Source organism: Nonlabens dokdonensis DSW-6 (genome assembly GCF_000332115.1).
GTDB classification, from domain to species: domain Bacteria; phylum Bacteroidota; class Bacteroidia; order Flavobacteriales; family Flavobacteriaceae; genus Nonlabens; species Nonlabens dokdonensis.
Genome location: NC_020156.1, coordinates 3604630 through 3662300 on the forward strand (window position 1 = coordinate 3604630; position 57671 = coordinate 3662300).

The window sequence follows — 57671 nt, forward strand, 5'->3', positions numbered from 1 at the left end:
AGAAAATGCGCAGGTAACTTTAACAAGACTTGAAAATGAGTGAAACTGATCCTTTTTCATATATTCATAGTTGCGAACTTAAGGCCGCAACTATGAATAGATCACAAGCTATTTTTTCAAAGGGTAGAATTAATTCTGCATGTGGGAAAATGATGATTTGTTTATCTTTTTGTTTTCTATTTTCATCTTGCAATAATGAAAAGTTCTATAAAAATAGAATCGTCGGAACTTGGACGTATCAAGGGATCTATAAAGAAAAACTAAATGGTCTTGAAAAGTTGAATGAAGAAAATAAGACTAATTTAGAATGGCACGAATACTTTAGTGATGTCCAATCATTAATATTTACTGAATTCCAGACCTTTCCTAAATTTGAGAACATCAAAGAATTTCAAGAAATTGGAACAACGATGCAATTAAATATGGAAGGTGATACTATTGCGTGGCACGAATATGAAATTATAGGAAACGAATTAAATACATTTATTTTGGACGATGATTATGCAAAATTAGGGTTTGAGGAATTTGAAATTGTGAAAATTAAAAATCAAGAATTAATTATCAAAAGTTTAAAACCTACAGAAAATGATGACTCCGTAATGATCTTCAAAAACTAATCAGTGGTAATGAATAATATAGAATCAAAGAGATACATTCACAGATGTGGACTTAAGTCCGCATCTGTGAATAGATCACAAGCTATTTTTCCAAAGGGCAGAATTAATTCTGCTCTCCGGAAAGTATCTTTGATTTTATTTCTCACATTGACGTCATGTTCATACAGTATTGATAGGAAAGAATTGATTGGTAATTGGAATATAGAAATAGAAAGGAAATTAGAAAATGGCAATTGGGAAAGTGACGAAATCACATTTTTCAAAATGTCCACCATCCCAAATGTTTTTAAATACAGTAAATTCCTTTCATTTCATGATGATGGAGTTATTGAATTGAATAGCTTATCTACTGATCGTTTTCCTGAGTATTATCTTCTTGATGAAAGTTCGCAAACTATTTATATGTCATTAGATCCTATTGAAGGTATACCAACACAAATAGATAGAAGTCTATTTGTTTTTCATATGAAAGTAAATAATAACACAAATTTCAGTTTAACAACCAATACTGATTCAGATGTGAGGTTAGTTTTAAATAAGCAATAGCACCATGAAAAGAAAAGACATTACAAACATAAAACCCAACTACGATTTTCATACAAAACGATCAGAAACATCTGTTTATGAAACATCTGAAGGGATTTCTATAAAAAAAGAATACACTAAAGAGGACGTTGCACATCTGGAACATCTCGACTTTGTGGCTGGAATTGCTCCTAATTTACGTGGTCCCTACTCCACTATGTACGTGCGCAGACCATGGACGGTAAGACAATACGCTGGTTTTTCAAGTGCGACAGAATCAAACGCTTTTTATAAACGTAATCTAGCCGCTGGACAGAAAGGACTTTCTGTTGCTTTTGATCTAGCAACACATAGAGGTTACGACAGTGATCATGAACGTGTTGTAGGTGATGTAGGAAAGGCTGGTGTTGCCATAGATAGTGTTGAGGATATGAAGATTCTTTTTGACTCCATACCTTTAGATAAGATGTCGGTTTCTATGACTATGAATGGTGCGGTGTTGCCTATCATGGCATTTTACATCGTCGCAGCGATGGAACAAGGCGTTGATCCTAAATTATTGAGCGGTACGATTCAGAATGATATTCTTAAAGAATTTATGGTACGTAATACGTATATCTATCCGCCTACGCCTAGCATGCAAATTATCTCAGATATATTTGAATATACGAGTCAGAACATGCCTAAGTTTAATTCGATTTCTATTTCTGGTTACCACATGTATGAAGCTGGTGCGACCAGTGATATAGAACTTGCTTACACACTTGCCGACGGTTTAGAATACGTTAGAAAAGGGCTTGCGGCTGGAATGGACATCGATACCTTTGCTCCTCGCCTATCTTTTTTCTGGGCTATTGGGATGAATCACTTTATGGAAATTGCAAAAATGCGGGCAGCACGTATGCTTTGGGCAAAAATGATTAAACAATTCAATCCAAAAAATGCCAAATCACTTGCTTTAAGAACCCATTGCCAGACTTCAGGATGGTCACTTACGGAGCAAGATCCTTTTAATAATGTTGCACGCACGACTATCGAAGCAGCTGCGGCAGCCTTCGGTGGTACTCAAAGTTTGCATACCAACGCGTTAGACGAGGCGATCGCTTTGCCAACAGATTTCTCGGCTCGTATTGCTAGAAACACGCAGCTTTTCCTTCAAGAAGAAACTGGAATTACAAAAACGGTAGATCCTTGGGCAGGCTCTTATTATGTAGAATCGCTTACCGATCAAATAGCCGATAAAGCTTGGGAACTGATTCAAGAAGTGGAAGAACTAGGCGGAATGACCAAAGCTATCGAGGCAGGAATTCCTAAAATGCGCATAGAAGAAGCTGCTGCAAAAAAACAAGCACGTATAGATTCTGGAATCGATACGATTGTGGGCGTCAATAAATACCCAAGTCCGGACGAAGATTTAATCGATACGCTAGAAGTAGATAACGCAGCAGTACGCATCGAGCAAATCGACCGATTAAAAGAGATTAAAAAGAATCGAGATGATCAAAAGGTAGAAGAGACCTTAAAAGAATTAACCAATTGTGCAAAAACTAAGGAAGGAAACCTATTAGAATTTGCTGTTAACGCTGCAAAGGAACGTGCTACTTTAGGTGAAATTTCAGATGCTTTGGAAGAGGTTTATGGCCGCTATCGAGCAACTATCAAAAGTGTTCAAGGAGTTTATAAAAAAGAGATTATGAATGATCCCGCTTTCGCGAAAGCGCAACAACTAGCCGACCAATTTGCAAAAACAGAAGGCCGCAGACCAAGAATAATGATCGCAAAAATGGGACAAGACGGACACGATAGAGGTGCGAAAGTAGTTGCAACAGGATATGCAGACGTAGGTTTTGACGTGGACATTGGGCCATTATTTCAAACTCCTGCCGAAGCCGCAAAACAAGCTGTAGAGAACGACGTCCACGTTTTAGGAGTTTCTTCCCTAGCCGCAGGACACAAAACACTTGTTCCACAAGTAATGGAAGAATTAAAAAAATATGGTCGTGAGGACATCATGATCGTTGTAGGTGGCGTCATTCCAAGAAAAGATTATCAGTACTTATTTGATGCTGGTGTAGCCGCAGTTTTTGGTCCAGGAACAAAAATTAGCGAGGCAGCGATTGATATTTTGGGATTGTTGATGGATGAGTAAAACTAATAAAGATTTAATTAATAAATTTTTAGTTATTCACTATTAAAACTGTAAAAAATTGCTGGTAAGAGATCGCTTACAACAGTCTTGTTCTTTTTATAAACCAGAAGACGCACAGGCCAAAATTAGACGTGTTGAGCATTTTTTATCAAATTGATATTCAGTATTCTAAAAACGATTCTGACAACTATAACGTTTTCGCTTCTACAACCTATTAATATTGCTAAATAGCTAGCAATGGATTATTTTTGATACATTAAATACTTAAAACATGAAAAAAACATACTCTTTTTTACTTTTGTTTTGTGCCATTCTTGTTGCACAAGCTCAGGTTACTTATACCGCAAATGGTGGTTCAAGCTTCGGTGGTCCAATAGGAAATAGTTCCATGGTTATTGATCATGATGCTACTAATATTACTATTAGTGTGGATCGTGGTGGAGATTTAGGATCTAATAATATGGTCATGTATATTGATACAGGTGCCGCTGGTAGAACAGCAATCGATGGAAACGTAAACGATGACGGAGATTTAGGAAGAAAAGCCGTTTCAAAATTCGGTGGTGGAGATTTAAATTTCCCACCAGGTTTCGAAGTTTCGCATGCCATTTATGGAGATGCTGGGTTTATGGGATTATTTCAAATTCCAGCTACTGGAGTTGTGGGAACCAACAACCTTAACTTTCTTACTGGCGTAGGTAACGGATCTGCAGATCCATTTGTGCTTACTGTTTCTTGGGCCCAATTAGGACTTACATCCACAGATACTTTTAGTTTTGTAGTTACTTATGGAAATCCTAATGATTTTTCAGGAAATATGTTCACCTCAAATGAAGGTTACGGCGATGGAATCCTTAACGGTGGAAATAACATTGCTTTTGATGCTATGACTTATACCACTTATTTCGAGTACCCAAGTGGAGACAAGCACGGTATTGCCAGAAATCAAGATTCTGCTCCTTTACCAGATGCATGGAGTTTTGATTACAGTTGGGTAAATGGAAATCCTCCTAACTCAACTGATGAAATCATCATTGAAACTAACATTACGATGAATACTGATGTGACCGTTGACAACTCACTTACCGTAAATGCTGGAACTGTAGGAGTCGTATCTACTGCTGTTTTTACCCTTAATGGTACACTTACCATTATGCCTACTATGAATCCTTTTGCACCAATTGAATTTGGTTTAGACAGTGATGCAAATGGTAGCGCTCAATTTATAAATGGTCCTATGGCTACTATAAATGGTGATGTAGGTGTAGCTCGTTTTATTCCTACAGGAAGTACAAGTAATAGAAGAGCATTTAGGTTTATCGCTTCTCCAGTAACCACTACGACTACAATTTTTGAAAACTGGCAAACTAATGGTTTAAATATTGCTGGAATAGGAACTCATATTACTGGATCAACTACCGGCACAAATGGTTTTGATGCTACTCAATCAGGGGCAAACTCTTTAATTTTTTATGATATAGATCCTATGGATGGGAATTATAAATGGCAAGAAAGTGCAGGGACTAATCTACCAACAGCTACTTTAACAGCAGGACAGCCTTTTAATATTTTTGTGCGTGGTGACCGCAATTATGACTTAACAACTGCTCCAGAACTTCCTAACGCCGATGTAAGAATACCTACAAAAGGTGCTCTTGAATTAGGTCAAACGGTAAATTCTGGTGCTCTTAATCCTAACGCAGGAGGATTCAGCTTTGTGGGGAACCCATATCAAGCAACTGTTAACATGAGCACAGTGACTAAAAATAATATTAATCCTAACTTTGTTTACATCTGGAACCCTAATGGCGCAACAAGAGGTGTTTATGAAACCGTTGATATGGCACCTACTTCTACTGATGCTAGAAGGTATATTCAGCCAGGTCAGTCTTTCTTTGTGCTTACTTCAGCGGCTGGACCAGCTAGTTTAGATTTTAACGCGACTGACAAAGCAACAACTCAAAATGCTGTTGGACCTTTCTCTACACCGCAAAACAGGCCTTATATTGATGTATCATTATATAAAGATTTAAATGGTTCTTCTGTAATTTTTGATAACACAAAAATATTTTTAGATGGAGATAATACCATCGATGCAAATGACGCTCTTAAAATTGAAAACTTTGAGGAAAACTTGTCGGTAAATCAAAATGGTACTTTATTAAGTATTGAAAATAAAGCCATGCCTACTCACAACGAAATAATCGCATTAGAATTTACAGATATATCGTCAAGCACTTATGATGTAGAGATTAATGTTGAAGGATTAGCTTCTAATTTAGAAGCATTTGTACATGATAGTTTTCTTAATGCAGACACCTTACTTTCTTCTGGAAACAATACTTTAGTATGGAACTTTGACTTAAATAACTCTGCAAGTATAGACCCATCGAGATTTGAAATCAGATTCAATAATGTAACATTGAGTACTGCTCAAACCGAAGGATTAGAGTTTAGTATGTTCCCTAATCCATCCAATCAAAGCGTGATTACAATCACAGGAGATTTTATACAGAACATAACAACGGCTGTATTTTACAATACTTTAGGGCAAGAAGTTCTTAAGGCCGATTTAGATTCAAATGAATCAATGGTTAACGTCTCAAATTTAGATGCTGGAATTTATTTAGTAAATATCACTTCTGGAAAAGACAGCGTTACTAAAAAATTAGTTATCAAGTAATTATATAAATTATTACAATTGCAAAAGCAGTGCCCTAAAAGCACTGCTTTTTTGTGTTTAAGATTATGAAGGGTTTGCTTTCGCGAAAGCGAGAACTTCTCAAAGATTAGAATTTATTTAGCTCAAAATAACTTGTCCATCAGAATCCTATCAAATCAAAATATACGTTAAGATTTTTTACCTCGATTCAAAACGCTTTTTTAAATAAGTAAGCATATGGTATATGAAGCGTCTTATACTATATGATACGTTATACAATTAGTGCTTCTCTCCTATTTCTTTTCAGTGCTTTCAACATTATATTATTTGATTTTAATAAAAAATCAGATATCTCTTCATGGAATATTGTTGATGATAGAGTTATGGGCGGAATTTCTCAAAGTCATTTTTCACTTACAACATCTGGTCACGGAAAATTTTATGAATTTGTTACTACAGAAAGTAATGGAGGTTTCAGTTCTGTAGATTATGATTTTGATAAAGTAAAAGTAAGCCCGAATGATAAAATAAAAATCAAACTTAAAGGAGATGGAAAAACTTATCAATTTAGAGTGAAGGCTTTTCCCAATGATAGACACAATTATATCAAGGAATTTGCAACTACAGGAGAATGGCAAAACGTAGAAATACCATTATCAGATATGTATGCCTCATGGAGAGGAAACAGGTTGAACATTCCTAATTTTGATAAAAATCAAATAACTGGTATTACTTTAATGATAGCAAACGGTAAGAAACAAAATTTTCAAATTTTACTCAACTCTATAGAGGTAGTGAATTAGTAAAGTTTCAAAAAGTGTTAATAGAATATTATCTATTGCGCCTTCTGCGTTCCCTACGCAATCTGCGTTCTTCTCTCTTTTTGAGAAAATATAGGCGCCTCTTTTCTTTTATGCTTAACTCTTCTCGGTTACGGTTTTGCAACTCTATAAGTTCTTGATTATCTGTTTTATTTAATGGAACACTTGAGTAATCTCGTGAGCTTAAACGCACGCCTATTGCAACATTGAAATAGTTGGCATTATCAAAGCGATTTTGTAATTCTCTAGCTGTTTTGATATTATAAGAGACCATTTCAAAGCTAGGGCTTATATAAAAAGAGGTAGAGCTATTCAATTTATACTCTGCGCTAGTAGTAATACGTAAAACATTTCCAGTATCTCTAAATTTCCCGTTTCCTTGAGAAGAGTTTTGTCTATTCTTGTTCTGACTGTAGCCATAACCTATATCTCCTGTAAGACCCCAATAATCATTTAGATCATAATCATAACCTGCAAATAAGTAGGCATTGAACTTAGTAGCTCGAGAATATTCACCTGCTATTGCGGTATTTGTCACGTTCATGAAATCTTGGGTAAGAGAACCTCCTAAATAAAAGTTTTTTGGTAAGTAAAACTGCATTCTTACTCCATAACCTATTCCTCCTTCAAGACCGTTTCCAGCAAAATTATCTCCAGTAGGAATTCCTCGTTGTAAGTATAAATCTGTTACAAATAACCTTTTGGGAATGGATGTATTATTTTGCAATGAATCTTGAGACCTAACATTATCTTGAGAATCTTGAGCAAAGGAAGAGTCGCTTACTACCACTATTATAACAGTTAGTATAAATTTAAAAATTGATCTCATAACGCTCTTGTGGACTATTAATAGTAAAGGTTCTAGTAGATTCGTTTCCTGAATTATCTACATAAACAACATCTATTGTAGAAGGATAAAACACATTTAATTCAAAATTTCCATCGTTTAAATTTTCATTGAAGCGTCGTGGTTGTCTTTCAAAAAAATCACACTCCTCATCTTGTGTGAGTGTATTATTACTATAAATCAAATCACAATTTAGTGACTCATAATCAAAAGTTACCTCATAGAAATCAGTTGTTCCTGAAGTATTAATAAAATCGATTTCTACTACAGCAGACTCTTTGAGAATGGTTTCTGGAATGTTTAAGAAAAGAGCTTCTCCTAATTCTTCCCTAGAAATTCTGACCTTGTTAGAAAAATAATTCTGCGAATTAAAATTGATGAAAAAACCGCCATCTACCAGCATGGTAAATTCTACTTCTCCATTTGCATCGGTAATTCCTTTACCTAAAAGGAAGTCCTCATCTGCTGGTTGAAATTTTGTAAATTCCTGTCCTAGGATAAATTCAAAAGTCCTAAAAGTGGTCGCATTTACTTCAAGATTGGGAATAGGATTTCCTGATACATCTACTACTTTTGTTTTAAATAAAGCACGTACATCATCTTCTAATCTTGGTTCACAAGAAATAAGCAAACAAGGTAAAATAAGGAATAACAGTTTTCTCATGGTTGAGTTATTTATACCTAGATGCAAAAAGATCTAAAAGGTTGCTTGGAAAAGCAAACGATTTTTTTATTTAATCAGTAATCACATCAGCACCAAGAAATTGATCGTTTTTGTTGTAGTACCATTTACGCGTTTTAGGCATATTAATATGATTAATCTTTTTGCTTTCAGAAAGTAAGATATATTCTCCTGTATCCATTTTGATTTTTCCAGCAGTATCGGTTCTGTAAAATTGATAGACTTCCATTCTATAAGATATTGGATCAAAATAGAAGAACCAAACATCACTTCCCACTGCTTCATCATAAGCCACTTGTAAAACTAAATACTCCTTTCCCTTAAAAACTTTACGCTCTACCGTATTAGAAATTATAGTACCTTCATCTTTTAATTTCATAGGCAATCCATAGAGGTAGGTGTAATAGTTTTTCATAAAGATCGCTCTTTCGGCATCCTTCTCAGTAGTAACTATAACTTCACTTGGTTTTCTTAAATCACTTTTGGTGGCGCTTCCTTTATCTTTAATAACAAAATAACTGGTGTTGATACTATCTCTAGTCGCACTAACAGAAAAATACTCCTTTGGTAGGTCTATTTTAATGTCACTTACACGTTTCGGCTTATTAGGTGTGGTCATTGTTACCTCAAAAACCGCATGAAACTTCTCCCATTTTCCATTAGGATCGTGATGTTGTATTGCCTTATCTAATAATTGCTGTCCTGTAAGCTCTTGAGCTGCTCCTGTAAAGCAAAACAAAAGAAGTGCTTTGATTAATATATACTTCATAAATAGTTTTCAACAATATTCATTTTATAGATCACAAGGTATTGATTTCATTAATAATCAAGAAAGATTTAATGAAATGAAAGAGCTTTTTTATTATATAAAGTTCATTTTATTGTTTGAATTAAATAAAATTATATCCTTAATATTGCCCTAGTCTTACCTTTTAAACATCAATAAATGATTGGAGTACTGATTGTCCTTGTTGTCTTTTTTATACTATTAGTATTTCGAGCTATAAAAAATAGAAAAGATAATAAACGTAGAGATTATTCTTTAGGAATGAGTGCCGCCGTAAATACAGCCTTATTAATTAAAGAAAAAAAATACGAACATGCTGAAGAACTAGTTAGGAAACAAACCTTAAATGATCGATCCCAAATCATTGATCATGTGGCGCTTTATATAGAAGAAGATGACCTAAAACATTGGGAATTAGTCACAGAATCTAATTTATCCAGGCTTTGCTTGGGAACGTTTTACTTACATATGGCATGGATATCACGCACTCATAAACTAGCTAAAAACGTTTCCAATAAAAAAGCAATGGATTTCTTTTCTTATCTAGAACTATGTGAAGAATCTTATTTAAAAATTCAAGAAAAAAGCCATTATAAAGCCGAGTTATGTTCCAGATCTATTCGCCTTTATATGAGTTTGAGTTCAAAAGATACCGCAACAGATTACTTTAACGAGGTAACCACTAATCACCCTAACCTATTATGGCCTTACCTTCATTATGCCGAAATGATACAACCCAAATGGTATGGATCTACTGAAGAAGTAATCGATTTTTATACTAAGCTGCCTAATGATTTCTTGATAAAAGCTACCACTACACTCAAATTAATTTTAGATGCGGTAATCATCGGTGAAAATTATTTTAAAAAAATGGATAATAATCTTAAAAATTTTGCTGAAAATCAAATAAATACTATTGACCAAGAAGTTACAAGACAACCGATTGACTCCATTCATAGATACATCCTGTATAATTATATGGAGGCCATAGCTTCTCATTACAATTTAAAGGATATGAGTTCAAAGTATCGCAAGCTTAAAAACAGCCATGACACCATTTACCCTTATGGACTTATTTCCTAAAAAAGCGCAATGGTGATGCTTTTGATCTTAATTAATTGTTGTTTTAAGCTTTCCTTTTAAATCTAATGATTTACAAGCTATTTAATTACAAAATGATAGCTTAGGACTATATCTCATATAGTCCAATTGAGATTTATAAAACAGTAAATCCCCACATTTAAAATGCAGGGACTTTTATAAAACTGTTATTTTCAAGTCTTAACTCTTATGCATGAATGCCTGCTTAGCTCGCAGTTCTGCTTCAGTTTCTACCACATCATCATCGGGCACGCAGCAGTCTACAGGACATACCGCAGCACATTGTGGCTCTTCATGAAAACCTACACACTCGGTACATTTATCTGGTGCGATGTAATAAAACTCGTCGCTTATCGGTTCTTGAGTCTCGTTTGCATCTACCTCTTTACCACTAGGTAAAACGACATTCCCATCCAGATCGGTTCCATCTGCATAGCGCCAGTCATCTGCCGCCTCATAAATTGCTGTATTCGGACATTCTGGTTCACATGCACCGCAATTAATACATTCGTCTGTTATAATGATTGCCATAGCTTTTCTTTACTTTTGCACAAAAATAGCATCTAGTGAAGACATTGTCAATAAATACTACGTTAAATGATCGTATTTCCGCTTTCGCGAAAGCGGGATCACAACTATCCTCTTACCTAAAAGGAACACTAGAGTCTAAAACTAGCGATGGTGCGAGCTGGAATGATCGCATCCAACAAAGACTGGAACTAGCAGGACACAAAAACTCTTGGTTTACAGAAGAAACGCTTCATTTTGCCGTAAATCAATGGGCAGAAGCATTAACTGTTGAAAATTTGACCGCGTGGACAGCGCCATATCATTTACAAAATGTAACCGCTAAAACCGTGGCCATCATTACAGCTGGTAATTTACCACTCGTAGGTTTTCACGATGTATTATCTGTTATCATAACTGGTCATCACGCGATGATCAAAAATTCAAGTAATGACGATGTACTAACGCCATTATTACTAGAAATAGCTACCACTTTTGATGAAAATCTGTCTGATTCTTACTCTTATGTTGATGGTAAATTAGAAAATTATGATGCAGTAATTGCCACAGGAAGTAATAATACCGCTAGATATTTTGAGCATTATTTTGGGAATAAACCTCATATTATACGCAAGAATCGCAATAGTGTAGCCGTTTTGACTGGTAAAGAAACCTTAGAACAAATGGAAGCATTGAGCGATGATGTTTTTTTATATTTTGGTTTAGGATGTCGTAGTGTAAGTCATTTAAAAGTGCCTAAAGATTATAATTTTGATCTCTTTTTTAACGGCATGTTTGCAAAGAAAGAATTGATTCATAATGAAAAATATGTCAATAACTACGACTATAACAAAGCTGTTTATTTGATGAGTAATTTTGATTTGCTTGATAATGAATTTCTATTGATTAAGGAAGAGAACAAAAGCTACTCCTCACCTATCGCAAGTTTAGGATATAGTTTTTATAATCATCTAGATGAAGTTGCTGCAGAATTTCAAGAAAATGCAGATCAATTGCAGTGTGTTGTTGCAGAAGGAGATGCGGCTACAACGATTGCAGAAAACTTAGTTGATATGGATGCGCCGCAGTTAGTTGATTTCGGAACGACGCAAACAACTCGTTTACAAGACTATGCAGATGGAATTGATACCATTCAATTTTTGTTGACATTATCTTAAAAACCTTTTAAATTTCCTAACATAAATTGAGTCTCTATTTCGCATTTTTGTAATTCAATTAAAGGAAAACCAAAATGTTGAAGCATAATTTTAGCGCAGGACCATGTATCTTGCCACAAGAAGTATTTAAAAAAGCAGCTGCTGCTATCTTAAATTTCAACGACTTAAGTATTTTAGAAATTTCACACCGTAGTAAAGATTTTGTTGCGGTAATGGAAAAAGCTCAAGCGCTTGCGCTAGAACATTTAGGTTTGACCGATAAAGGCTATAAGGCCTTATTCTTAGGAGGTGGAGCCAGTATGCAATTTTTAATGGTCGCATACAATCTATTAGAAAACAAAGCTGCTTATCTAAATACAGGCACCTGGTCTGACAAAGCGATTAAGGAGGCAAAAATGTTTGGTGAAGTTATAGAAGTAGCTTCTTCAAAGGCAGATAACTACAATCATATTCCTAAAAACTACACGGTACCCAATGATGTAGATTACTTTCACTTTCAAACTAATAACACGATTTTTGGAACTCAGTTACAATCTACTCCAGATGTTTCAGTTCCCCTCATCTGTGATATGAGTAGTGATATATTTTCTAGACAGCGTGATTTTGAAAAATATGATTTGATTTATGCTGGTGCACAAAAAAATATGGGTCCAGCCGGAGCAACTTTAATTGTAGTGAAAGAAGAGATTTTAGGGAAAGTATCGAGACAAATCCCTTCTATGTTGAGCTATAAAACACATATTGCAAAAGACTCCATGTTCAATACTCCACCAGTATTTCCTATTTATGTAAGCATGTTAACTCTTGAGTGGTTAAAAGAGTACGGTGGTATAGATGCTATTGAAAAGTTGAATAATCAAAAAGCAGAACTGATCTATAATGAAATAGATCGCAATGCTCTATTCAATGGTTTTGTGACTAATAAAGAAGATCGATCTAAAATGAATGCCACGTTTGTTCTTAACGACGCTGCCCATGCAGGAACATTTGATTCATTATGGAAAGAAGCTGGAATAAATGGTTTAAATGGTCATAGATCTGTAGGTGGATACCGTGCAAGCATGTATAATGCTTTATCTCTTGAGAGTGTTCAAGCTCTTGTGGATGTGATGCAACATTTAGAGAAGAAAGCTTGATGAAATTGAATTCTAACAAATAATGTCATTTCGAGCGCAGTCGAGAAAGATTAAGTATCGGAATTAAAATATTAAAATACTTTAATAGATTTCAGAGAGTCTTTTTTTGATCAAATAGAATAAGAGTCATTAACAATTAACGAATTTAAGCGTTTTTGTTTCCGCACCCATTAGGGTTGGGGAACGGAAGCTAAAAAGAAATAAAAAATGAAAATACTAGCAAACGACGGCGTTTCACAAAGCGGAATAGACAAGTTAACCGCTGCTGGACATGAAGTCATCACTACAAATGTTGCTCAAGATCAACTTCAAGATTATATCAATAAAAATGAAATTGCAGTTCTACTCGTAAGATCGGCTACTACAGCTCGCAAAGAATTGATTGATAATTGCCCAAGCCTTAAAATCATTGGTCGCGGTGGTGTTGGGATGGACAACATAGATGTAGCTTATGCAAGGGAAAAAGGACTTAAAGTAATCAATACTCCAGCGGCTAGTAGCTCTAGTGTGGCAGAGTTGGTTTTCGGTCATTTATATGGAGGTGTACGTTTCTTGTATGATGCCAATCGCAATATGCCATTAGAAGGTGATAGTAACTTCAAAGGTCTTAAAAAGCAATATGCAAAAGGTACTGAACTAAGAGGTAAAACTATCGGAATCATAGGTATAGGTCGCATAGGTCAAGAAGTTGCAAAAATAGCTGCTGGTGTAGGTATGAATGTTATTGCTCACGATAGTTTTGCAGAAAAAGCTCCTACTGTTTCTTGGGATCTTTTTGATGGGCAAACTATTAATGTAGAAATACCATTGGTAAGCAAAGAAGAACTTCTTAAAAAATCTGACTTTGTTACTATTCACGTTCCAGCTCAAAAAGATTATGTCATTGGAGAAGCAGAATTAGAAATGATGAAAAAAGGAGCTGCTGTTGTAAATGCTGCCCGTGGTGGTGTGCTTGATGAAGTGGCACTTGTCAATGCACTAGAGTTAGAACATATATCATTTGCTGCCTTGGATGTTTTTGAAAAAGAACCACAACCAGAAATTGTACTGCTCATGAATTCTAAGCTTTCTTTAAGTCCACACATAGGTGCTGCAACTAACGAAGCTCAAGACAGAATAGGAACTGAACTAGCTGATCAAATTATCGAGATACTAGGATAGTTTCTATTATTAAATTTATTTGAACATTATAAAACCACGATATTCAATAATCGTGGTTTTTTGATTTCGTTAACTTCAAAATAATTGTATATACAATATTTTTGTATACATGAAAACAGTTCTACACAAATCAAATTCAAGAGGTCATGCAAATCATGGCTGGTTAAATAGTTATCATTCTTTCAGTTTTGCAGGATACCACAATCCTGAAAGAATGAGTTTTGGCGTTTTACGTGTACTAAATGATGATACCGTTGCTGGCGGAATGGGTTTTGGAGCTCATCCTCATGCAAATATGGAGATCATTAGCATACCACTATCGGGAGATTTAGAACATCAGGACAGTACGGGAAGAAAAGCGATTATCAAAAATGGAGATATTCAAGTAATGAGTGCTGGAACTGGTATAACTCATAGTGAAAAAAATGCGAGTCAAAACGAAGAAGTAAAATTTCTTCAAATTTGGGTGATTCCTAATAAGCAAAACGTTTCACCTCGATATGATCAAATTACATTAGATCCAGCAAACAGAAAAAATCAATTAGAACAGATTTTATCTCCTACTCCTGACGATGCTGGTGTCTGGATTCATCAAGATGCTTGGTTCCATTTAGGAACTTTTAATAAGGATGTAACAACCAGTTATGAAATTAAAAAGCCAGGAAATGGAATTTATGCATTTGTCCTTAAAGGATCCTTTCAAATAGGAGATCAAGAAATACATACACGTGACGGATTAGGAATATGGGGAACAGATTCTTTCGATTTAGCTGCTTTAGAAGACCATGCTGAGATTTTGTTAATGGAAGTGCCACTTTAGTTTTTAGCGCGATTTAGTTATCATTGTATTATAACTAAATAAGGTTGATGATAATAGATCATTTTATTCCACCTATAAAAAGTAGAACTGATGATGAGCTCCTGCAAATTGTTGGCGCTCCTGAAAAATGGACACCAGATGCAGTAAGTCTTGCTCATGAAGAATTAAGCGATCGAAAAATTCCAGTAGTGAAAATAGAAATGGCTCGATACTTAGAAGACAAAAGAGACCAACTAACACTTAAACTTAAGTCCAATGAAAGTTATCACCTTTGTGATTTCCTTCTATCACCTAGCTTAACTTTTATAGAACTTTTGTTTTCGTGGGAATTAAATAAAGATGGTTACCATCGCAAGGCTAGGCAGCAAAAGCGGTTTAGAGTTTTTATAATCATTTTCGTATTCTTTTTATTTCTTTTATTCCAGATAGCTCAGATATTTAAGGATTAACTTAAGAATCCTGTAACATTTGTACTAGTATCAGCGTCAGATAATCAGTACTCAAAACTGATCAAATGCTCAAAAAAATTATACTTGGGATGGTTATCATCCTTGTCATTGCTGTAGCAGGTGGCGGCTATGCCATTTATTCCTTTTTCCCAGAAGATGATTATGTTGCTCGATTTGCACTAGAAAACCCAGATAAATCTGCTATGCTGATTGTTAGGAATGATACAGTTCTCATACAGCAAAACATCGATAAACAAATGCCACTTGCAAGCACTGTCAAGTTGATCATCGCTATAGAATTTGCTGAGCAAGCATCAAAAGGGCTCCTTAATCCAGATGAAAAAATAGCAAAAGAAGAATTGCTCAATTACTACGTACCTAACACAGATGGAGGCGCTCATATCAATTGGGCAGACAGTGATGAAACGCTAGAATATGGAGACAGCATTCCACTTAAACATATTGCCAAAGGAATGATACAGTATAGTTCTAATGCAAATACAGAGTGGCTCATGGAACGTTTAGGACTTGAAAATATCAATAAACAGCTTGTAAAGTTAGATTTTAAACACCACTCTCCTATTTATCCCATTGTTTCTTCTCTATTCATAAGTGATATCTATTTTAAAAACCTATCTAAACAGGAATTGATCAATAAGCTAAATGATTTAAGCGAAGAGCAATACATTCAATATGCTTTAGAAATTCATGAAGAAATGAAAAATGATTCAGAATTCAGAAAGCAACCGCTTGATTCAAATGAAGATATCCAGCGTGTGTGGTCTAATAGATTACCAGCCGCAAGTGCGAGCGATTATTTCTCGTTAATGAAAAAACTTAATTCTAAGACTTATTTTAACGAGCAAACTCAAACTATTCTTGACGAAATTATAGAAACCAGTATGCATTATAAATCTGTAAAGGAATTTTATCAGCATTTAGGTTCTAAAGGTGGCTCTACTCTTTTTATTATGGCCCAAGCGCTATATGCACAAGATCAAAAAGGTAATCGAACTGAAATGGTTTATTTTTTCAATAATTTAGAACCACAAGAACGCAAAAAAATGACAATGTCAATGAGCGATTTTGAACGAGCTGTTTTACGAGATCCTAAGATGGCTCAAAAGGTTCATGAAATTTATCTTGATCATAAATAGGTTAGTGATCGGTAATTATTGCGCTTTCGCGAAAGCGAATCAAAATCTAAAATCATTTTTATACACCAAAAGTAATTTATTGTAAATTGAACCACATTTATAATACTAATTATGTCTTCTATACTCGACTTACTAAATTCTGATATGGGAAAAACCTTAATTCAAGGTGCTTCTCAAAAAACAGGACAATCAACTGATAAAACTGCAAACGTTTTATCTCAAGCGATGCCACTCATTCTAGGTGCAATGCAACGTAATGCCTCTACTCCTGAAGGTGCAAAATCATTAAATAACGCATTAAATGATCCACGTCACAATGGTGGCGGTGTTATGGATATGCTAGGCGGTATTTTTGGTGATGGTGCAGGAAGTCCTGAAGACTTAGAAAAAGATGGTGCGGGAATTTTAGGTCATGTGCTAGGTGCTAAGCAACCACATGTAGAAAATGCACTTTCTAAATCTAGTGGTATGGATATGGAATCGGTAAGCAAAATAATAAAAATAGCAGCTCCTATATTAATGGGTGTTTTGAGTAAGCAGAAACAATCACAGCCTTCTCAAGAAAACGGAATTGGTGATTTGTTAGGTTCTGTTTTAGGGCAGTCTAGCACACAAGATCAATCTTTTATTTCTCAACTACTTGATGCAGATGGTGACGGTAGCGTTATTGATGATGTTGCTGGAATGGTTCTCGGAGGAGATAAGAAAAAAGGTGGTCTGGGCGGCATGCTAGGAGGCCTTTTCGGAAAATAATACTTTTCATTTACACAATGCTAAAGCGATTACTTGAAAAAGTAGTCGCTTTTTTTTATCTTTAAATGAGACCAAATAAATAGTTTACTCATTCAAATTATGGGTTTACTCATTGCTCATTTTTTAACGCGTGCAGCTGGTTTACATTTATACTATGAAAAAAATAATACTCAGCATTCTAGTTATAGCAGCTATAATAGGATGCAGCTCTTCAAGAAAAGACACAAACAATATTAAAAGACAAAAAACTGCAATTGCAAATGATACCATACGTATAGCAAATGATAGTCTAGAATATGAAATCACCATTATAGAACCAGGATTTCAGTTTTGGCTATCGTCACAACCTCCGAGAGGTTATTATGCACAGTCTGCTATGGAAATAACAAATAACATGAGAGTTATTGAATACAATTTGCGTGTACAGAACCCACTTAGGTATGATCCAACTTTATATCCTTGGCGTATAGCTTATGATAATAAAATCGATTACGGTTACGAAGTAAATTATATGCTTCATAATTACTTTCTTTTCTTTGAGCAAAAGTATAATCAACGATTGCTGTAACGTATTTTTGCAGCATGCAAAGAATAAAGAAGAACTGGGAAATCACAAAAAACTGGCAACTTGTTTTTATATTTTTAGGCATCGTAGGGCTGCTAGCGTGTGGCTACTTTGTTGCCATAAAAATACTACCATCCACTTTTGAAGATATTACCTATGAATATGTTTTTACCATTGCAGCAACTCTATTGTTTGCTTTTATCTTCTATAAAGTGACTTTATGGTTATTTAGTAAATTGAGAGATAGGTGGAACGTCACCTACCGCTGGGAACTCATAGCTATTTTCATAGTATTTGCGATCACAGGATCTTTATCTGCTCGTTTATCTGGCCCATTTATGGAGTTTCTTGGATTGAATCAAGAGAACTTATCTGCATGGATTTTTTGGCCTTTGCGATTGTTGATCATCTTCCCTATTTATCAATTAGTTTTAGTCTGCATGGGCTGGCTTTTTGGACAACATGAGTTCTTCTGGGCGTTTGAAAAGAAGATGTTGGCAAGATTTGGTATAAAGCTGTAAATTGATTTTGATCTCGCTTTCGCGAAAGCGGAACTAACCCAAAACAATTACTTTAAAAACAATCAGTATCGTACCTTTGTTTTTCTGAACAAGACTAGAGTAAGAAAGTATGGATAACAACGATATTTTAAGAAGACTGCGATTTACACTCAATTTGAGTGACGATTCTATGATGGACATGTATGCCAAAGGCGGCGAGCCTGTTTCTAGAGCAGAGATAAGCAGCTGGCTTAAAAGAGAAGAAGATGAAGACTTTGATGTTGTTATTGATGAAAATCTAGCAACTTTCTTAAACGGCCTTATCGTTAACTATCGCGGTAAGAAAGACGGTAAAACACCAGTGGCAGAGACTGAACTTGATAACGTGATCATTTTACGCAAACTTAAAATAGCTTTTAATTTTACATCAGACGAGTTGATATATATTTGGAAAAAAGCTGGTGTAGAAATCACTGAAACAGAATTAAGTGCTTTTTTTAGAAAAAGAACACATCCTAAATTCAAGTACCTCAACGATCAATACTTGCGTAAATTCTTAAAAGGTTTTCAAATACAACGTAAAACACAACGTGAGAAAGAAGCTTATAGGAATTCTTTTAAAAAGTAGATTCTAAATAAATTACGACAAAATAAAAGCCGATATAAAAAATATCGGCTTTGTTGTTTTTACAATAAATTATTTCAAAGTCTTTTTCTTATGCACTTTAAACTCCTTATATCTAGCAGCGATCGCTATCACTAAAATGACCGCAAGGCTTATTCCTGCAAATTGATAAGAGATAATTTGATCACCACTCGCATAACTATGTAATCCTGATAAGTAGAAGTTAACTCCAAAATACGTCATCAATACACTTGCAAACGCAAGAACTGACCATAAGTTGAACGTCCATCTCCCTTTTAAACCTGGTACTAATCTTAAGTGCAATACAAAGGCATAAACAAATATGGTAATCAAAGCCCATGTTTCTTTAGGGTCCCAACCCCAGTAGCGTCCCCAAGATTCATTTGCCCACATACCGCCGAGGAAATTCCCTATGGTTAACATGATCAAACCTACGGTAAGTGCTACCTCATTGATATAAGTGAGCTCTTTGATATTCAAATCCATGATTTTCTTATTCTTCTTTGTGGAGAAAATCATCAAAATCATAGTTACCAGACCCAATATCATTCCTAATGCAAAAGGACCGTAACTACCTACAATTATAGAAACATGAATCATCAACCAGTAAGAATCAAGTACTGGCTGTAAATTACCTATTGCTGGATCTAACCAGTTCAATTGTGCTACCCATAAAATAATTGCCACGACAAATGCGGTACTTGCAACTGTCATATCACTTTTTCTACCGAACATAAGTCCAAAAGCCATAGTTGCCCAAGCGACATAAATTAGAGATTCATAGGCGTCTGACCATGGAGCATGACCACTCAAGTACCATCTTATAATCAACGCACCTGTATGCACTATAAATAAAGCACCAATCACTGTAAAATGGAACTTTATAGTCCATCGTATCTGCTTCATTGGTCTAATGATTTCCAAAATCAATAGAATCAGCATTATGATCCCGAACCAAGCGTACCATTTGTAAAGGCTCTTAAAAATATTGTACTTATTATAGAGAATCTCTGCCTCGATTTTATCTTCACTAGGAATAATTTCTTTTCCATAGGTGCGTTGAAATTCTAATAAACTATTTAAAGCTGTATTTGCATTCAGGTAATCTCCATTTGCTTTACCACGCATTAACAAAGTACTATAAGCTGGAAAAAAATCTCTTACAAAACGCTTGATATTTTCGTCTTCAAAACCAGCTTCTTCAGCATCTATAGAAGCATACCATTTATTATTTTCGGCTCCTTGTTTAGGAAATACTTTAAAGATAGAACCAGAAAGCACCTGATCTAGAATCCCAACACTATAATTTATATCAATAAACCCTTGTTGTATGCTAGTCTTGACATCAGCAGCATTTGCTTCATCTAAGTATGGACTGATTTTATAACTCCCTAAAGTACTGTCCTGTCTACGTATAAAATCCATTCCTCTGGCGTAGCTGGTACTTTTATCAACACCAAGAATAGTTTTGAGAGAATCATTCTTATAATTAAGCTTAATGATAGGAATATCAAACCACATGTCCCTAAACTGGATCATACTCAATAAGGTTTGTTCTGGTGTTAATCTGACTATGCTATCGCCTACCTTAGCCTCATAATAATCTCTTTCACTTAAACGTCTCAATACCTCACTTGCAAGCGTAGACATAGGCTTCATTCTACCTTCATCTTGTACCACTACTCTACCGAAGCGCTCTGCTTGCGGCAGTGGTACCATGTTAGCTACAATTATACTGTCGGCTAGTTTTACTGGAATAGGAGGTAATTTTTGAGGAGCCATTTCAATATCCTCACCTGTTACTGTAGGATCAACTGCACTTACGTCCTGATTAGTACTTACGGCATCTCTATTTTCAATTGCGGTAGAATGTGCACCTGGTGCATGATTATGGCCGGTATGATCTTCTTGAACAGTTTGCGCTCCTGCAAATGTTGCGGTAAACAATATAGCAATCATCGCCAGATGCTTTGCTTTACGTTTTTTCACTCTTTCTATCAGTCTTCTCAATTCTCCGAAACGCGTATTAGGATCAAAAATTAGAGCCATAAGTCCCAGATACAACAGGAAATAACCTATGTAAGTCACTGTTTTACCCCAAAAATCATGATTTACAGAAAGGTGCGTTCCTAATTCATCAGGATCAAATCCAGCTTGAAAAAAACGGTAACCTTCTTTATCGAGTACATTATTCATATAAATATGTTCTGGTGTTCTTCCTGCGCTATCGATTACTGTTACTTTACTTTCAAACGCAGCATAGGACTTTTCGGTTCCAGGTTGTTTTTTGGCAATAAAATCGTTTAGCTCTATGCCGAAAGGCAGTTCTCTTTGTATGGAACCATATTTCAGGTAGAGCTTCAATCCGTTTATTTCTAAATCTTTATAATCTGAAATAATCCCTTTTCCACCTAGTAATTCGATTTTTTGAGATGCATCACCACTTGTTACAGTTGCAAGAATACCATGAGCTTTGGCTTTAGTAGGTTGCGGACTTTTAATTATTCCTACTTCACCTTGCGTTACAGGATCTGGGACTACAAATTGTAATCCTGCCATTGTATAAAGAGAACGTAATTGTAATGGCTGTATGGAATCTTTAGCGACAGATCCTTTCATTTGGTCTGCCATTCTTAAAAAGTCTCCTTCATACGGAGTTTGAATCGTGTAGCCGTTCCAGTTTTCGGTAATATTGATCAATCCTTTTTGAGCGGCAATTTCAGGGTCTACATTTACTCCAAAAAGTACTCCATGAATACTCGCTTCTTCTCCATCTTTTATTAAATGATCGTGTCGAGTTCCTTCTCCAGCTTCAACAATTTTTAAATAACGATCACTATTTTCATCTCCAGGCTTTAAACCTTCTACAGCATCAAAAATTAAACTGTCTATAGTTACCGTTATTTTTTTGTCATAAAAATCAAAACTTCTTGAAGTATCGTAATCGTATTGAGAAACCAGCAATTCCTCTTTTACAGATCGCTGCATAGGATTACCATTAGCATCTTCTCCTTGAATAATGGCACTAAAATAGGTTTCATCACTAAAAAATGTATTTTGGGTTTCTCCTTCACGTATCAACATCATTCCCTCAAAAGAAACATACCTAGTAATTCCTGCACCTATGATAATAAGAATCCAAGACAAGTGTAACGTGAGCGTCGCCCATTTTTTCCATTGCAGCAATTGATAACGCTTTATATTCCCAATAAAATTGAGCATAAGCCACAACATCATTAAAGAAAACCACCACTCGTTGTATACCCAAAGTTTTGACGTGGGCGTGTCATAAGAATTCTCAATAAAGGTACCAGCGGCCATACTTGCTGCAAAAGCAAGCAACAAAACGGTCATTGTACGTGTACCAAAAAGCAAAGCAATTAATCTGTCTTTCATAGGACTTTTTTACCGGCTGCAAAGATACTTCACAAAAGCCGCATCACCATGTCTTGTGAGTCGGTTTGAAGTGTGTATTTTTACACCATGATTAAGATAATTGTTATAGGAACCGGTAACGTAGGAACGCACCTTTGCAGGGCTTTTGAAAAAGCTGGTTCTACTTCTAATGTACAGCTTGCTGCCTATCACAATAGAGGACAAAAAAAGCTGCCAGAAATTGATGCCCCATTAGCAAAAAATCTAAACCATTTACCTAATGCAGACCTCATCCTATTAGCAGTTCCAGACGATGCAATTGCCTCTGTAGCAGAAGATTTACCAGCTCAAGAAACTATAATTGCGCATACTAGCGGTAGTGTAGCCATGCAAACTTTAAACAAACATAAAAACCACGGCGTTTTCTATCTACCACAAAGTTTTAGCATCTCTCGCACACCCAACTTTGAAGAAATAACGATATGTATGGAATCAAGTAACGATTTTGTAAATAAGACTTTAGAGATGGTGGCTGTTCCGCTTTCGCGAAAGCGTGCACAAATCAATTCTCAACAACGTAAAAAACTACATCTTGCCGCTGTTTACATCAATAATTTTGTAAACCATTGTTATACCAAAGCTGGGGAAATTATGGAGGAAGCAGCAATAGATCATGATTTGCTCGACGCTCTCATGAGAGAAACTTTTGATAAAGCAATAGATTTATCGCCTAAAAATGCCCAGACAGGTCCAGCGCTTAGAAACGACTCTAAAACAATAGAAAAGCATTTGCAAATGCTAGAGAAAGAAGATCGGGATATGTACCGATCGATAACCAAATCCATACAAAAAACACATGGCAAAAAGCTATAAAGAATTACTTCACGACATTACCACTTTTATTTTTGACGTAGATGGCGTGCTAACCGACGGCCGATTACTCATTTCTGAAAGCGGCGAATTATTACGTACGATGAATGCAAAAGATGGCTATGCGATGAAAACCGCACTGCAGAATGGTTACCACATTTGTATCATCACCGGTGGTACTAATGAAGGTGTAAAAGGAAGACTTGAAGGACTAGGCATTACCGATGTTTTTCTTAATGCAAGCGACAAGATGATTCAGATAAATGATTATGTCAAGAAACATCAGCTTAAAGCAGAAAACATCGTTTATATGGGTGACGATATGCCCGACGTTCCTGCAGTGCAATTTGCTGGTTTAGGATGTTGTCCACAAGATGCTATTCCAGAAATTAAAGCAGTAAGTCAGTATATTTCTCATAAAAAAGGTGGTGATGCTTGTGTTAGAGACATTATTGAGCAAGTCATGAAAGTGCAAGGAAAATGGAAGGTGCTCGATGGTACCATTGTGAAATCGAGTTAGTTTAACTCGGTTTTCTAATTTCTCAACAGCATTCGTAATTCCTTTATTTTTGTTTTTAATTTTGATTCGACTTTTCCCCTTTATTTTTAATTCATGAGTACCTTTTTTAAAATCATACGCTGGCCTAATGTTTTGCTTACCATTCTTACGCAACTGGTTATCGTTTATGGGATGTTAATTCCTTCAGGAGTTGACCCTTCATTGAACAGCTGGCAATTGACCCTATTAATTATTGCCACCGCACTACTCACCGCAAGTGGAAATGTCATCAATGATATTCATGATGTAGAAATAGATCGTATCAACAAGCCTAAAAAGCTACTGGTTACTAAAAGTATATCAGAAAAGAATGCTTATTATCTCTATATAATACTCACTGTAATTGCTGTAGGTGCTGGTTTTATATTATCAAACAGTATAGGGAAACCTATTTTATCTAGTGTTTTTATAGCTGTAGCATTTATCCTCTATTTATACGCGAGTTCGCTCAAAGCAATACTTTTGGTAGGGAACATAATTATCTCACTTCTGGTCGCACTGGTGATACTCATCACTGGAATATTTGAATTGTTTCCATCCATAACACCAGAAACTCAAACAGCTTTTAAATTTCTATTAGAACGTTTATTAGAATTTGCATTCATGGCTTTTTTGATCAATCTAGCTAGGGAATGGGTAAAAGATTGTGAAGATGTAAATGGTGATAAAGCAGGCGGCAGAAATACAATCGCAATCCTACTAGGACGATCAAGAGCAGCAAAAGTTATTTCTTTTTTTATTCTTGCTATTGTAATCTTACTGGGTTGGTACGTTTATGAATTCATATATAGAAATGAAATCGCTACCTATTACTTTATATTTCTTATTATAGGACCACTCGCCTTTGTAGCGATCAAACTATGGACGGCTGCATCTCCCAAAGAATATCACTTGCTATCTAACATTCTAAAACTAGTATTGTTATTTGGGATTCTATCTATGGGAATTTTCAGAATAAACTATTATTTCAATTAAAAATATATGCTGGCAGCTAAATTTAAGAATACCGATATCATTCTTGCATCACAATCTCCTAGAAGACAGGAACTATTAAAAGGATTGGATATTGACTTTAGAATAGAAACGAGACCAGTCAATGAAGTCTATAGTGATACTCTTAAAGAGCATGAGATAACAGACTATCTATCTTCATTAAAAGCTAAGGCTTTTGAAAATGATTTAAAAGACCATCAACTTCTTATAACAAGTGACACGATCGTATGGTTCCAAGATGCGCCATTAGAAAAACCTACATCAGCGCAGCATGCTAAAGAAATGATCGCTTCCTTAAGTGGTAAAATGCATAAGGTTTTTACCTCTGTTTGTTTCACAACTACTACTTCTCAGGATATAATTAATGATTGTACTTCTGTACATTTTGCAACATTAACAGAAGAAGAGATAGATTACTATGTCACTACTTACAAGCCATTTGATAAAGCAGGAGCTTACGGTATTCAAGACTGGTTAGGTTATGCAGCGGTTACTCGATTAGAAGGTTGTTACTATAATGTTATGGGATTACCGTTACCTAAGGTGTATGAGTTTTTGAAGGGTTTTTGATCCTAAAAAGAATAAGCTAAGAAGAAGCTTATTGAAAAAGTTGGTTTGACAAAATTCAACTGGTAATCACTTCTCAATCCTAATTCAAAATGATTACCTAAATAAACACCAGCTCTTGTAATCAATGGTAGACCTATAGAGGTTTTAGTTTCTATGGTTTCAAAGTCGTTTCCTATCAATCTAGGTAAAATTCTATCCTTTTCATATTCAAAGTAATTTAAACCAGTATTGAATTCAATAAAGTAATTTTCGGTAATAAAACGTTTACCATAAGTCACGTAAACAGTCCTAAACCTATTTCGGAAACGATCTCCTTCATCATTGATAATCTTCTCTGTAACGCCGGTTTGTCCTAAACTTATGATGCCGTTATTTTTCAATAAATATGATGCTTGTATACCTGCTATGTGAGGTTTTACACCATTTATATTATCGAAGAAACTAAAATGTAAAGAAAAACTAAATCTATTGATTTTTCTGTTTAGTATCTTAACAGGTAAATCCAAATGTTTATATTCTTCTAATTTTTTAGCTTCAATACTATCATTTTTTCTAACTCGTTCTTCGCGTTTTTCTTTAATTAGGAGACGTTCATTCTTATTGCGGAATTTGTAATTAAACGCTAGGCCTATCTCTGGTATAGATTCTATGTTATTAAGGTTATAAGCTAGAGTGCTTCCTACTGCAAGCCTTTTAAAAACATCATAATAAACCGTAGTGCTTAACCTGAAATTGATCCCGCTTTCAGCTTGTAAACTGCGTCCTTCTCTTTCTTTTCTAACTTTTATTCTTCCTAAACCTATATCATTATGAATGCGCCATTTTTTGTCAAAAACCGTTGCGTAACCATAAGAGAGACCTATTAAATTATAATTATTACGTGTAAATTGATTATTATTTTCAGTTTTGAAAACGATTTCTAAATAGTCAATTCCTAACAAATGCCTTTTATATGAAAAAGTCCCATTTAGAGATAAAACATCTTTATTGTTTTCTAATCCAAGCCCAACATAAGTAGGAATTACACTAATTGACTCCAACCGAAACTTATGGGTATAACGATCATAAATAGAATCCTTCTGAGCTTGAGTAAAAAACACACATGAAATTGCTAACAGAAAAGTAACAGATGAAAACCTATTCATAATTCAAAATTTGGTTATGTTAAATATAGGCTTGCTTTATACCCAAATATTTGCAAAAAATGTAAGAAATTGAATTCAGTAATTGTAATAAACGCAAGTTCAAATTAAAAACAGTTCTCTACCTTTATAAAATGCAAGAACAATTCATTTCAAAAATTAGGAGTATTCTCAACGAGAATCAATCTGTGACAGAAGAAATAGCTGCTGTATTAGACATAAGTTATGATGCTGCTTATAGACGCGTAACTGGTAAAACAAGCATAAGCCTAGAAGAAAGCGTGACACTTTCAAAGCACTTTAAAATATCGCTAAATAAATTATTTGAAGTAGGCGAGCAAACTTCTATTCTTACTGATGTTTCTCCAGGCATTGAAAACATAGCGCAACTGGAGCAATATTTTAAAACCTCTTTGCAAAATATATTACCACTTACAAATTTGAAGAGCGCGAGCATCACCTATTCTGCTAAGGATATTCCTTTGTTTTATACATTAAGTGATTCTTATTTGACTAAATACAAATGTTATGTATGGCTCAAATTCCTCAATGAAGATGGCAGTATGGAAAAAATGAGTTTTAAAAGCTTTATTGATCAGGCACCACAATCTCTTTTTGATAGTGCCATAAGACTTGGAGAGACCTATAATTATATAGATATCATTGAATTTTGGAATGATAATACTATTAATGGAACCTTACAGCAAATATTCTATTATTATGAAACTGGCTTATTAACTCGAGAACACGCCTTATTAATTTGTAAAGACCTCAAAGACATCATAGATCATGTCGAAAAACAGAGTATACAGCAAACGATCATTAACTCTAAGAATAATGCCAAATACCATTTGTATAAAAGCGATCTCCTCACCATGAGCAATACCATCATGGTCAAGACTAAAAATCAAAAAGTATTTTTCTCGCCTTTTACCGTACTTACCTATTTTAAAGTAGAACACCAGCCTACGTGTAATAAATTGGATCGTTTTTTTGAAAAACAAATGAAGAATTCAAAGCTGTTAGTCAACTCTGGTGAGCGAGATAGAGCACAATTTTTCAATAAAATGCACCTCAAAGTAGAGAGTGTTATAGAACGTATCAATATCAATCAGGATTTAATTTACTTCTAGAAATTCACAATTGATCTGAATATCAACAAAAAATCCACCTCTTTCAAGGTGGATTTTTTATATAAAATGTAAAGGATTCTAGTTGTAAACAGACTCTTTACCGTGGTGAACACAAAGCATGTAATAGATACAAGCACGGTATTTTGCACGCTCACTTTTACCATACTTTTCGATTACTGCTTCTACAGAATCCATTAAATTATCTCCTGAAAGACCTAATTTTTTCTCTAAGTAGTTTTTAACTACGCGTTCCATTTCGCTTTTCTCAGCACTTACAGTTTCGGCATCTTTGTTATAAATAGATGGTCCTAAACCTTTTGTTACTTTTCTAAGCAACTCTTCATCAAGTTTGCCTCCTACTTTGTCTTTGTAAGCTGCGATGTATTTTTCTACTCTTTCGTCAAATTTACTCATAATGTTACTGATCGATTTAAATTAATTAATTAATGATAAATGTATGCCTTAAAAGTAAAGGATTAATTTCTATTTTAAAAATTTAAAGTAATCTAGAAGAACGGTATCATTAGTCCGTCTAGGTGTAAATATTTCTAACAATTGAGGTTGCTTGTTGTTAGATTGTAATTTTTGGTACGCTTTCGCGAAAGCGGACTCTTCACTTATACTTTGATAATTAAAACTATGCATCTTGCAAAGGTGCTTTGCAGTAAGATGATGTTGAGTCTCAAAATAGGTGTCAAACTCCATAGTATCCTTATGACCAGGTAAAATTCTAAAAATTCCACCTCCAGAATTATTGATTACAATAATCTTGAAGTTTTTAGGAATATAATTGTTCCACAAAGCGTTAGAATCGTAGAAAAAACTCAAATCTCCAGTAATTAAAGTAACTGGTTTATTACTAGCAATAGCAGCGCCTATTGCTGTACTAGTACATCCATCGATACCACTTGTACCACGGTTAGAGAATACCACATGCGTAGGATTCATTTGAAATAATTGCGCATAACGTATCGTACTACTATTACCTAACTGTAAAACAATATCATTAGGAAGTTCTTTAAATAGTAATTCAAAGACTTTGAAATCAGACCAAGGCATTTTTTCAAAATAGCGCTCTCTTTTAATCAGGTAATCTTTAAAATGGTCTGTCCAGCGTTTTTGATAATTGCTTTTCACATATTCTTTAGGTAATTGCTCAATCCAGAGTTGAGGCTTTACCTTAATATGACCAGCAAGTTTAAAGAACGTATCATAAGCCTTTCTTTTACCTACGTGAAAATGTACTTTAGTTTCAAAACGTCTTAAGTATTGTTTGATTTTTTTGGAGACGATCATTCCGCCTATGGTAACTACCAGATCTGGTTGCAAGTCCTTAATCTGATCGTCGTGCTTTTCTATAGGTGCAATTAAGGTATCTATTCCCCAAATGATATTTTCATGGACGACGTTACTACTCACCTCGCTCATTACTAAAACACTAGGATCACTAGTTAAAATATCTAGATCTTCCTTTTGAAACACCGGCGGATTCAATGTTGCTAGAATGACTAATTTCCTTTTGGCGTTTTTCCATTGGTCAATAAAACTTTCTGGAATTATACTAGACTCATCTTTAAGAAGGTCTATTACCTTAACTTCTAGAGATGGTTGATCTACCTTGTTGTATAAAGGCTCTTCAAAAGGTATATTAATATGTACGGGACCATGTTGTGAGATAGAAGTGTTGATTGCTTTATTGATCAATCGCTCATTAGTCGCGATACCTTCTTGATCTTCTACAGAATTAATAACTTCTAGCTGTGTATCAAATAAAATATGATTTGCAAATACATGTTGCTGCCTAATAGTTTGACCATCACCTATATCAATTTTGTGAGATGGACGGTCTGCACTGAGAACTAATAAGGGAATTTCAGAGTAAAAAGCCTCTGCAATAGCTGGATAATAATTAAGTAGAGCGCTACCACTGGTGCAAAGAATTGCCACTGGCTCTTGCAATTGCTGCGCAATACCCAATGCTACATGAGCTGCACAACGTTCATCTACAACGCTATAACAATTGAAAAAATCATTTTCTGAAAAACCTATTGTTAATGGAGCATTTCTAGAACCAGGCGAGATAACGATGTTTTTTATACCTCTTTCTTTACATAAAAGAATGACTTGCTGAGCATGAAGAATTTCTGGATACATATACTAACAAAGGTACTAGCCAAACTAGTTGCAGACAACTTCCTTAACAGCTTCTTACCAAAAATAAATCTTCTTTAAAAGTGAATAATTAAAAATTGAGACAGCAATAGCCTGGCAAATCTATATAATCATACCTGTTTTAAGGAAGATATCTTAATTTTTAATCATTAAATTAATTAAATAAACAGTTCAATCAACACTTAGACTATTCAATAAGTCTTTTTATCTAGAAAACAAGCTGTTTCAAAAACTAATAAAGAACTTTTAGAAAATCAATATTGTTTATTTAAAATATTATGTCGATCTTTAAAATTCAATAAAGAGATCCAACCTATGATTATATTTAAATACCTTGTTTTTTATTCGTTTGTAGGAATATATCAAAGTGCAATTTTTACGAAGTCTATCTTCGGTAAGGTCTTCTCTTATTTTAGGGCAATGAACGAAAGTCGTAATGAACAAGGACAAGTAGTCGGATTTAAAACTACTCTCTTAAGAACTGCTTTTAGAAGCATATTGTAATTTAAATTATCACAACAAGCTTTTCATAGTAAACAGTTTTTGAACTGTTTCTTCATATTCTAGAATAGGATCACTCTTTGCAGTAATACCACCACCTACATATAAGTATGCTTCATCATCAAGTAACTGCATACACCTTAAGTTTACGTAATAACTCGCTTCACGTTCTTCTACTATACCCAAGTATCCAGTATAAAAAGAACGGTCATAACCTTCATTATCCTTGATAAATTTTTGCGCAGCATCTCTAGGCAAACCACAAACCGCAGGTGTAGGATGCAATGCCTCTATATAATCTTCTTTTCTAGATGGATCAATTAACGCATTGATATCAGTTTTTAAATGTACTAAGGTACCAGCTTGTGCTGTTTGAACTAGTGATTTTTTGATATGTGAAACACCTTTTGCTTTTAGATTTTCTACAATGAAGTCGGTTACTAATTTTTGTTCTTCGATCTCTTTTTCTCCCCAAACATGATCTTGATTTGGATTGAATACTGCAGTTCCAGCAAGAGACATGGTTTGTAAATTTTCACCTTTTATTACTGCTAAAATCTCAGGAGTTGCGCCCATCCATTTTCCTACTTTTGGATGGTGAAAAAAGTAACAATTTGCTGCCGGATATTCATTGAGCAAAGCTTCTAAAATCTCAAGATCCGATGATCGTTTTGTAAAACTTTCCACACGAGACAGAACGACTTTTTGAACGGTAGATTCCTTGAGCATGTCCACCGTTTTACGCACCATATTTGCATACCTTAATTTCTCTTTTTCATCAATCAAATGAGTTGCATTCAGTAGCTTAGAAGAAGTGTTACTTGAATTTTTAAACTTAAATTCTTTATACTCTTCAGAAGGTATAAAAACCTGATCTTCTGAATTTTCAAATTTTGAAAAAACACCATAAGTCATGTTGTCAGGTGCTGTTTTATGCCATTTTTGATCTCGCTGTGAGAGAATGCGCACAGTGCTTTGGTTTGCTTTTCTAAGTAACAGAAAAGGAAGCTTATTATCGACTAGATTTTGTAGGTATGAGAGTAAGTTTTCGCGCAAGCGGTAAAGTAATAAGAGTTAAAAATACAGTTATTTTTTTAGAGCAATAGTGGTCAGTTTACAAATGGAAATAAGGCGCTGCTCTTCATCAGTAATTTTGATTTCCCAGAGTTGAGTTGTTCTTCCTTTATGTAAAAATCGAGCCGTTGCAAAAACGTATCCATCCTTCTTCGATCGAGTATGATTTGCACTTATTTCAAGACCACGTATTGCAAAGTTTTTAGTATCTAAAAACATATAGCTTGCGGCACTTCCTACTGACTCAGCTAGAGCAACGCTAGCACCTCCATGAAGCACTCCATCTGGTTGATGTACTTTGTGAGTGACTGGCATTCTAGCTGTCAAATAATCTTCTCCTACATCGACATAGTCTATGTCGAGAGTTTCCATGAGCGTATTCTTGCAAATCGCATTACAGCGCTGTAGTATTTCTTCTTTGTCCATATCTTTACCAAAAATAAGGCATAGAATAGAATTAATGGTTAAAATAGTATCTTATACACACACAAACTCCTACGAGACACTTTTTGAACTGACAGATGAAACGCAACATATTTGGGTATGTTTTCATGGATTGGGTTACTTATCTACCTATTTTAAAAAATATTTTGAGAATTTTGATTCGGTTAAAAACTATGTCATCATTCTTCAAGCACCTTCTAAGGCTTATATAGGTAAGGGTTTTAAACACGTAGGTGCTTGCTGGCTTACAAAGGTGGACACGCATCAAGAAATGCAAAATAACCTCAACTACATCAATAAGGTTTTAATCTCAGAAAAAATCGAACAAGATCCACGTGTAACACTTTTTGGTTATTCTCAAGGTGTTTCTATCGCTACTAGATTTTTAAAACAACACCACTTCCCTATTACATCGCTTATTATGCACAGCGGTAGTATTCCTGAAGAACTTACCAAAGAAGACGGTTTGCATTTTAAGAAATACTGTTCTCGATTTATTCACATTGCTGGAACAAAAGACGAATATTCTAATGAAGAAATCGTCGAAAGAGAAAAAGAAAAAATAGAATTGCTATTTGGTACAGATTGTGAGATATACCGACCTGAAATAAAGCATGTCGTTCACGTTCCTTTACTTGAAGAAATTGCTCAAAACCTATAACTATGGAAATTATCTTTGCTACTCATAACGAAAACAAGCTTAAAGAAGTACAAGTTTTAATGCCTTCTCATGTAAAGCTTGTTAGTCTTAAAGACTTAGGTTTTGAAGAAGACATACCAGAAACAGCCGATACTATTGCTGGGAATGCTATACAGAAAGTAGAATACCTCAGAAATCGATTTGACTTACCCATTTTTGCAGACGATACTGGTCTTATCGTTGATTCTCTAGACGGCGAGCCTGGAGTATACAGCGCTAGATATGCTGGAGAGCAAAAGAACAGTGAGGATAACATGGACTTACTACTAGATAAGTTAACAAACAATAACGATAGGAAGGCACGTTTTATCACAGCCATTGCGTTACATTTGAACCATTGTCAAACCTTGTTTGAAGGCATTTGTGAAGGAACTATTCTTAAAGAACGTAAAGGAGATAAAGGCTTTGGATACGACCCTATCTTTCAGCCAGACGGTTACACAAAATCATTTGCACAAATGACCTTAACAGAAAAGGGTGAAATAAGTCACAGAGCAAAGGCTTTAAGCAAACTTATAGACTACCTGAAAGACGTTAATTAAAATATAAATCCCTATTAAATAAGTGCTTTAGCTTATTTTTATACCACAATATGAAACTACACTCTTACATTCTATTTTTTTGTTTTGGCTTATTTATCTCATTTAGTAACGCTCAAGGCGAAAAGGAAACAACCAAAAAGACCGAGACCACTCCTACTAAGGTGAAAGGAAAAGTTCTGAACGCAAAGGATAATACCATTCTTGAAAATGTTAACATATTGAACCTTAACCAGATTAAAGGTACCACAACCAATAAAGAAGGTGTTTTTCAAATTACTGCTAAAGTTAACGATACCCTATATTTCTCGTACTTAGGTTTTGAAACGATAAATGTACGAGTAACAGAAGACTGGTTAAAATTTGGTGATGTTACCATATCTATGACCGAGCAAGGTATTGCACTAGATGAGGTTACCGTAACCGAAACCTCGTTGACTGGCTTCTTAGAGATAGATGCAAAACGTGCCCCTATTTATGCTACAAGAAGGTATAAAATTAGTGGTTTGCCTAAAGGTTATGAAGCAGGAGATAGTGAGCCTGGAGCGATTACTAATATTTTAGAAAGTGTTTTTAACCCTGCAGACTTCTTGTACAATACTTTTGGTAAGAAGGGAAAATCCATGCGTAAACTACGACAAGTAAAAGAGCAGGACGAGATCAGAACCTTATTGCAAAGTAAATACGACAGAGAAACCTTAATGAATCTGTTGCAATTAGATAAATTAGATATTGATGCTATTTTAAGAAATTGTCAGTATTCTAAAACTTTCATAGAAACGGCAAATGACCTTCAAATTTTAGACGCCATAAGTGAATGCTATGAAGAGTATAAAATCTTGAAAAGCTCTAAAGAAAAGAATAAAAAATAACCAAACTTCAATCAAGTGAATTTAAAAAATGTATTATTAATTGCTCTAGCTTCTACCTTAATTATAGGATGCAAAGGCATGAGAGGAAAAGATGGCAAACCTGGTAAACCTGGCGCCGATGGAACAAGCTCAAAAGCAGTTCTAGATTATTCTAAGGTAAATGTAATGGATTATGCTAATACCATTACACTAGAAGAGCTAGAAGAACAACTCTATTATTATGCTAGCGATGAAATGGAAGGTCGTAATACTGGCTCTCCTGGACAGAAAAAAGCGGTGAATTATTTACGAGACCAATACAAAAAAATGGGAGTTCCTGGCGGCGGTCAGTATGGCGATTATTTTCAAATAGTTCCTGGTAAAGCTTTTGGGAAACCAGAATTATCTTCAGAAAACGTGCTAGCTTACATAGAAGGACGTGAATTTCCAGATGAAGTTCTTGTAATTTCTGCACATTTAGATCACGTAGGTATGAAAGACGATAAAGTCTATAATGGTGCCGATGATGACGGGAGTGGTACCATCGCTCTTCTAGAAATTGCTGAAGCTTTTAAACAAGCTGTTAATGATGGCTATGGACCGCGCAGGTCTATCTTATTCTTACACGTGACTGGAGAAGAAATAGGATTGAAAGGAAGCAAGTACTATGCAGATAATCCTATTTACCCTATGGAAAATACCATAGCAAATCTAAATATCGATATGATAGGAAGAATAGATGCTGACCATAAAGATAATCCTGATTATGTTTACTTGATAGGTAGTGATATGTTATCTCAAGAGCTACATGATATGTCTGAGGCGGCAAATAAAAGTTCTATGAACATGAATTTAGATTACAAATACAACGGTAAAGACGATCCTAATCGTTTTTACTACCGTAGCGATCACTATAATTTTGCGAAAAATGATGTTCCCGTAATTTTCTATTTTAATGGAACTCATGAAGATTACCATAAACCTACAGATACTCCAGATAAAATAGAATATGAACTCTACCAGCGCCGTGCTAAATTGATATTTGCTACCGCATGGAAAGTTGCAAATGCAGACGAACGTCCAGCGTTGAAATAAATAGAGCTGCACTCCTATATAATAAAAGCGCAAATTCTATAATTTGCGCTTTTTTAATTTCTAATCCCTTTTAAAATTGTTTGAATTAAAATACTTCTCAGCAAAAGCAATTGTATTTTTCGGTTCGATCGCTTTTATTATTACAGTTTTGAACAGCGTTTTGATGGTAATTTATTTAATAGAACAAAACGTTGTTATACCTAATTTAGAAAGAAATTTAGAAATGGGAACATTTTTAACACCGATCAGTTTATTACATTTATGGAGTCCAAAAATTTTAGAAAAAACCGTCTCAGTTGATTTTTTTAAAAATAATTCGTTTGATCAACAAAAAGAATCAATCAGTAAACAGGTTAATAAAAAACAAACATGCAGTAAAGTGATAATTGGAATATGCTATATAATTCTATTGCTCGCTTGGCTTAAATTTCTGACATAAAAAAGGGTATGATCATAATATATCATACCCTTTTTTGTGATCTAGCTTTCGCGAAAGCGAGATCTAAATTAATCTGTTTCTACACCAGCAAACTCTTGTTGAATAGCCATTCTAAGACGTCTGTAATAATCTTCTTCTAGCCAGTCTTTATAGTTGTTAGTATTGTTGATTATACAATACGCATATCGCCTGATGCGATCTTTGATATCTTCCTTCAATAATTTTGCAAGGATACGAGCATCAAACACATCCTCACTATTCTCTACACACCATTGTACGTGCTGTGCGATCGACTCATCGAGAACGTCTTTAGACTTGCGCCCTTCTTTGGTAATGCGTTTATAAGCTCCTTTAATATCAAAAGTGAAGTCCTTTGTATTAGGAAATTCAGCTTTTGTGGCTTCTGGCATCTGGTAAACAAAATTACGCTCGATCTCTTCATCAGAAACGATGTTCTCCACATAGAAGTCTGGAGATCTAAAGACTTGTTGCCAGTCTACTGGCTCATTCCATAAACCAAAACGTGCTACGTTGTTTCCTAAATCAATAATTTGAAATTCTTTCTTGCCATCTAAGATACGAGAACCACGACCTATCATTTGGTAATATAAAGTAAGCGACTTAGTTGCACGATTTAAAATAATACATTCCACACTAGGTTCATCAAAACCTGTAGTCAAAATACTTACTGAGGTAAGAACAGCATCAGGTTTGTTTCTAAACCATCTAAGAATTTCTTTACGTTCTTCCTTTGTATTGGTATTATCTAAGTGACGTATTTCTATTCCAGCTCTTCTAAAGGTATCTTCTACTTCAATACTAGTTCTAATACCATTATTAAAAATAAGCGTCTTTTTACCTTTTGCGACTTCATTGTAGGATTGTAATAACTTATCCTGCATTGTCACCGCGGTATACAACTTCTCACTACTCTTTACAGTATAATCACCATTCATACCTATTGTAAGACCACTCAAACCTACATCATAAGTATGCGTTACCGCTTGAGCTAGGAAACCTTGTTCTACTAAGGAGGTAATACTATTTCCCACGATAAGCTCTCTATAATTGTCCTTCATAGGCAACTTGAAATTAGAACTTAAAGGAGTAGCGGTTACACCTAGCATAAAGCAGTGGTCAAAATACTTAAATAGTTTTCTAAAACTATTGTAATGCGCTTCGTCAATAATAACTAGACCTATGTCGTCTAGTTCTAGTTTATCATCTTGAATACGATTGTTCAAGGTTTCTACCATGGCAACGAAACAATCAAAGTCCTTTTGATCGTCAAGCTCCTTTACCTTAGAATTAATGACTTTATTTTTTACATTAAAGCCATTGAGCATTTTTGAAGTTTGCTTACACAACTCGATACGGTGAGTAAGAATAACCACTTTCTTACCTTTATCTCTTATGTACCTGCGTACGATCTCAGAGAAGATAACCGTTTTTCCTCCACCTGTAGGCAACTGATAGAGCAAATTGTAATCGTCTGGTTTATTGTTAATACGGTCAAAAACCGCTTCCAGATCGCGGTTTTGGTAATCGTATAAAGATTTTATTTCAGTTTCATTTTTCATAGACAAGACTCTGGATTTTCATTTTTGAGATTTGCAAAAGTACTTCTTTTTTAAGGTTCTTAACCTTTGTTTAGTGTTAAGAAAACCAGATTATTTTAATTCGTAATACTTTAACGTAGTTAAAGCCGTTAAAATCTTAATTTTGCAAAGAGGAAATAAAATTATTTTGGATCAATCTACAACAAAGAAAAAACCCTGGTTTCAGCCAGATCGTGCTCATAAGTATTACAAGCTTACTGGGTTCTATACTTTTGTCATAGACAGTATTAAAAAGTCTATGCCTCCAGTACTTATCGTGGTTGCTATTCTTGCTGCACTTCACTTCTTTGTAATGGATATCAACGAAGCGCTGGAGCTTGCTGTAGAAACTTTACCAGATTATGGAGTTCTTGCTTTTTTCTATGTTTCTGAAACTGTTTTAGGATTAATACCGCCAGAATTATTTATAGCTTGGGCAGGAGAAACCTCCACTCCTATTATTAATTTATCCCTAATCGCCTTATTCTCCTATTTAGGAGGATTCACTTCTTACTGGATTGGAAGACGTGCCTTGAAAATTCCTAGCCTACATAATTACTTAGAAGTTAAAATGGCTAAACAACTGGTAATGGCGAGAAAATGGGGCGGCGTTTTAATAGCCGTAGGTGCTTTATTACCTCTACCCTTTTCTATGGCAAGTCTAGTCGCAGGTATGTTGAGTTACCCAGTTAAAAGTTGGGCTCTAGTAGGGTTGTTGCGTTTTGTGCGTTTTGCACTTTATGGTGCTGCTATATTTGCTTTAGTCTAAATGGAGGCATTACTAACGTGAGTCAAAAACAGAAATCTGTCTTTTATTTCATCTAGTCACTATTTTATGCGCATTACTAGATTCTATTCATTGCAGTTAACTAAAATTACGATATAAAAAAACCGCTCAAAATGAACGGTTGTATATAAAACATCAAATTAGAAATGTGATCTAATTTTCTTGTTCCTTAAGTTTTGCTTCTTTCTTTAATTTTCTCTTTTCCAATGCAGATCCTGTAATCCAATACGGTATTGCAAACAAAGTCAAAAATAACATCAACCAAAATCCAATGGTAAGGATTCCTAAAAATGCTAAAAAGCCTAAATACTGATCAAATTCGAACATAATACTTCTGTGTTTGCTGCAAAGATACAGACTACTATTTAAAAATAAAATATCTCCGTCAGATTTATTAACAAAATCCTGTTTATAAATCAAAAGTCCCTTTTTTTTAGCTAATTAATCAGCTTACTATCCTTAATCTACTTGGATAATGCTTTTGTTAATCTCGCTTTCGCGAAAGCGGTAAAAAGAAATTGCACATACCTGTTGTTATAATTCTCTTTAAGAACCACCTTATAAAACGTACAGGTTTTATATTTGTAGAAAATCAGTTTACATGAAATATAGAATAGAAAAAGATACGATGGGGAACGTTGAAGTTCCTGCAGATAAACTTTGGGGAGCGCAAACACAACGTTCTCGCATGAATTTTAAAATAGGTCCTGCTGGTAGTATGCCACTGGAAATAGTTTATGGTTTTGCCTATTTAAAAAAAGCAGCGGCTTTTACTAATTGTGATCTGGGCGTTCTAGAAGAAAGTAAACGAGACCTTATTGCCCAAGTTTGTGATGAAATCTTAGACGGTAAACACGATGATCAATTCCCGCTTGTGATCTGGCAAACTGGTTCTGGTACACAATCTAACATGAATGTGAATGAAGTAATAGCAAATCGTGCTCATCAACTTGCTGGTAAGGTTATAGGTGAAGGAGATAAAACCATACAACCAAATGATGACGTGAATAAATCACAATCTTCTAACGATACATTTCCAACAGGAATGCACATCGCTTGCTACAAAAAAGTTGTAGAAAGTACCATTCCTGCGATAAAGCAATTGCGCAATACATTACATAAAAAATCTATAGACTTTAGCGAGGTTGTAAAAATAGGACGTACTCATTTAATGGATGCTACTCCACTTACCTTAGGTCAAGAGTTTTCAGGATATGTTTCTCAACTGGATCACGGTATTATTGCTTTAGAAAATACCCTAGCTCATCTGAGACAACTAGCCTTAGGAGGAACTGCGGTAGGAACTGGTCTTAACACACCAGAAGGTTATGATGTAAAAGTGGCAGATTATATCGCACAATTTACCGAGTTACCATTTAAAACAGCCGACAATAAATTTGAAGCTCTTGCTGCTCACGATGCACTTGTAGAAACTCATGGCGCATTAAAGCAAATTGCCGTTTCATTGAATAAAATTGCTCACGATATAAGAATGCTAGCTAGTGGTCCTCGTAGCGGTATAGGAGAATTAATTATTCCTGCAAACGAGCCTGGAAGTTCTATCATGCCAGGAAAAGTAAATCCTACTCAAGCCGAAGCTATAACCATGGTTTGTGCAAGAATTATGGGTAATGATACTACTGTTACTGTAGGTGGAATGCAAGGTCATTTTGAACTTAACGTGTTTAAACCTGTTATGGCAGCGGCAGTTCTTGAAAGCGCTCAATTGATAGGTGATGCGTGTATTAGTTTTGACGAGAATTGTGCTGTAGGAATAGAACCTAATAAAGAAACTATCAAGTCTTTACTCGATAACTCATTAATGCTGGTAACTGCTTTAAATACTAAAATAGGATATTACAAAGCTGCCGAAATCGCAAATAAAGCCCATGAAGAAGGAACAACTTTAAAAGCTGCGGCTCTGGACTTAGGTTACGTCACTTCTGAGGAGTTTGATGAATGGGTGAAGCCAGAAGATATGGTAGGACATAGATAACATCTAGTTACTGTAATATATTAAAGGATGCTTAAGAATTATTTTAAGCATCCTTTTTTAGTTATATATTTATTTTTCTGAAATAAAAGAAACTTTTGTAATCAACTTGTTGCGTTTCCGCTTTCGCGAAAGCGTCATGATTTTTATAAATAAGAATATTTAAGCATTTGCACTACACCACTTTTCATTTCTCAACCAAAGAATTTATGAACCACAATACTTGGAATACATTTTACAAAGACACCAAACAATTACAAAAACCAGCACAAGCACATCAGTTACTCTCACAAAGTGATATCAATCACTTACAGGTGCTGCTTATAGATGTCTTAAATGGATTTTTAAATAAAGGACAACACCACATCGGGATGAAAATCTATATAGATAGTGAGCTACGGAATGACTATATTCTTAAATTAGTGGAGCATCCTCCTAAGGTAGGTGAATCTCTTGAAGAATGGTCGCATCAAATTTTTGGTGAACAAAAGTTTGGAATGATTTTAATAGGACTAGAACAGTACAGTAATGCTTTTGCAGAAAAGGCCGCATCTTTGGTCTCGCCTTTGCTCAAAACTGCTGGAATGCCAGTTCATGGATTATCATTTCTGTTTTTTATGGGGAATTATGGTTTCACACCTTTTGGGATTCATAAAGAAGCTACTGGAGAAGATGGGATCTTATTTCATTTAGGTCCAGAAAATAAACAATTTTATACATGGGACGATCCAAAGTTTAACGCACTAGACCATAATACTCAGGTATTTCATAACGTATCTGAAATGATATCTGAAGGTGAGGAATATATTTTAGAACCTGGTGATGCTATGTTCATACCTCACTATGTTTATCACATAGGAAACACCTCGGAATTTTCTTCAAGTGTGGTTTTAGATTATATAAATCCTCCTAAGGATCAATTTGAAAATGATTTGATACAAGCCACTGGAGAACAAGGATTAAAAAATCATGTAAATTATGAAAAGCCTATAGAAATAGAAGCCACTCCAGCGTTATGGAATCAGCTAATAGACATCCAATCAGTTCAACGAAAAATGGAACTAGTTTTATCTAGAAATATTCTTAAATTGAGAAGTAATGGTGGACTAGCAAGAAAATCTATAAGAAATCACGCTACAATGCCTAGTGATATGAATGCTAATTTCAAGGGTTTATCTATATTCCCTTTGCTTTTTGAGGTTCAAACTGATGATTCTGTGTTAATATTTGCGCGAGGACATCAAATGGTTGTCAAAAACCATCCTAACCTAATTGAGTTAATTAATAGGCTTAATAATGGAGCAACAATTTCAGTATCGTTAGTACATAGCCTATTGGGACCAGCTTGGGATTTAATCGATGTTTTTAGTTTCTTACAAGAATTGTTTTCTAAAGATGCTATAGAGATAGATAATTGATTAAAAGTACTTCGTGGACACATTAACCAAATAGCTTTATTTTTAAATCATATTTTTAATCTGTTTAAAAAATTTGTTCTCATTTCTAGTAAAGTAAAAAATACATTAGAACTTTTATTACTCATCATTGCTGGTGAGGCTAACTTTATTTTGCCGTTTGTTTTGGCACGTATTTTTAGACCAACTGTTCTGGAGCTATATCAATTGACTAATGTTGAATTGGGTGTTTGTTTTTCTATTTATGGTACTGTAGCTTTCTTCTCTTATTTTCTAGGTGGCAGCTTTGCAGATAAATATCAGCCTCGGTATTTAATGTCTATATCACTGCTATTAACAGCAGTTGGAGGTATTTACATGGCTACTTTTCCATCATTTTATGAATTGAGTCTTCTTTACGGTTATTGGGGTTTTACAACTATATTCTTGTTTTGGGCAGCTATGATTAAAGCAACAAGAGTCTGGGGCGGAAAGAATAAACAAGGAATTGCTTTTGGATTACTCGATGGTGGTCGTGGAGCTGTTTCTTTTGGTTTTGGACTGGTAGGTCTTTATATATTTTCAATATTCTTAACTCAAGAAATCGAGTTTACAGCTTTAATAGAACGTCAAGAGGCTTATAAATATGTCGTACTTACGTGCTCCGCCTTAATAGCATTCGTTGCTGTTCTAGTTTTCTTCTTTATTAAAAACGAAACTAGACCAACCGACGTTAAAGACAAAGTTACTTGGCGTCAGTTACTTCATAAATATTTAGTTGTCATTCAAATAAGGTCGGTATGGCTGCTCATGGTTATCATTTTATGTGCTTATACCGGCTATAAAATCACCGATTATTACTCGCAATTTGCAAATGAAGTTATGGGATATGATGACCTAGTTTCTGCTCAAATAGGTGGTAATCTTCTTGGAATACGTGTATTTATAGGAGTTGTAGTAGGCTTCTTAGCGGATAAAACTAAATCTTCATTGATGATGATTTATGGTTTTGCGATTACCATTATAGGTGCAAGTATGTTTAGTTCAGGAATCATAAATGCTAACTCGACATTCCTTTTTTGGTTTGCAATAATTCTAACTGCGACAGGAGTTTATGCTTTTAGGACCTTGTATTTCTCGGCAATTCAAGAAGGTAAAATCCCTCTTGCGGTAACTGGAACAGCAGTCGGTATGATCTCTTTAATAGGGTATACTCCAGATATTTTTATGGGACCACTCACTGGTTATTTTATTGATAACTCGCCTGGCTTGCAAGGTTATCAGCAAATTTTTGGCTTGCTTATAGCTTTTTCTGTAATTGGCCTCATTGCTTCTGTGGCTTATTACAAATGGCATCCCAAACAAGAATCTACATAGATTTCTAAGCATTTCATGAATTACCTCATGAGCGACTATTAAACAGCTGTAACGGCTTATCTTAGATTTGATCTCGCTTTCGCGAAAGCGCAAAAAAAAGCAACCTTCTCAGATTGCTTTTTAATAAATCAATTATAAAATAAAAACTATCGCGGATTCACTATCAAATCTATGCGAGCAAGTAAATCTTCATAATGATATCGATTTACCTTATTTCCTGCTCTATTTCTCTTAGTTCTTAAAGTAGATTGCAAAGATTTAAGTTCACCTCTAACCAAGGCTTGTACATCACTCTGGTCTTTATTATAATTACTAAATCGAGAATCCTCATTCATTAAATACTCTAATCGCTCTACATAAGCACGTTGTAAATTTCTTTTATAAACGTCTACTTTAGCATTTGTAAATATCGCACTTTGTACATCGTCCATTAAGTTTAAAGCACTGTAGTAATCTGTTTCTGTCGTTTCAGCATTTATCAATCTACCGATACGATCAAAACTCAATAAGTTATTTAAATGACGTACTTGAACAGATCTAAGGCGTTCAAAATAAGCGTCTGGACTTATGTTTTTTACGATGTTGCGATCGATCAACCATTCTGGTGTGTCAAAAACATTTTCTTTAATCCATTGAACGGATTCCTTTTGCGTTTTCTTATCCACCGTGCTATAAACTGTTCCTGCCTGTGTCGGTTTCTTAAGATCCTCATTTACTCCACCTACATTAGTCACTACATGACCTACATATCGCGACCACACGCCTAACATTTCACCATATAATTCTTGTAAATCGTCATAGTTATCAGTTTGTTGTGACGTCCATTGAGGAAGGTTCTTTGCAACATATTTAAGGTTTTTTATACCGTATGTACTTGCCTTAATTGGGTCATTTCCTATAGCTTCAGTTTGAGATTGTGGATCAAACCTACTACTCTGCCTACCAAATTTATATTTAGGATCACCTGCCTTTTCCATGATCCACGAGTTTAAGGTTTCGGTTTCAGCTTCTGGTGTATTTGCATTTGGGATTACACGATAACCCCAATTTGTTGCGTAATGGTCATAAGGTCCCATCTGTCTCACAAATCTTATATTTTCATCTCCAGGTTGAGCGATATAATTGTAACGAGCATAATCCATAAGACTTGCTGCGATACCATTTTTCTGTGTGAAATCTCCATTTCTATAATCTTCTACATCATAGGCGTAACTTGCAGCCATATTATGAGGGAAACCTAGTGCGTGCCCTACCTCATGTGCAATCACTTGACGCATCATCTCTCCTATCTCTTCAGAATCTGTATCTAAAGTACGAGCATTAGGATTTGCAGCACCTGTTTCAAGTAAGTATCTATTTCTATAGGATCTCAAATGGTTGTGATACCAGATGATATCACTTTCAATAATCTCACCACTACGCGGATCACTAACTGATGGACCTACTGCATTGCGCGTAGTACTAGCGACATATCTTACTACAGAGTAACGAATATCTTCTGGAGAAAACTCAGGATCCTCTTCTTTGCTAGGTGCATCTTTTGCGATGATGGCATTTTTAAATCCTGCCGTTTCAAATGGTTTTTGCCAGTCCTCGATTCCTTGTTTGATATATTTTTTCAAGTTTTCTGGAGTCCCTGGATCTAAGTAATAAACTATTGGCTTTACTGGCTCTACTAATTCGCCACGAGCATAAGCTTCAGGATCTTTAGGCTCTAATCTCCAGCGGCGTATGTATCTTTTCTCATCAGCTTTTAACTCTTTGCTAGAATAATCAATTTGACCAACGGTAAAGAATCCAACTCTAGGATCATAAAGTCTAGGTTGCATAGGATTTTCTGGTAACAAAATCATGGATTGATTCACCTGTAAGCTTATAGAACCTACAGAACCGTTAGAAGGTGGTTGTGCCGCGTTAAAAGTAAAGTCTTGCTTTACTTCAATATTTTTAGGAAATGATTTTACAGAGTTGATAAAACTACGGCTGGAGTCCAAGTTTCTTACTTTGTACTGGCTTCTCAATCGAGAATTTAAACCACTGATAGAAGGTACATCGCTACTTAAAAATTTAGAAACGTCTATGACTACAGCCGTAGAATCTGCATTAAAAGTCTTGATGTCAAAGGCATACATGATAGGTTCATAATTATTAACCTTTACAGAGTTATTAATTGCAGCGCTTTCATCTAGTGCCACTTCATCATAAGATTTTACCTTTAAAAGTACTTTATCTTGAAAACGCTCCCAAGAAACTACTTGCTGGTTTGTTTTAGAACCTGCATTGAGGTAGCCACCACCTAGATTGTTAGGGATTTGTGCTATACGAGTCACCCATAACATATCCTTTTCAAGCAATTCCTGAGGGATTTCATAGAAATATTCCTCATCAATTTGATGTGTTTTAAAAAGCCCATCGTCTGTTATGGCTTCGTCAGTTATTACTTCAGAATACGGTTTGAATTTCTGGTTCTTTTTAGAACTTTTTTCAGTGTTTGGTTCTTTTTTATTTACAACTTCTTGTGAAGTCTTACAGCTGCTCAAAAACAGAGTAATTATTGCAAAGGAACCTAATAAGAAATATTTTTTCATTGATTCAGTAAATTAGTTTGGTCGGGAAATTAATTAAAAGGAAAGAGAGGTGCTCAAAATAACAGCAGCTTAACAAAACATTATAGGAAAACTTGAAAAACACCTCAACTTTATTAAAGAAGTACCAAAGAAAAAACACCTCTTTCACTCAACTTATTTTAAGAGGACAGTGTAGAATTCCGCTTTCGCGAAAGCGGGATAAAAGTAAAACTCTAAAGCCAATAATAATTGGTCATATCCTTAAAGTACCTTAACTTTACTATATGACTGATGTTGAAATAAAAGAGGAAAATAAACTGATAGCAAAGGGCTATAAAGACCTTTTAAAAATCAGTTATCAAATGCTTACCGATGAAGATAAAAAGCTGATTAGAAAGGCTTTTGACATCGCCGTAGAAGCACACGCACCACAACGGCGTAAGTCTGGTGAAGCATATATTTTTCATCCTATTGCAGTTGCAAAAATTGTTGCTAAGCAAATAGGACTTGATGCAACCGCTATTGCTGCAGCTTTGTTGCACGACGTTGTAGAAGACACTGCTTACACATTATCAGATATAGAAAGACTTTTTGGTGAGACCATAGCACGCATTGTTGACGGTCTTACTAAAATTGCACACCTCAAGAAAGACGCTGATATCTCACAGCAAGCCGAGAATTTCCGTAAAATGCTATTAACCTTAAATGATGACATTAGAGTGATCATTATTAAAATAGCAGACCGTTTGCACAACATGCAAACTATGGACAGCATGCCCGATTACAAACAAGTGAAAATTGCCAGTGAGACACTTTATATTTACGCTCCTATTGCTCACAGATTAGGTTTATATAACATCAAGACAGAACTGGAGGATCTAGGTCTAAAATATACGGAGCCAGAGGTTTTTAACGATATCCAGCAGTCCATTGTAGATAGTAAAGAAGACCAAAAGAAATACATTAAAGATTTCAGTGCAGTTATAGACGAGAGTTTGCATAAAGAAGGTCTGGAATATAAAATTTCAGGACGTCCTAAATCTGTTTTCTCTATAAGACGTAAAATGCTAAAACAGAGTGTTTCCTTTGATGAAGTCTATGATAAATTTGCGGTACGTATCATTTTTAGAAGTGATAGAGCAAATGAAAAGTTCCTCGCCTGGAAAATATACTCTGTTGTAACAGATCACTTTACACCTAACCCAGTACGCTTAAGAGACTGGATCAGTTCGCCTAAATCTACTGGATATGAAGCCCTGCATATTACTGTTATGGGACCAGACGGCAGATGGGTTGAAGTTCAAATTAGGTCAGAACGCATGCATGAAATAGCCGAAAAAGGTTATGCTGCGCACTATAAATACAAACAAGGAAATAAGGAAGATGGTCTTGATGAGTGGCTCAATCGATTACAAGAAGCCCTCGAAAATCAAGATGGTAATGCGGTAGACTTTGTAGAGCAATTCAAATTAAACCTATACAGTAAAGAAATATTTGTTTTTACTCCTAATGGTGAGTTGAAATCGTTACCTAAATCTGCAACTCCTTTAGACTTTGCATTTGCAATTCATACAGAAGTAGGTTTACATACTCGTGGAGCTCGAGTGAATGGTAAGTTAGTGCCACTATCTCACGAATTAAAAAGTGGAGATCAAGTAGATATCATCACTTCCGAAAATCAGAAACCTACTAAGAACTGGCTGGACTATGCCACAACAGCAAGAGCCAGATCTAAAATAAAAGGCGCTTTAAAGGAGGATCAAAAAATTTTGGCCTCTGATGGTAAGGAGATCTTGAAAAGAAAATTGAAATCTCAAAAAATACCTCTAGATGAAACTAGTGTGAATCAAATGGTGAACTTTTTTAAGTTAAAAACCAGTCACGATCTATTTTATAGAGTTGGTAATGGTACCATTGATAATAAGGCTATTAAAGAGTATGCAAACAGCCGTAGTAATGCGCTCTATTCTTTTCTAAAAAATAAGATTAGGAAACCGAAAGAGAATCCTGATATTAATAAAGAAGAAGTTACTGAAAATTATGATGCTATAGTTTTTGGTAAAGAAGGTGCTACATTAGATTACACTTTATCAAAATGTTGCAATCCTATAGAAGGTGATGATGTTTTTGGATTTACTACAGTAAGTGAAGGAATCAAGGTTCATAAAAAGAATTGTCCTAATGCCATAAGTTTGCAAAGTAAATTTGCTTACAGAATCATCAGTGCTAAATGGATTGACTCCACTCAACGAGAGTATAAAGCCGAATTAAAATTAACTGGAATAGATAGAATGGGACTGGTACAGGAAGTGACCAGAGTGATTTCAGAAAACATGCATGTAAATATTAGAAATATTTCATTTAATAGTAATCATGGTATTTTTACAGGAGAAATTACGGTTGTAGTACCTAATAAAAACCTGCTTACTTCTCTCATGCAAAATTTAAATAAATTAAATGGTATCGATAAGGTAACCAGATCTTAAAAATATGAGTCAAATTATCAACAACCTTGAAAAAGAACAAGAAATAGTAAGAAACGTATTCACTCAATTTCTGAGTGAAAACAAGCATCGCAAAACTCCTGAAAGGTATGCGATTCTAGACGAAATTTATGCTAGTGATGAGCACTTTGATATAGAGTCTTTATATACTAAAATGAAGGATCAAAATTATCGTGTAAGCCGCGCCACTCTTTACAACACAATTGAACTTTTATTAGAAAGTAAACTAGTAAGAAGACATCAATTTAATCAGAATCAATCGCATTATGAGAAATCATATTTTGACAGACAACACGATCATTTAATCTTAACGGATACTAACGAAGTGATTGAGTTTTGTGACCCTAGAATAGAGTCAATAAAAAAGACAATTGAAGAGGTATTTGATGTATCGATTACCAATCATTCTTTATATTTTTACGGCGTTAAAAACACAACTGAAAAAAAATAACAATGGCAGTAGATTTATTGCTCGGTCTTCAATGGGGCGACGAGGGAAAAGGTAAAATAGTAGACGTGCTTACCTCAAACTATGATATTGTCGCTAGATTTCAAGGTGGTCCAAATGCTGGACATACTTTAGAATTTGACGGTATTAAACACGTATTAAGAACAATACCTTCTGGAATATTCCATGATAAGTCTATGAATGTCATAGGTAACGGAGTAGTTATTGATCCGGTAGTTTTTGTTCAAGAATTAGACGGTTTAAAGAAATTTGACATTGACTATAAAAGTAAATTGATTCTTTCTAGAAAAGCTCATGTCATTTTACCTACGCATAGGTTGCTCGATGCAGCTTCTGAGGCTTCCAAAGGAAAAGCAAAAATAGGTTCTACCCTTAAAGGAATAGGACCTACTTACATGGATAAAACTGGCCGTAATGGTATCAGACTAGGAGATCTAGAACTTAATTCTTGGAAAGAAAAATACAGAGCTTTAGCAAATAAGCATGAGGAGTTGATTGCATTTCATAATGTAGACATTCAGTACAATCTTCCAGAAATGGAAGAAGAATTCTTTAAAGCTGTCGATGTCTTGAAAGAATTGACGTTTATCGATAGTGAAGAGTATTTGCAAAATGCCCAAAAGAGTGGTAAAACCGTTCTTGCCGAAGGTGCTCAAGGATCTTTACTTGATATCGACTTTGGAACTTATCCTTTTGTAACCTCTTCAAACACTACTGCTGCCGGTGCATGCACTGGTCTTGGAGTTGCTCCTAATCAAATAGGAGAAGTGTATGGTATTTTTAAAGCATATACTACTCGCGTAGGAAGCGGTCCTTTCCCTACAGAGTTATTTGATGAAGTAGGTGCCGAAATGGCAAAAGTAGGACATGAGTTTGGCGCTGTTACTGGTCGTGCTCGTAGATGTGGCTGGCTGGATCTTGTGGCACTTAAATATACGTGTCAAGTAAATGGTGTTACACAGTTAATGATGATGAAAGGCGATGTCCTCTCTGGTTTTAGTAAATTAAAGGTTTGCACTGCTTATAAATATAAAGGAAAAGAAATCACTCATTTGCCATATAATATTGAACCAGAAAACGTAACTCCTATTTATTCAGAATTTGATTGCTGGAAAGAAGATCTTACTAAAATGAGAGAAGCTTCTCAGTTTCCAAAAGAACTAAACGCTTACATCGATTTCTTAGAAAAAGAATTAGAAATCCCGATTAAAGTAGTGAGTGTAGGTCCTGATAGAACCCAAACCATTCACAGATAAATTTAAATTCTCAAATCCCAAGCTTCAACTCTTGGGATTTGATTTTCTTTGAAGAAATAGAATTATACTTACTTAGGCCAAATTTTCATTAGTGATGCAAAAAAGTAAATAATGCCTTTAAAAAAACATATCACCACATCAATCAAAGGAATGCTCATGGGCGCGGCAGATGTTGTTCCAGGCGTTTCAGGTGGGACCATAGCTTTTATCACTGGTATTTATGAAGAACTCATAAAAACCATAGATGGAATCGATCTTCAGCTATTAAAAGACTTCTTCAAAATCGGTATTAAGAATACCTTTGTTAAGTACAATTTAAGTTTCTTGCTCTCCTTAGTAATAGGTATTGCCATTAGTATTTTAAGTCTATCTAAACTACTCACCTATCTATTAGAAACCTATCCTGTTTTATTGTGGTCCTTCTTTTTTGGTCTCGTACTCGCAAGCGTTATTTATATAGGTAAACAAATCCCTAAATGGAATGTTGCCGTTATCATAGCTATTGTAATAGGAACAATTATATCATACTACATCACTATTGCTGAGCCATTAGGATCACCAGACAGCTGGTGGTATATCATTTTCTCTGGTTTTATCGCCATTATTGCGATGATATTACCTGGAGTTTCAGGAGCTTTTTTATTACTTCTTCTAGGAAGTTATAAAACGGTTTTAGGCTCTATATCAGGTTTGATGGAAGCTGTGGCAGCTGGAGACTGGTCGCAAGCATGGGATTATTTAAGTAACCTGTTGCTTTTTGCTGTAGGATGCGTGACTGGGCTCAAAGTATTTTCTAGAATATTGACTTGGCTTTTCCAAAATCAAAAGAACCTCACCCTAGCGTTATTGACCGGTTTCATGATCGGTTCGTTAAATAAGTTATGGCCGTGGAAGGAAGTTCTCAAATATCGAACTAATAGTCATGGAGTTGAAGTTCCATTTTTAGAAAAGAGTATCTCGCCTTTTCAATTTGATGGCGATCCACAAATAATATACGTTTGCTTATTGGCTCTTCTAGGGTTTGTATTGATCCTAGGATTAGAAAGATGGGCAAATGAAAAACAACCATAATTGCGACAGCCTACAAGAAGCTTTACCGATAAACTATTTCTTGTATTAAAAGGAATAGCTATGGGAACTGCAAATAAAGTTCCTGGAATAAGTGGTGGCGTCGTAGCATATGTAGGTGGATTCTATGAAGAATTTATTTATTCTCTACAAAAACTAAATCTTAAAGCAGCAAAGCTATTGTTTTCTGGAAGATTCGGTAGCTTCTTTGATTACATCAATGGCAGGTTCCTTTCTTTATTAATTCTAGGTGAAGCATTAAGCTATTTTACGGTAAGTAAAGGATTTGACTTATTGATATCTTACTATCCTATTTTAGTCTGGGCGACATTTTTTGGTATGATTCTAGGCTCGATTTATTATATTTCTCGCAGTTATGGAGAATGGACGCGCAGGAATGTTATTATTTTAATCATAGGAATTACCATAGGAATAGGTACTTCCCTACTCGATCCAGCCAAAGAAAATACTAACTTACTCTTTGTATTCTTTTGCGGCATGATCAGCATTTCAGGAATGACGTTACCTGGTTTGAGCGGCAGTTTTATACTTATATTACTAGGGAATTATGTGTTACTTCTAGTTGATAGTATCAATGCGTTTTTTGATACCATGGTTGCTATTTTTCAGGGTGATTTCTCATGGTGGTACGATCCAGTTCACATGGAGTTATTACAAGTTCTCAGTGTTTTTACCGTCGGTTCTATTGTAGGTTTGATTAGTTTATCTCATCTATTAGGTTGGACTATTAAGCACTACCGCAATGAAACTAATGCAATGATTATAGGATTTATTACAGGTTCTTTGGGAGTCGTTTGGCCTTGGAAAAAAGAAGTTTTTAAACGCACCTCAGAAGGTCTTCTTGCTTTAGATAAAAATGGCGATCAAATCCTTGAGAATTACAGCCGTTACTGGCCAGATTTCAACGACACCTATACTTGGATAGCTGTTCTTATGATATTAATAGGTTTTTTAAGTGTTTATATATTAGATCAATATGGAAATAAAGCAAATCCCATCTAGCATTTTTGGATTAGTAGGAGAACGACTCGATTACAGTTTTTCAAGAGCCTATTTTGGTGAAAAATTTGATCAACTAGGACTAGATGATCATCACTATAAAAACTTTGAAATGAGTAGAGAGTTTTTATTATCCCGCTTTCGCGAAAGCGTTACCTACAACGAGCAAACTAGAACGACTAATGGCAAAAATGAAATTCTAAGAGGTCTCAACGTAACGATTCCTTATAAAGAAGACATGCTGCAAGTAGTGGATGGAATAAGTGAGGAAGCCAAAGCAATAGGAGCGATAAATACAGTAACTATTGAGAATAATATCTGGACAGGACACAATACCGATTGTTATGGTTTTGGGAAAAGTCTAGAACCGTTCTTACCTATAAAAAAGAATGCTCTTATTTTAGGAACTGGTGGTGCTTCTAAGGCAGTAGCTTACACGCTGGAGGCTTTACAAATTCCGTTTCTATTTGTGAGTAGAAATCCACAAGATGAATTTACAATTGATTACAAATCAGTGAATAAAGAGGTTCTAGAAATGGTAAGTCTCATTATTAATACTACACCGCTAGGCGTTGTTCCAGAGGTACACTTAAGACCAGATATTCCTTATGAGCATCTTAATGAAACCCATATTCTTTATGATCTGGTTTATAATCCTGCGCTTACGCTTTTTATGAAACTAGGGCAACAACAAGGTGCTCAGGTAATCAACGGTTATGAGATGTTAAAGCATCAAGCAGAAAAAGCATGGGAACTTTGGAATAAGTAATGCATCATAGCATTGTAGGTAAAGAAGAATCTATTTATCTTGCCGTTCCTATTAAAAATTATAGTAATGGAAAAGAATGACAACCTGCAAAATGCAGATGGAAATGCGCCAGAAATGGATCCAAAGAATACCGAATCACAAGACGCTCTTGAAAATGCGATGGTAGAAGAAGCTTCTGACAAGGATTACAAATCTGAAGGTCAAGAAACTACTGACAGTGAAAATAATAGTGAGCAGCCTGTGAAAAGTGGCACTAACAAAGTAGATCAGCCTACTGAAGATGCTTCTACTACTCATGAAGATGCTATTGTAAATGAAAAAGAAGCCGTAGAAAAATCTGAAGACCCAATAGTAGAAGTTGAAGATGAAACTGAAACTGCTGTATCAAAAAATGACGAGACAACCTCTGAATCAACTGACTCTACAAAAGATGATGAGGACGAGGATGATAATGAGCCAGAAGACGATAGCGTTAAAGAAATAGAAGAAAAGGATTATGCTTCAATGGAAATGCCTGCTTTAGTAAACGAGTTGCGTTTCTTAATGCAAGAATATCCTATAAATAGTTTCAGATCTCAAGCTGAAGACATTAAAAAAGCTTTTGAAGCTGCAGATGCCGATGCTAAGAAAGAAGCACAGGAAAAATTTAAAGAGGACAATCCGCCGAGTGATGATCCTCTAGCGCCAGAGTTTGAATATAAAAATGAGATCGCGACAGAATTCTATGATCTTCATTCCCTTTATAGAAAGCAAAAAGGACAGTTTCAAAGAGACAAACGCAAGCAACAAGAAGATAATCTTGCAAAACGTCGGGAGATCATTGAAAACATAAAACTTCTTATAGATCAAGAAGAAAATATAGGAACAACTTTTAAAAAGTTCCATGCACTTCAAGACGAGTGGAAAGCAACAGGAAATATTCCTCATGATGCGTATAATATCACATGGGAAGATTACCGTCTAGCGACTCAAAACTTTTATGATTACATAGATTTAAGTAAAGAGTTGCGAGATAAAGACTTTGAACGCAATCTTGAATTTAGAAACAAAATTATAGCACGTGCGGTAGAATTAGGTGATGAAGAAAACATTCATAAAGCCCTAAGAGAATTACAAGAGCTGCACCGCATGTGGAAAGAAGACGCTGGTCCAGTTGCAAAAGAGATGCGTGATCCTATCTGGGATGAATTTAGCGCAGCGACAAAAATCATTCATGATAAGAGACAAGCTTATTATGAGGAGCGCGATAAAATAAATGCAAAAAATCAGCTTATAAAAGAAAATATAGTTGCTGAAATTGCAAAGATTACAGATCAAGGAGCAAAAAACCACAAAGAGTGGCAAGAACGTCTAGAAGAGATTAAAGTTCTTAGAGAATTGTTTACTACCACTGGACCTGCGCCTAAAGCTGTAAACAATGAGTTGTGGAATCAATTTAGAACGGTAACTAGAGAATTCAATAAAGCTAAGAACGATTATTACAAAGGTCTTAAGAAAGAGCAGCAAGATAATCTAGATGCAAAAATGAAATTGATTGCCATAGCCGAAGAGCATCAAGACAACGAGAATTTTGCTGAAGGTTTGCAAATAATGAAACGCATCCAGGCAGAATGGAAACAAATAGGTCATGTTCCTAGAAAGGATAGTGATAAGATTTGGAAACGTTTTCAAAAAGCTTGTAATGCCTTTTTTGATAAGAAAACAGCTCAAAAGAAAGAGGATAGTAAAGAAGAAGTTGAAAATTTTGAGGCAAAAATGAAAATTTATGATGCCTTAAAAGAAATGATTCCTCAAGATGATAAAAAAGCAATGCTTGCTCAAGTCGAGCAGCACATGGCAGATTGGGCAAAAATAGGTCGCGTTCCTTACAGCAAACGCATGATTCAAGATAAGTTTGAAAAACTATTACAAGCTAAATTAAAAGCGTCTGGATTAAGTGCTGTTGATGCCGAAATGCTAAAGTATCAAAACAAGCTCGCTAGTTTACAAAACGGAGATGAAAAGGATTTTAAAAACGAACGTTTCTATCTAAGAAAAAGACGTGATGAAATTCAAGATGAAGTAAGACAACTCGATAATAACTTACAGTTTATCAATGCTAAGGACGATACGAATCTATTTTTAGTTCAAACTAAAAAGAACATTGCAGAATTGAATAAGGAACTAGACGTTATTAAGGAAAAGCAAAAGCAACTGAATATTCTTCAAAGACAAATGAAGAAAGAGGAAGAAGAAGCTGCGGCAGCTGCGGCTGCAGAAAAAGAAGCTGCAGAATCAAAAGAAAGTGAAGAACCGGCAGAATAATTTCTGATTGTTGTTCTTTGATACAAAAGCTGTTTTAAAAATTTTAAAACAGCTTTTTTTTATACCTTACTACTGCTATATAAGTCTTAATCTTAAAAGTCTTTATTATGTTCAAAAAACTGGAGAAAATACTCGGTAAGCCCATGAAGTACTATGAAAATCTCATGGCTTCTAGGAAAGAGAATGCTCAAATCACAGATACTCAAAAGCAACTGATTCTAGATCAACTAAAACCCATAGTAATAAACGCAGAAGGATTTGACTCCTTACCTACTATTTCTGAATCAGACGTAAAGAGTTTTATTGAAGTACCGAAAAATAAAAAAGGAATCTCAATTCCCTGCAAAGGAATTTTTAAGTGGACCGATCAAGTCCTTTTTCTTTTTGTCAATGATGATACAGCGATCAAAGACGCTTCTAGCTATGAATTGATTTTAAAAGACGTGCAACAAGAACAAGTGGCTCAAAAAATAGGCTTTCAAAAAGGTTCGGAGTTGAAGAGTTTACCCATTTGGGAAGAGATCATCCATAGATTTCCAGAAGTTCATAAATTGATAGTTAAAACGCATCGAGAGCATCCCTGGACATTGTATAAAGAAACCGCAAAAGAAATAGAGCCAATCACATCCTACAAAACGGTTCTAGGAGGCTATCCTAAATGGCGTATTAATAACATAGACTTTCGAAAAATAGAACAGCTTGAGTTTTTATTAGAATATAGAATTGCAGAAAAAGACTTTTCTATTTACTTTTTTAAAGATCCTCATACTCATGAAATCAGTTCCTTCGAACAAAAAGATTAGAGTAATACATAAAAAAAGCTGTTTCAAAAGTAATGACTCTTGAAACAGCTTTGTGATTATAAGCTAAGACGCTAAATTAAAATCTACTAAGCGGTTTGCTTTTTAATTTTTTCAATATGGTATTGTACTAAACCATCAATCGGTCTACGTACAATGTTACCTACTTCATAACCAAATTCAGCAGCGACTTGTTTTATTCTCGCTTGTGCAAAATGAGCTATACTACCTACAAAGTGTACTTCGTGTGATTTTATTTCTTCGCTAAATTGAAGAATCATATTACGTGAAAATTTACGCAAGCCTTTACGCAGTAATTTCTTTATATAACGTTCTTCTAGATTTTGGAAAATAAACTCTGCGTGATTTGCTAGAAACGCGTTAGGATTAGGTTGCTTGTACAAATGAAACTTAATGTAATCTGGATCCATGTTGTAAGAATCGGCAAACTTTTTCATTAAGTCTTTAGGCATATTTTTAAAGCCATAATCTCTTAATAAGTTCTTGCCGTACCAGTTACCACTTGCCTCGTCCATAAGAGTATATCCTAAGGAAACAACACGTTGTTCAATATTCTTCCCATCTGAGAAACAACAATTAGAACCAGTTCCTAGAATACAAACTACTCCAGGCTCATCGCCTACAGCAGCATAAACAGCAGCAGCAGTATCTTCTTTAACTACTACTTTACTGTTGTGAAAATAGCTTGCAAGAAGTATTTCTAAGTTTTTTCTCGGTCCTTCTGTACCACAGCCAGCGCCATAGAAAAACACTTGCTCTACATTTGCTTTATTTTCAACCAGCTCTTCACTTTCGAGGATGCGTTCTTGCAATTGCTCTGTAGTGAGAATTGCAGGGTTCATTCCACGAGTACGTGTTTTAAAAAGTTGCTTACCATCATTATCTAGCGCAATCCAGTCAGACTTTGTAGAACCACTGTCAGTTATAAGAATCATAAAATTTATTCTAAGGTTAGTGAGAAAAGAAAAGCGTTGTAATTTAAGAGATTACAACGCTTTTTATCAAATAATTATAACGAGTTTACTTTCTCAGCTAGATCTACTAATTTATTAGAATAACCGAATTCGTTATCATACCAGCTTACCAGTTTAAAGAACGTAGGGTTCAATTCGATCGCTGCACCAGCGTCATAAATACTCGTACGAGCATCGCTCACAAAATCCTGAGATACCACTGGCTCATCAGTATAACCTACCACACCTTTCATGTCGCCGTTTGCCGCTTTCGCGAAAGCTGCATTAATTTCTTCTAGACTTGTTTCTTTTGCTAACTTCACCGTTAAATCTACTACAGAAACATCTACCGTAGGAACACGGAAAGCCATACCAGTAAGTTTTCCTTTCAATTCTGGAATTACTTTAGTTACTGCAACAGCAGCTCCTGTAGAAGTAGGAATGATATTATTCATAGCACTTCTACCTAAACGATAATTCTTCTTACTAGGTGCATCTACAGTTTGTTGTGTTGCCGTAGCAGCATGAACTGTAGTCATTAAAGCTTCTTGAATACCAAAGTTATCGTTCAATATTTTTGCCATAGGTGCAAGACAGTTCGTCGTACATGAAGCGTTTGAAACAATATGATGATCTACTGTTAGTTCTGAGTCGTTTACTCCCATAACAAACATAGGAGCTGTTTTTGACGGAGCAGAAATTACTACTTTCTTAGCACCAGCATCTAAGTGTGCTTGTGCATTATCAAGATCTGTAAAGATACCTGTACAGTCTGCAACCACGTCTACTCCTACTTCATCCCATTTCAAGTTCTTAGGATCGCGCTCACTTGTTACTCTTACCGTTACACCATCGATGATTAAATTACCATCTTTGATCTCAATAGTACCACCGTAACGTCCATGAACAGAATCGTATTCTAGTAAGTATGCTAATTGCTCTACATCTACTAAATCGTTAATGGCTACTACTTCTACATTTTCTCTTTTTAATGTAGCTCTAAAAACGATACGACCTATACGTCCAAAACCGTTTATTCCTAATCTTAATTTTTTACTCATCTTTTACTATTTATTTATAATTTTTATAATTCAAACTTGATCAAGATAATAACCTTAAAATCAGTTTGCTTTGTTTCCTATTTTAGACAGTTGGAACTGTTATTTTATATTTTAAAAAATTCTGAACGCATAACTTACTTCACAACAACATTAAGTCGTCATGATATCACTTACACGTATCAATTCAAGATCGATGTCTGTTTTACCTTT

At 35.1% G+C, this 57671-nt stretch carries 55 protein-coding genes (2 of these 55 only partly in view); 39 read left to right on the forward strand and 16 right to left on the reverse strand.

The window, feature by feature from the left end:
* From DDD_RS15890 to DDD_RS15915, 6 genes are all read left to right on the forward strand, one after another.
* Positions 1 to 43, forward strand: partial view of a hypothetical protein gene (locus DDD_RS15890; protein ID WP_041567217.1) — the 3' portion only. The gene continues 497 nt to the left of window position 1, outside the view; only the last 43 of its 540 coding nucleotides appear in the window; the start codon falls outside the window, past its left edge; the stop codon is at positions 41 to 43.
* A complete protein-coding gene (locus DDD_RS15895; RefSeq protein WP_041567218.1) occupies positions 36 to 617 on the forward strand; it encodes a hypothetical protein in 582 nt (193 codons plus the stop codon). Before DDD_RS15890 ends, DDD_RS15895 begins: the two co-directional genes overlap by 8 nt.
* Before the next feature lie 183 nt (positions 618 to 800).
* Entirely contained in the window at positions 801 to 1163 is a 363-nt protein-coding gene (locus DDD_RS15900) for a hypothetical protein (protein WP_041567219.1), read from the forward strand.
* A gap of 4 nt (positions 1164 to 1167) precedes the next feature.
* On the forward strand, positions 1168 to 3291 hold the full coding sequence (gene scpA / locus DDD_RS15905; RefSeq protein ID WP_015363982.1) for a methylmalonyl-CoA mutase: 2124 nt from the start codon (positions 1168 to 1170) through the stop codon (positions 3289 to 3291).
* A gap of 271 nt (positions 3292 to 3562) precedes the next feature.
* Entirely contained in the window at positions 3563 to 5974 is a 2412-nt protein-coding gene (locus DDD_RS15910) for a T9SS type A sorting domain-containing protein (protein ID WP_015363983.1), read from the forward strand.
* A 242-nt stretch (positions 5975 to 6216) separates the two neighbouring features.
* Complete coding sequence (locus DDD_RS15915; protein WP_015363984.1) at positions 6217 to 6756, forward strand: CIA30 family protein; 540 nt, start codon at positions 6217 to 6219, stop codon at positions 6754 to 6756.
* A gap of 28 nt (positions 6757 to 6784) precedes the next feature.
* On the opposite strand, the gene DDD_RS15920 is transcribed toward DDD_RS15915, so the two are convergent.
* From DDD_RS15920 to DDD_RS15930, 3 genes are all read right to left on the reverse strand, one after another.
* Positions 6785 to 7603 (reverse strand): outer membrane beta-barrel protein, encoded by an 819-nt coding sequence (locus DDD_RS15920; RefSeq protein ID WP_041567220.1) that lies wholly within the window; start codon positions 7601 to 7603, stop codon positions 6785 to 6787.
* Positions 7587 to 8285, reverse strand: a complete 699-nt coding sequence (locus DDD_RS15925) for an Ig-like domain-containing protein (RefSeq protein WP_015363986.1) — start codon at positions 8283 to 8285, stop codon at positions 7587 to 7589. The genes DDD_RS15920 and DDD_RS15925 overlap by 17 nt, the downstream gene beginning before the upstream one ends.
* Before the next feature lie 70 nt (positions 8286 to 8355).
* A complete protein-coding gene (locus DDD_RS15930; protein ID WP_015363988.1) occupies positions 8356 to 9072 on the reverse strand; it encodes a DUF6503 family protein in 717 nt (238 codons plus the stop codon).
* A 177-nt stretch (positions 9073 to 9249) separates the two neighbouring features.
* On the opposite strand from DDD_RS15930, the gene DDD_RS15935 reads away from it, so the two are divergent.
* Complete coding sequence (locus tag DDD_RS15935) at positions 9250 to 10173, forward strand: hypothetical protein (protein ID WP_015363989.1); 924 nt, start codon at positions 9250 to 9252, stop codon at positions 10171 to 10173.
* A gap of 198 nt (positions 10174 to 10371) precedes the next feature.
* On the opposite strand, the gene DDD_RS15940 is transcribed toward DDD_RS15935, so the two are convergent.
* Positions 10372 to 10722: a 4Fe-4S dicluster domain-containing protein gene (locus DDD_RS15940; protein ID WP_015363990.1), complete on the reverse strand. Its 351-nt coding sequence runs from the start codon at positions 10720 to 10722 to the stop codon at positions 10372 to 10374.
* A gap of 35 nt (positions 10723 to 10757) precedes the next feature.
* Between DDD_RS15940 and DDD_RS15945 the strand changes: the two genes are divergently transcribed.
* From DDD_RS15945 to DDD_RS15990, 10 genes are all read left to right on the forward strand, one after another.
* The gene (locus tag DDD_RS15945) at positions 10758 to 11876 is read left to right on the forward strand and encodes an acyl-CoA reductase (protein WP_015363991.1); all 1119 of its coding nucleotides are present in this window, start codon (positions 10758 to 10760) and stop codon (positions 11874 to 11876) included.
* A 74-nt stretch (positions 11877 to 11950) separates the two neighbouring features.
* The gene (gene serC / locus DDD_RS15950; protein WP_015363992.1) at positions 11951 to 13012 is read left to right on the forward strand and encodes a 3-phosphoserine/phosphohydroxythreonine transaminase; all 1062 of its coding nucleotides are present in this window, start codon (positions 11951 to 11953) and stop codon (positions 13010 to 13012) included.
* Positions 13013 to 13219: 207 nt separating this feature from the next.
* Positions 13220 to 14173, forward strand: coding sequence for an NAD(P)-dependent oxidoreductase (locus DDD_RS15955; protein WP_015363994.1), 954 nt, complete (start codon positions 13220 to 13222; stop codon positions 14171 to 14173).
* A gap of 109 nt (positions 14174 to 14282) precedes the next feature.
* Positions 14283 to 14993 carry a pirin family protein gene (locus tag DDD_RS15960; protein ID WP_015363995.1) on the forward strand — a complete coding sequence of 237 codons (711 nt, stop codon included), beginning with the start codon at positions 14283 to 14285 and terminating at the stop codon, positions 14991 to 14993.
* 47 nt (positions 14994 to 15040) lie between these two features.
* A complete protein-coding gene (locus DDD_RS15965; RefSeq protein WP_015363996.1) occupies positions 15041 to 15442 on the forward strand; it encodes a hypothetical protein in 402 nt (133 codons plus the stop codon).
* Between the two features lie 65 nt (positions 15443 to 15507).
* Entirely contained in the window at positions 15508 to 16599 is a 1092-nt protein-coding gene (locus tag DDD_RS15970) for a serine hydrolase (RefSeq protein WP_041567221.1), read from the forward strand.
* Between the two features lie 111 nt (positions 16600 to 16710).
* Positions 16711 to 17352: a DUF937 domain-containing protein gene (locus tag DDD_RS15975; RefSeq protein WP_041567222.1), complete on the forward strand. Its 642-nt coding sequence runs from the start codon at positions 16711 to 16713 to the stop codon at positions 17350 to 17352.
* A gap of 154 nt (positions 17353 to 17506) precedes the next feature.
* A complete protein-coding gene (locus DDD_RS15980) occupies positions 17507 to 17920 on the forward strand; it encodes a DUF6146 family protein (protein ID WP_041567223.1) in 414 nt (137 codons plus the stop codon).
* Between the two features lie 14 nt (positions 17921 to 17934).
* Positions 17935 to 18438, forward strand: coding sequence for a DUF6787 family protein (locus DDD_RS15985; protein ID WP_015364000.1), 504 nt, complete (start codon positions 17935 to 17937; stop codon positions 18436 to 18438).
* A gap of 109 nt (positions 18439 to 18547) precedes the next feature.
* Positions 18548 to 19045: a YehS family protein gene (locus DDD_RS15990; RefSeq protein ID WP_015364001.1), complete on the forward strand. Its 498-nt coding sequence runs from the start codon at positions 18548 to 18550 to the stop codon at positions 19043 to 19045.
* Between the two features lie 69 nt (positions 19046 to 19114).
* Here the strand turns inward: DDD_RS15990 and ccsA are convergent, their stop codons facing one another.
* Complete coding sequence (ccsA, locus tag DDD_RS15995) at positions 19115 to 22459, reverse strand: cytochrome c biogenesis protein (RefSeq protein ID WP_015364002.1); 3345 nt, start codon at positions 22457 to 22459, stop codon at positions 19115 to 19117.
* An 87-nt stretch (positions 22460 to 22546) separates the two neighbouring features.
* On the opposite strand from ccsA, the gene DDD_RS16000 reads away from it, so the two are divergent.
* The 4 genes from DDD_RS16000 to DDD_RS16015 all read left to right on the forward strand — a co-directional run bounded on the left by DDD_RS16000 (position 22547) and on the right by DDD_RS16015 (position 25430).
* Entirely contained in the window at positions 22547 to 23311 is a 765-nt protein-coding gene (locus tag DDD_RS16000; protein ID WP_015364003.1) for a Rossmann-like and DUF2520 domain-containing protein, read from the forward strand.
* Positions 23295 to 23828, forward strand: coding sequence for a KdsC family phosphatase (locus DDD_RS16005; protein ID WP_015364004.1), 534 nt, complete (start codon positions 23295 to 23297; stop codon positions 23826 to 23828). Before DDD_RS16000 ends, DDD_RS16005 begins: the two co-directional genes overlap by 17 nt.
* A 93-nt stretch (positions 23829 to 23921) precedes the next feature.
* Positions 23922 to 24842: a geranylgeranylglycerol-phosphate geranylgeranyltransferase gene (locus DDD_RS16010; protein WP_015364005.1), complete on the forward strand. Its 921-nt coding sequence runs from the start codon at positions 23922 to 23924 to the stop codon at positions 24840 to 24842.
* 6 nt (positions 24843 to 24848) lie between these two features.
* Entirely contained in the window at positions 24849 to 25430 is a 582-nt protein-coding gene (locus DDD_RS16015) for a Maf family nucleotide pyrophosphatase (RefSeq protein ID WP_015364006.1), read from the forward strand.
* A 2-nt stretch (positions 25431 to 25432) separates the two neighbouring features.
* Here DDD_RS16015 and DDD_RS16020 read toward each other — a convergent pair whose 3' ends face one another.
* Positions 25433 to 26575, reverse strand: a complete 1143-nt coding sequence (locus tag DDD_RS16020; RefSeq protein ID WP_041567224.1) for a hypothetical protein — start codon at positions 26573 to 26575, stop codon at positions 25433 to 25435.
* 131 nt (positions 26576 to 26706) lie between these two features.
* On the opposite strand from DDD_RS16020, the gene DDD_RS16025 reads away from it, so the two are divergent.
* The gene (locus tag DDD_RS16025; RefSeq protein WP_015364008.1) at positions 26707 to 27705 is read left to right on the forward strand and encodes a hypothetical protein; all 999 of its coding nucleotides are present in this window, start codon (positions 26707 to 26709) and stop codon (positions 27703 to 27705) included.
* A gap of 78 nt (positions 27706 to 27783) precedes the next feature.
* Here the strand turns inward: DDD_RS16025 and DDD_RS16030 are convergent, their stop codons facing one another.
* The 4 genes from DDD_RS16030 to DDD_RS16045 all read right to left on the reverse strand — a co-directional run bounded on the left by DDD_RS16030 (position 27784) and on the right by DDD_RS16045 (position 31878).
* Complete coding sequence (locus DDD_RS16030) at positions 27784 to 28119, reverse strand: DUF2853 family protein (protein ID WP_015364009.1); 336 nt, start codon at positions 28117 to 28119, stop codon at positions 27784 to 27786.
* Positions 28120 to 28188: 69 nt separating this feature from the next.
* Positions 28189 to 29859: a 2-succinyl-5-enolpyruvyl-6-hydroxy-3-cyclohexene-1-carboxylic-acid synthase gene (gene menD, locus DDD_RS16035; RefSeq protein WP_015364010.1), complete on the reverse strand. Its 1671-nt coding sequence runs from the start codon at positions 29857 to 29859 to the stop codon at positions 28189 to 28191.
* 531 nt (positions 29860 to 30390) lie between these two features.
* Positions 30391 to 31347 carry a chorismate-binding protein gene (locus DDD_RS16040; protein WP_146250813.1) on the reverse strand — a complete coding sequence of 319 codons (957 nt, stop codon included), beginning with the start codon at positions 31345 to 31347 and terminating at the stop codon, positions 30391 to 30393.
* Between the two features lie 117 nt (positions 31348 to 31464).
* Positions 31465 to 31878 carry a hotdog fold thioesterase gene (locus DDD_RS16045; protein WP_015364012.1) on the reverse strand — a complete coding sequence of 138 codons (414 nt, stop codon included), beginning with the start codon at positions 31876 to 31878 and terminating at the stop codon, positions 31465 to 31467.
* A gap of 34 nt (positions 31879 to 31912) precedes the next feature.
* Between DDD_RS16045 and DDD_RS16050 the strand changes: the two genes are divergently transcribed.
* The 5 genes from DDD_RS16050 to DDD_RS16070 all read left to right on the forward strand — a co-directional run bounded on the left by DDD_RS16050 (position 31913) and on the right by DDD_RS16070 (position 35520).
* The gene (locus tag DDD_RS16050) at positions 31913 to 32557 is read left to right on the forward strand and encodes an alpha/beta hydrolase (RefSeq protein WP_041567226.1); all 645 of its coding nucleotides are present in this window, start codon (positions 31913 to 31915) and stop codon (positions 32555 to 32557) included.
* Between the two features lie 2 nt (positions 32558 to 32559).
* Positions 32560 to 33138: a non-canonical purine NTP diphosphatase gene (locus DDD_RS16055; protein ID WP_015364014.1), complete on the forward strand. Its 579-nt coding sequence runs from the start codon at positions 32560 to 32562 to the stop codon at positions 33136 to 33138.
* Between the two features lie 50 nt (positions 33139 to 33188).
* Positions 33189 to 34007 carry a carboxypeptidase-like regulatory domain-containing protein gene (locus DDD_RS16060; protein ID WP_015364015.1) on the forward strand — a complete coding sequence of 273 codons (819 nt, stop codon included), beginning with the start codon at positions 33189 to 33191 and terminating at the stop codon, positions 34005 to 34007.
* A 15-nt stretch (positions 34008 to 34022) separates the two neighbouring features.
* The gene (locus DDD_RS16065; RefSeq protein ID WP_015364016.1) at positions 34023 to 35081 is read left to right on the forward strand and encodes a M28 family metallopeptidase; all 1059 of its coding nucleotides are present in this window, start codon (positions 34023 to 34025) and stop codon (positions 35079 to 35081) included.
* Between the two features lie 76 nt (positions 35082 to 35157).
* Positions 35158 to 35520, forward strand: coding sequence for a hypothetical protein (locus DDD_RS16070; protein WP_041567227.1), 363 nt, complete (start codon positions 35158 to 35160; stop codon positions 35518 to 35520).
* A gap of 68 nt (positions 35521 to 35588) precedes the next feature.
* Here the strand turns inward: DDD_RS16070 and DDD_RS16075 are convergent, their stop codons facing one another.
* Positions 35589 to 37100, reverse strand: a complete 1512-nt coding sequence (locus DDD_RS16075; RefSeq protein WP_015364017.1) for a DEAD/DEAH box helicase — start codon at positions 37098 to 37100, stop codon at positions 35589 to 35591.
* Between the two features lie 142 nt (positions 37101 to 37242).
* Between DDD_RS16075 and DDD_RS16080 the strand changes: the two genes are divergently transcribed.
* A complete protein-coding gene (locus DDD_RS16080) occupies positions 37243 to 37887 on the forward strand; it encodes a YqaA family protein (RefSeq protein WP_015364018.1) in 645 nt (214 codons plus the stop codon).
* Between the two features lie 171 nt (positions 37888 to 38058).
* Here DDD_RS16080 and DDD_RS17910 read toward each other — a convergent pair whose 3' ends face one another.
* On the reverse strand, positions 38059 to 38325 hold the full coding sequence (locus DDD_RS17910) for a hypothetical protein (protein WP_146250814.1): 267 nt from the start codon (positions 38323 to 38325) through the stop codon (positions 38059 to 38061).
* 181 nt (positions 38326 to 38506) lie between these two features.
* Here DDD_RS17910 and fumC point away from each other — a divergent pair, with 181 nt between their 5' ends.
* The 3 genes from fumC to DDD_RS16100 all read left to right on the forward strand — a co-directional run bounded on the left by fumC (position 38507) and on the right by DDD_RS16100 (position 42669).
* Entirely contained in the window at positions 38507 to 39901 is a 1395-nt protein-coding gene (gene fumC, locus DDD_RS16090; protein WP_015364020.1) for a class II fumarate hydratase, read from the forward strand.
* Between the two features lie 206 nt (positions 39902 to 40107).
* Positions 40108 to 41316: a hypothetical protein gene (locus tag DDD_RS16095; RefSeq protein ID WP_015364021.1), complete on the forward strand. Its 1209-nt coding sequence runs from the start codon at positions 40108 to 40110 to the stop codon at positions 41314 to 41316.
* A 162-nt stretch (positions 41317 to 41478) separates the two neighbouring features.
* Positions 41479 to 42669: an MFS transporter gene (locus DDD_RS16100; RefSeq protein WP_236613385.1), complete on the forward strand. Its 1191-nt coding sequence runs from the start codon at positions 41479 to 41481 to the stop codon at positions 42667 to 42669.
* A 146-nt stretch (positions 42670 to 42815) separates the two neighbouring features.
* Here the strand turns inward: DDD_RS16100 and DDD_RS16105 are convergent, their stop codons facing one another.
* The gene (locus DDD_RS16105) at positions 42816 to 45257 is read right to left on the reverse strand and encodes a zinc-dependent metalloprotease (RefSeq protein ID WP_015364023.1); all 2442 of its coding nucleotides are present in this window, start codon (positions 45255 to 45257) and stop codon (positions 42816 to 42818) included.
* A gap of 263 nt (positions 45258 to 45520) precedes the next feature.
* Here DDD_RS16105 and DDD_RS16110 point away from each other — a divergent pair, with 263 nt between their 5' ends.
* The 8 genes from DDD_RS16110 (at position 45521) to DDD_RS16145 (ending at position 55429) form a co-directional block, all read left to right on the forward strand.
* Positions 45521 to 47722: a RelA/SpoT family protein gene (locus DDD_RS16110; RefSeq protein ID WP_015364025.1), complete on the forward strand. Its 2202-nt coding sequence runs from the start codon at positions 45521 to 45523 to the stop codon at positions 47720 to 47722.
* Between the two features lie 4 nt (positions 47723 to 47726).
* Positions 47727 to 48191, forward strand: coding sequence for a Fur family transcriptional regulator (locus tag DDD_RS16115; protein WP_015364026.1), 465 nt, complete (start codon positions 47727 to 47729; stop codon positions 48189 to 48191).
* A 2-nt stretch (positions 48192 to 48193) separates the two neighbouring features.
* A complete protein-coding gene (locus tag DDD_RS16120; RefSeq protein WP_015364027.1) occupies positions 48194 to 49465 on the forward strand; it encodes an adenylosuccinate synthase in 1272 nt (423 codons plus the stop codon).
* Positions 49466 to 49576: 111 nt separating this feature from the next.
* A complete protein-coding gene (locus DDD_RS16125; RefSeq protein ID WP_015364028.1) occupies positions 49577 to 50536 on the forward strand; it encodes a DUF368 domain-containing protein in 960 nt (319 codons plus the stop codon).
* Entirely contained in the window at positions 50537 to 51556 is a 1020-nt protein-coding gene (locus tag DDD_RS16130; RefSeq protein WP_015364029.1) for a DUF368 domain-containing protein, read from the forward strand.
* Positions 51531 to 52322 (forward strand): shikimate dehydrogenase family protein, encoded by a 792-nt coding sequence (locus tag DDD_RS16135; protein WP_015364030.1) that lies wholly within the window; start codon positions 51531 to 51533, stop codon positions 52320 to 52322. Before DDD_RS16130 ends, DDD_RS16135 begins: the two co-directional genes overlap by 26 nt.
* A gap of 66 nt (positions 52323 to 52388) precedes the next feature.
* The gene (locus tag DDD_RS16140; RefSeq protein WP_015364031.1) at positions 52389 to 54626 is read left to right on the forward strand and encodes a DUF349 domain-containing protein; all 2238 of its coding nucleotides are present in this window, start codon (positions 52389 to 52391) and stop codon (positions 54624 to 54626) included.
* A 107-nt stretch (positions 54627 to 54733) separates the two neighbouring features.
* Positions 54734 to 55429 (forward strand): hypothetical protein, encoded by a 696-nt coding sequence (locus DDD_RS16145; RefSeq protein WP_015364032.1) that lies wholly within the window; start codon positions 54734 to 54736, stop codon positions 55427 to 55429.
* Positions 55430 to 55515: 86 nt separating this feature from the next.
* Here the strand turns inward: DDD_RS16145 and DDD_RS16150 are convergent, their stop codons facing one another.
* The 3 genes from DDD_RS16150 to pfkA form a co-directional block, all read right to left on the reverse strand.
* Positions 55516 to 56382 (reverse strand): BadF/BadG/BcrA/BcrD ATPase family protein, encoded by an 867-nt coding sequence (locus DDD_RS16150; protein ID WP_015364033.1) that lies wholly within the window; start codon positions 56380 to 56382, stop codon positions 55516 to 55518.
* A gap of 74 nt (positions 56383 to 56456) precedes the next feature.
* On the reverse strand, positions 56457 to 57461 hold the full coding sequence (gene gap / locus DDD_RS16155; RefSeq protein WP_015364034.1) for a type I glyceraldehyde-3-phosphate dehydrogenase: 1005 nt from the start codon (positions 57459 to 57461) through the stop codon (positions 56457 to 56459).
* Between the two features lie 150 nt (positions 57462 to 57611).
* Positions 57612 to 57671, reverse strand: partial view of a 6-phosphofructokinase gene (gene pfkA, locus DDD_RS16160; RefSeq protein WP_041567515.1) — the 3' portion only. 927 nt of this gene lie beyond the right edge of the window; 60 of the gene's 987 nt are visible here — the last part of the coding sequence; the start codon falls outside the window, past its right edge; the stop codon is at positions 57612 to 57614.

Bases quoted from the DNA above. Each gene is read 5' to 3' on its own strand.
- scpA (WP_015363982.1), top strand. From the start codon at position 1,168: ATGAAAAGAAAAGACATTACAAACATAAAACCCAACTACGATTTTCAT.
- DDD_RS15915 (WP_015363984.1), top strand. From the start codon at position 6,217: ATGATACGTTATACAATTAGTGCTTCTCTCCTATTTCTTTTCAGTGCT.
- gap (WP_015364034.1), bottom strand. From the start codon at position 57,461: ATGAGTAAAAAATTAAGATTAGGAATAAACGGTTTTGGACGTATAGGT.
- DDD_RS16020 (WP_041567224.1), bottom strand. From the start codon at position 26,575: ATGAATAGGTTTTCATCTGTTACTTTTCTGTTAGCAATTTCATGTGTG.
- DDD_RS16050 (WP_041567226.1), top strand. From the start codon at position 31,913: ATGGTTAAAATAGTATCTTATACACACACAAACTCCTACGAGACACTT.
- DDD_RS16025 (WP_015364008.1), top strand. From the start codon at position 26,707: ATGCAAGAACAATTCATTTCAAAAATTAGGAGTATTCTCAACGAGAAT.
- DDD_RS16060 (WP_015364015.1), top strand. From the start codon at position 33,189: ATGAAACTACACTCTTACATTCTATTTTTTTGTTTTGGCTTATTTATC.
- serC (WP_015363992.1), top strand. From the start codon at position 11,951: ATGTTGAAGCATAATTTTAGCGCAGGACCATGTATCTTGCCACAAGAA.
- DDD_RS16135 (WP_015364030.1), top strand. From the start codon at position 51,531: ATGGAAATAAAGCAAATCCCATCTAGCATTTTTGGATTAGTAGGAGAA.
- DDD_RS16030 (WP_015364009.1), bottom strand. From the start codon at position 28,119: ATGAGTAAATTTGACGAAAGAGTAGAAAAATACATCGCAGCTTACAAA.
- DDD_RS16005 (WP_015364004.1), top strand. From the start codon at position 23,295: ATGGCAAAAAGCTATAAAGAATTACTTCACGACATTACCACTTTTATT.
- DDD_RS15935 (WP_015363989.1), top strand. From the start codon at position 9,250: ATGATTGGAGTACTGATTGTCCTTGTTGTCTTTTTTATACTATTAGTA.
- DDD_RS16010 (WP_015364005.1), top strand. From the start codon at position 23,922: ATGAGTACCTTTTTTAAAATCATACGCTGGCCTAATGTTTTGCTTACC.
- DDD_RS15930 (WP_015363988.1), bottom strand. From the start codon at position 9,072: ATGAAGTATATATTAATCAAAGCACTTCTTTTGTTTTGCTTTACAGGA.
- DDD_RS15910 (WP_015363983.1), top strand. From the start codon at position 3,563: ATGAAAAAAACATACTCTTTTTTACTTTTGTTTTGTGCCATTCTTGTT.
- DDD_RS16055 (WP_015364014.1), top strand. From the start codon at position 32,560: ATGGAAATTATCTTTGCTACTCATAACGAAAACAAGCTTAAAGAAGTA.
- DDD_RS16000 (WP_015364003.1), top strand. From the start codon at position 22,547: ATGATTAAGATAATTGTTATAGGAACCGGTAACGTAGGAACGCACCTT.
- DDD_RS16120 (WP_015364027.1), top strand. From the start codon at position 48,194: ATGGCAGTAGATTTATTGCTCGGTCTTCAATGGGGCGACGAGGGAAAA.
- DDD_RS15925 (WP_015363986.1), bottom strand. From the start codon at position 8,285: ATGAGAAAACTGTTATTCCTTATTTTACCTTGTTTGCTTATTTCTTGT.
- DDD_RS16140 (WP_015364031.1), top strand. From the start codon at position 52,389: ATGGAAAAGAATGACAACCTGCAAAATGCAGATGGAAATGCGCCAGAA.
- DDD_RS16095 (WP_015364021.1), top strand. From the start codon at position 40,108: ATGAACCACAATACTTGGAATACATTTTACAAAGACACCAAACAATTA.
- fumC (WP_015364020.1), top strand. From the start codon at position 38,507: ATGAAATATAGAATAGAAAAAGATACGATGGGGAACGTTGAAGTTCCT.
- DDD_RS15990 (WP_015364001.1), top strand. From the start codon at position 18,548: ATGGATAACAACGATATTTTAAGAAGACTGCGATTTACACTCAATTTG.
- DDD_RS16045 (WP_015364012.1), bottom strand. From the start codon at position 31,878: ATGGACAAAGAAGAAATACTACAGCGCTGTAATGCGATTTGCAAGAAT.
- ccsA (WP_015364002.1), bottom strand. From the start codon at position 22,459: ATGAAAGACAGATTAATTGCTTTGCTTTTTGGTACACGTACAATGACC.
- DDD_RS16105 (WP_015364023.1), bottom strand. From the start codon at position 45,257: ATGAAAAAATATTTCTTATTAGGTTCCTTTGCAATAATTACTCTGTTT.
- DDD_RS15965 (WP_015363996.1), top strand. From the start codon at position 15,041: ATGATAATAGATCATTTTATTCCACCTATAAAAAGTAGAACTGATGAT.
- DDD_RS16075 (WP_015364017.1), bottom strand. From the start codon at position 37,100: ATGAAAAATGAAACTGAAATAAAATCTTTATACGATTACCAAAACCGC.
- DDD_RS16150 (WP_015364033.1), bottom strand. From the start codon at position 56,382: ATGATTCTTATAACTGACAGTGGTTCTACAAAGTCTGACTGGATTGCG.
- DDD_RS15975 (WP_041567222.1), top strand. From the start codon at position 16,711: ATGTCTTCTATACTCGACTTACTAAATTCTGATATGGGAAAAACCTTA.
- DDD_RS15920 (WP_041567220.1), bottom strand. From the start codon at position 7,603: ATGAGATCAATTTTTAAATTTATACTAACTGTTATAATAGTGGTAGTA.
- menD (WP_015364010.1), bottom strand. From the start codon at position 29,859: ATGTATCCAGAAATTCTTCATGCTCAGCAAGTCATTCTTTTATGTAAA.
- DDD_RS15980 (WP_041567223.1), top strand. From the start codon at position 17,507: ATGAAAAAAATAATACTCAGCATTCTAGTTATAGCAGCTATAATAGGA.
- DDD_RS16115 (WP_015364026.1), top strand. From the start codon at position 47,727: ATGAGTCAAATTATCAACAACCTTGAAAAAGAACAAGAAATAGTAAGA.
- DDD_RS15985 (WP_015364000.1), top strand. From the start codon at position 17,935: ATGCAAAGAATAAAGAAGAACTGGGAAATCACAAAAAACTGGCAACTT.
- DDD_RS16110 (WP_015364025.1), top strand. From the start codon at position 45,521: ATGACTGATGTTGAAATAAAAGAGGAAAATAAACTGATAGCAAAGGGC.
- DDD_RS16145 (WP_015364032.1), top strand. From the start codon at position 54,734: ATGTTCAAAAAACTGGAGAAAATACTCGGTAAGCCCATGAAGTACTAT.
- DDD_RS15955 (WP_015363994.1), top strand. From the start codon at position 13,220: ATGAAAATACTAGCAAACGACGGCGTTTCACAAAGCGGAATAGACAAG.
- DDD_RS16015 (WP_015364006.1), top strand. From the start codon at position 24,849: ATGCTGGCAGCTAAATTTAAGAATACCGATATCATTCTTGCATCACAA.
- DDD_RS15895 (WP_041567218.1), top strand. From the start codon at position 36: ATGAGTGAAACTGATCCTTTTTCATATATTCATAGTTGCGAACTTAAG.
- DDD_RS15960 (WP_015363995.1), top strand. From the start codon at position 14,283: ATGAAAACAGTTCTACACAAATCAAATTCAAGAGGTCATGCAAATCAT.
- DDD_RS16125 (WP_015364028.1), top strand. From the start codon at position 49,577: ATGCCTTTAAAAAAACATATCACCACATCAATCAAAGGAATGCTCATG.
- DDD_RS15970 (WP_041567221.1), top strand. From the start codon at position 15,508: ATGCTCAAAAAAATTATACTTGGGATGGTTATCATCCTTGTCATTGCT.
- DDD_RS15940 (WP_015363990.1), bottom strand. From the start codon at position 10,722: ATGGCAATCATTATAACAGACGAATGTATTAATTGCGGTGCATGTGAA.